This is a genomic window from Burkholderia singularis, assembly GCF_900176645.1.
GTDB lineage: Bacteria > Pseudomonadota > Gammaproteobacteria > Burkholderiales > Burkholderiaceae > Burkholderia > Burkholderia singularis.
On sequence record NZ_FXAN01000004.1, the window covers coordinates 55,044 to 111,679 of the forward strand.

Genomic DNA, 56,636 nt, shown 5'->3' on the forward strand with positions numbered 1-56,636 from the left:
CCGGTGCTGATCGGCGAGCCGGGCGTGGGCAAGACCGCGATCGTCGAAGGGCTTGCGCAGCGGATCGTCAACGGCGAGGTGCCGGAGACGCTCAAGGGCAAGCGCGTGCTGTCGCTCGACATGGCGGCGCTGCTCGCGGGCGCGAAGTATCGCGGCGAGTTCGAGGAGCGCCTGAAGGCGGTGCTCAACGACATCGCGAAGGACGAAGGTCAGACGATCGTCTTCATCGACGAGATTCATACGATGGTCGGCGCGGGCAAGGCCGAGGGCGCGATGGATGCGGGCAACATGCTCAAGCCCGCGCTGTCGCGCGGTGAATTGCATTGCATCGGCGCGACCACGCTCGACGAATACCGCAAGTACATCGAAAAGGACGCCGCGCTCGAGCGCCGCTTCCAGAAGGTGCTCGTCGACGAGCCGAGCGTCGAGGCGACGATCGCGATTTTGCGCGGCTTGCAGGAGAAATACGAATTGCACCACGGCGTCGAGATCACCGATCCGGCGATCGTCGCCGCGGCCGAGCTGTCGCACCGCTACATCACGGACCGCTTCCTGCCGGACAAGGCGATCGATTTGGTCGACGAGGCCGCATCGAAGATCAAGATGGAAATCGATTCGAAGCCCGAAGAGATGGACAAGCTCGATCGCCGGCTGATTCAACTGAAGATCGAGCGCGAGGCGGTGAAGAAGGAGCAGGACGAGGCGTCGCAAAAGCGCCTGGCGCTGATCGAGGAGGAGATCGAGCGACTCGGGCGTGAATACGCGGATCTCGAGGAGATTTGGACTGCCGAGAAGGCCGCCGTGCAGGGCAGCGCGCAGCTCAAGGAAGAGATCGAGAAGGTGCGTGCCGACATCGCGCGGCTGCAGCGCGAGGGCAAGCTCGAGAAGGTCGCCGAGCTGCAGTACGGCAAGCTGCCGCAACTCGAGGCGCAACTGAAGCAGGTCACGCAGGCCGAGGAGAGCGAGCAGCATAATCCGTCGCGCCCGCGTTTGCTGCGCACGCAGGTCGGTGCCGAAGAGATCGCGGAAGTCGTATCGCGCGCGACGGGCATTCCGGTATCGCGGATGATGCAGGGCGAGCGCGAGAAGCTGCTGCATATCGAGGAAAAGCTGCACGAGCGCGTGGTTGGCCAGAACGAGGCGATCAGCGCGGTCGCCGATGCGATCCGCCGCTCGCGCGCGGGGCTTGCCGACCCGAATCGTCCGTATGGCTCGTTCCTGTTCCTCGGCCCGACGGGCGTGGGCAAGACCGAGCTGTGCAAGGCGCTCGCGGCGTTCCTGTTCGATTCGGAAGAGCATCTGATCCGCATCGACATGAGCGAGTTCATGGAGAAGCACAGCGTCGCGCGGCTGATCGGCGCGCCGCCCGGCTATGTCGGCTACGAGGAGGGCGGCTATCTGACGGAAGCGGTGCGTCGCAAGCCGTACAGCGTGATTCTGCTCGACGAGATCGAAAAGGCGCATCCGGACGTGTTCAACGTGCTGCTGCAAGTGCTCGACGACGGCCGGATGACCGACGGGCAGGGGCGCACCGTCGACTTCAAGAACACGGTGATCGTGATGACGTCCAATCTGGGTTCGCAAGTGATCCAGTCGATGGCGGGCGCGCCGCAGGATGAGATCAAGGATGCCGTTTGGGTCGAGGTGAAGCAGCACTTCCGCCCGGAATTCCTGAACCGGATCGACGACGTCGTCGTATTCCACGGGCTCGATCGCAGCAACATCCAGTCGATCGCGAAGATCCAGCTCGCGCGCCTGCACGACCGGCTCGCGAAGCTCGACATGGCGCTCGACGTGTCGGAGGCCGCGCTCGAGCAGATCGGCAAGGTCGGTTACGATCCGCTGTTCGGCGCGCGTCCGTTGAAGCGCGCGATTCAGCAGGAGATCGAGAATCCGGTCGCGAAGCTGATCCTTGCGGGCCGCTTCGGTCCGAAGGACGTGATTCCGGTCGACGTGCAGGACGGCGAGTTCGTGTTCGATCGCGTCGTGCATTGAGCGGCAGCGTCGCTCGCGCTGCGCCTGCCCGGTTCCGGCCCGACACGCGCACTGGGCCGTCAAATGCAAACACCCCGCGTAAGCGGGGTGTTTGCTTATTGGCGAGCCAGTTGCGAGGCGCGCGCCGTGCGGCGCCTGCGTCCGGTTTTACGCCTGCTTATTGCCGCCGAACATGCCGGCGAGCTGCGACAGCGTACCGATTACGTTCGACGCGTCGAGTTGACCGCCCGCTGGCACTTCGCCGTTCGGCGTCGCACCGTTGACCACGTGCGGCAGCACTTGCGCGAGGATGCCGGACGCCTGCTGCGGATCGATGCCGACCTTGCTGGCGAGCGAGCCGATCGCTTCGGAGCCGAGCACGCTTTGCAGCAGGTCGGGCGAGATCTGCTGGTTCGCGCCGTTGCCGACCCACGAGCCGATGATGTCGCCCGCGCCGCCGGCCTTGAATTTGTCGATGAGGCCGTTGAGGCCGCCGGGCTGATTATTGATGAGCTCCAGCGCGGCGCTGATGAGCGCGTTCTGATTGCCGCCTTGACCGCCGATCAGACCGCCAACGATATCGAGTAGACCCATGATTCACCTGCTAGGTTGATGCGGCGCCTAGAGGGCGCCGGTGGAACGAAAGCGTCGCGCGATGCGCGACGCCGGATTCAGACTCCCGATGCGGCGGATGCTGCCGCCGCTTTGCTCTTCTTGCCTTTCTTCGAGCTTTTGGCCTTCGGCGACGACGCCGCGGCCGGCGCATTCGCGTCAGTTGCGGCGCTGGCTTCGGCGGCGGCTTTCTCTTTCTTTTTCGACGCGCGTGGCTTCTTTGCGGCCGGCGCGCTTGCCGCTGCTGCCGGCGCGCTCGCGGCCGGCGCGGGCGACGCGGTGGCGGGCGCCGCAGGCGCGGGGGCCGGCGGAGTTGCAGCGGGGGCCGTGGTGGCCGGCTTTGCCGCATGAGTCTTGGCCTTCGTGCCGCTCGGCGGTGCCGATGAGCCGCCGATCGTCAGCCCGGCCGCTTCGAGATTCGCGACCGATTTCGCGCCGAGGCCCTTCACGCGGCTCGCGAGATCGTCGGCATCCTTGAACGGGCCGTTTTTCGCGCGCTCATCGAGAATCGCCTTCGATTTCACCGGGCCGATGCCTTTCACGGATTCGAGCGCCGCCCGGTCGGCGGTGTTGACCTCGACAGCCGCGGCAAGCACCGCGGACAGCGAAAGCGACAATGCGACGACCAGCATCAGCAGCTTTTTCAGCATGGCGAAAGGCTCCCTTGCGATGGAACGGATGAACGGTTGTCGTAGCGAACGCGCGCGGCGCGAGCCGGGTGCTGCGTTCAAGCATAGGATAAATGCATGCCCTTTTTAAGACAGCGCGGCAGTGTCGCTTATCGCAGGTTGCACTGTAAAGGCTGTGACAGCTTGCGCGGCCGACTTTTACGATCTTTGACGGAAATAGGCGCCGTGGGCGGCGGCAGGGACTGGCGAGGGCGCGGCACTTGACTTAGAGTGCACTCTAAGTCCTAACCTTGAGCGTGCCATGTCGAACGCTTCAAAGCAAACATCGCCAAGTGCATTGACGATCGGGCAGGTTGCCGTATTGATCGGTGTGTCCACGCATACTTTGCGCTATTACGAGCAAGCCGGCTTGTTGCGATCGATCGCGCGCACGCACGCCGGGCACCGGCTGTACGCGCCGGCCGATCTCGATTGGCTGCGTTTCGTGATGCGGCTGCGGGCGACCGGCATGCCGATCGCCGCGATGCAGGCGTTCGCGGAGCTGCGCGCGCGTGGCGACGCGACGCTCGGGCAGCGGCGTGCGCTGCTCGTCGCGCATCGCGACGCAGTGCGTGCGCAGATCGATGCGTTGCAGGCCAATCTCGAGGCGATCGCCGGCAAGATCGCTTACTACGAGCATGCCGAGCGCGACGCGATTCGACAGGCGCAGCGATCCCAACCGGATCATGATCCACATGCTGACCAGGACGAACGATGCAACCCTACACCGAAGACCGCTACGCGCGGGGCTGGAACAACCTGAAGGAGATCGACGGCGAGGCCGGCGAGCAAGTCGTCGCGTCGCTCGCGGCGACGGCGCCGGAGTTCGGGCGGCTGCTCATCGAATTTGCGTTCGGCGATATCTACAGCCGGCCCGGGCTCGATCTGCGTTCGCGCGAGATCGCCACGCTCGCGTCGCTCGCCACGCTTGGGACGGCGCAACCCCAGTTGAAGGTGCATATCGGCGCGGCGCTGAACGTCGGCGTCACGCGCAGCGAGATCATCGAGGTATTCATGCAGATGGCCGTGTATGCCGGTTTTCCGGCTGCACTCAACGCGCTTTTCGCCGCGCGGGACGTGTTCGAGCAGCGCGATGCGCAAAAGCGGGCGGGCGCAGGAAGCGCGGAAAATCCGGACGGCCCGTTCATCGACTGACGCCGCGATACGGCCACGGGGATCGGCGGTGCGGCGGCTGATGAGCCGCCGCACCGCCCGGATAGTCCGCCCGGATAGTCCGCCCGGATAGTCCGCCCGGATAGTCCGCCCGGATAGTCCGCCCGGATAGTCCGCCCGCATTGCCGCAGCGCGACGCCGTCCGCTGGCGCGCATGCCGCTTGGCGGACGCGTCAATGAGCATGCCGCGCCTGCTGCGCGGCGTCCGGCCCAGGCCGGCGCCGACTCACACGGCGCAGATAGACGGCGAGCCCGCCGCCCGCAAGCGCGAGGCTCGCGGCATTGGCGATCCAGAAGCCGCGCGCGCCGGTCAGCGAAGCGGGCGTGAAGCCGAGCACGTCAAAGCCGAGCAGATAGCCGCCACCCAGCCCGATGCCCCATAACGCGAGCGCATAGATTGCGGTCGGCACGACGGCGATCTTGTGCGCGCGCAGCACGAAGGCGGTGGTGATCTGGAGCGCGTCGAAGAAGTGATAGACCGCGACGATCGCGACAAGCGGCAACGCCGCCGCGGCGACGGCCGGATTTGGCGTGTACGCCGAAACGATTGCCGCGCGCAGTGCGAGCACGACGGCGCCATAGGCGCACGCGATCATGCAGGCGAACACGATTGCGTGCCGGCCGAGCGTGCGCGCGTCGTTCATCTCGTTGGCGCCGATGGCGCGCGCGACGAGCGTCGACGCGGCAATGCCGATCGACAGCGGCGTCATATACAGCACCGCGCCGATATTGCCCGCGATCTGATGGCCGGCGAGCGTGGTCGTGCCGAATCGCGCGATGAACAGCGCCATGAACGTATATGACGTGACCTCGATCAGATACGACAGCCCCATCGGCAGGCCGAGCGTGAGCAGCGCCTTTTGGCGCTGCCAGACCGGTGGCGTGAGGCGCGAGAAGATCGCGAGCGGCGCGAACACATCGAGCTTCGCGAGCAGCGTGAAGCCGACGCACGCGAGAATCCAGTTGATCAGCGTGCTCGCGAGGCCGCAGCCGGGGCCGCCGAGCGCAGGCAGCCCGAGGCCGCCGAAGATGAACCAGATGTTCAGCGGCACTTTCACGACGAGAGCGCCGACTTGCAGGATCATCGCGAGCCGCGGCTTGCCGGCTGCGTTCGTCAATGCGTTGTAAATCCGGAACAGCAGGCTCGCGGGCAGGCCGTATGACAGGATGCGCAGATAGGTGAGCGTGCGCGCGTGCAGCTCGGCGGGAGTATGCGCGATCCGCAGCAGCGGCTCGGGAAAATGCAGCAGCAGAAAGCCCGGGATCGCGAGCAATGCGGCGAGCCACATCGCCTGGCGCGCCTCCTCGCCGATCTGCGCATAGCGCCGCGCGCCGTACAGTTGCCCCGCAATGGGCTGCAGCGCCGACAGAATACCGGTCAATCCGATATAGATCGACACGTAGATCGACGCGCCGAGCCCGAGCGCCGCGAGGTCGAGCGCCGAGAAACGGCCCACCATGGCGGTGTCGATCACGCCGAACGCGATGATCGCAAGCTGGCCGATCAGCACGGGCCACGCGAGCCCGGCGATCCGGCGGATGTCCCCAAGCATGGGTCAGCGGCGCGCCGGGCGTGTCGGGCGGCGCTTGACGGGCGTTTTCGGCCGCTCGATCCGTTCGTACAGACGGAAGCGTTCGTCCCGGTCGGCCGCGCGCCGGCCTTCCCAGACGAGACGCCATACGTATTGCGACATCGAGCTGGGTTCGCCGAAATCCGAGCGATCCTGGCGCAGGATCACGTCGCAGTCGCCGTCGAACGAAAAATGCATGCCGCCGAAGTACGCGAACGTCGCGATCTGCGCGTCGCCCAGGCGCACGGGCGAGATGCATTCGTAGTCGGACGGCAGGTGCGCGGCGATTTGCTGCGCGACATCGCGGTAGGTCCGGCTGTAGTTGACGATCGGCAGCCACAGCGTCATCAGCAGCACCCACATCAGCGTCGTGCCGGCGCTCGAGAGCACGACGCTGCGCCACAGCACCTTGGGCTGGCGCGAGATACGCCAGCGCACGAGCAGCAGCCAGCATACCGTGGCCGCGACCGCGCAGACGAACGACAGCACCTTGAAGTGAGGCTCGTAGCCCGGCACGAGGCGTGCGAGGTTGCGTGCGAGCGGATGCGGGAAGCCGGTCATCGACGCGAGCCACACGAGCCACACGAACGTGCCGAGGATCGTGAAACTCAGCACGGCGAACCAGTCGATCGCGTTGATCGCACCGCGCTTGAGCGTGGGCAGCGCGAAGCTCGCGAGGACGGCAAGCGGCGGCAGCAGCAGCATGTACATCCGGTTGGTCTGCTGACTTTGCAGGATCACGAGCGCGACGAGCGGCACGACGACCGCGAGCGGAATCGCTATATGCGGCCGGCGGCGCAGACCGGCCCAGCTCACCCATGCCCAGATCGCGAGCGGCCATGCGGGCCACGTGAAGAGCGGCAGGTTCTTTGCCGCGTAGGCGAGCACGGCTGTCGGCGGGCCGGAGAAGCGCATCAGGCTGCCGTGCAGCCATTGATCGAGGAACCAGCGCGCGTCGTCCGCAAACGCGACGAGCGCGGCGATCGGCCAGAGCGCGAAGATCGCGGCGGCAAGTGGCAGGCCGATCGCCGGCACCTGCACGCAGCGGATCTCGGGGGTGACGAGATACAGCGCGAACGTGCCGAGCGCAAGCGCGGTAACCACCACGGGATTGCCCGACAGTGCGACGAGGCCGAGCGCGAGGCCCCACCACAGCGCGCCTTGCGTGGGCTTGTCGATCGCGCGCACCAGTCCGTAGACGAGCATCGCGATCCACGCAAACTGTGCGAGCTGCGGCGTGGTTTCATGACCGCGCTCGGCAAGGCCGAAGCACGCGAGCAGCACGAGGAGCGCGCCGTCGGCGAGCGTGCGGCCGTAATCGCGCGGCTCGGGCTCGCCGCCGAACGCGTACTTGAACGGCTGCACTTCGGCGCGCCGGCCAAGCAGATACGCGGCGTACCAAACAAATGCGGCCGCAACGCAGAACAGCACGCCCGCATAGACGCGCGACGCATTGCTCGCATCGACCCACGGCAGCGCGCGGATCGCGAGGCTGCCGAGCCAATAGCCGAGCGGCGCGTCGGACGTGACGAATTTGCCGACGAGGTTCGGCAGCAGCCAGTCTTGCAGCCCGCCTTGCGCCATCGTCCACATCACGCCGAAGCCCGCGGCGTCCTCGTTCTTCCATGGATCCCGGCCGAACAGCCCGAACGCCGCATAGACGATGCAAAGCGTGAGCAGCAGCCAGCGCGGTAGCGCGCGAGTGGCGGAAGCGGTGAGGCGGACGACAGGCTTCATGCAGATGGAAGGCAGAGGATGAGCGAAGCGCCCGCCGGGTGAGCGGCGGGCCGTTTTGAGCATCCGGCATTGTAGACGCACGGCGCCACACGCGTCAGAAGCCGGTCCGGCCGCGCGCGGGCAGGCGGCGGCACGGGTTGAGCGAAGACAAAAAAAGGCAGCCTGGGCTGCCTTTTTCTGCGGAACCGGCCGAGCGCGACGCGAGGGCCGGTAAGCACGCGACGCTTACTTCGCGGCCTTGCCGCTTGCGCGTGCGCCGAACTTGTTCTTGAACTTCTCGACACGGCCGGCCGTGTCCATGATCTTCTGCTGGCCGGTGTAGAACGAGTGCGATTCCGACGACACTTCGATCTTCGCGAGCGGATAGGTCTTGCCGTCGAGTTCGATCGTTTCGCGCGTTTGGATCGTCGAGCGCGTCACGAACTTGAAGCCGTTCGACATGTCTTGGAAAACGACTTCGCGGTAATCCGGATGAATGCCTTGTTTCATGGTTTTTCCTGAGTAAAAACGGTAGCCAGCCCGCCGCTTTTTGCGATGCCGCGAACGCCGTTACGTCGCCCGCGGTGGTGTTCCGTCTGGTTTGAGTCAGCCAGTTCGCCAGTTCTCACCAGTTCGTTACGCAGCCGCCAAAGCCCGACGCGAGCCACTTGCCTGAGGTCGAAAGCTCGCGATTATGCCAGAAAATCAGATGCTTGGCGAATTTTTTGTCAAATGCGCGCGGGCGCGCCCGTGAGGATGCCCGTTTGCGCGGGGTCCTGCCGGTAGTAGCGGGCGAGCAGTGCATACAGCTCGGGAAATTCGGCCTCGAACGGCCGCGGCTTGACAAACAGTGCCTCGCTGCAGATCGCGAAGAACTCCGACGGATGGTCGGCCGCATACGGATCGATCAGCGAGTCTTGCTCGAAGCGCGGCCACGCGCGCTCCGGCACTGCGTCGACGCGGTCGCAGAAGCGATCGTATGCGTGGTCGAAGACGTCCGCCCAGCGCGCGCTGTCGAGCTCGGGCGCGTGCCAGCGCCGGAACAGGGGCGGATGGCCGTCCGCCGCGCCGCTGATCATGTCGATCTTATGTGCGAACTCATGGATCACGACGTTGTACGCGTCCCGTCCGTCCGTCATCTGCACGTCCTCCCACGACAGGATCACGGGGCCGCCTTCCCACGCTTCGCCGCTCGCATCGTGCTCGATTTCGTGGACGACGCCGTCCTCGTCCTCGACCGTCTTGCGGATCACGAACTCGCCGGGATAGACGACGACCCCGATCCAGCCCCGGTACAGTTCGAGCCCGAGATTCAGCACGGGCAGGCACGCCTGCACGGCGATACCCACCGCGATCGCATCGGTGAGTTCCAGTTCGTGCGCGGTCGAAAACGATTTTTGCGCGAGAAACAGGCTCGTCATCTCACGCAGGCGCTGCAAATCGCCGGCCGACAGATACGTGACGAACGGCAGGCGCTCGAGCGTTTGTTGCCAGAGCGGCTCCGGGATCGGGTGGGTGCGCAGCGCGCGGTCGCGGCGGCGCGTATCGAACCATCGGGTGAGTTTGGTGAGCATCGAAACGGCGGGGTGAGGCGACAGGCGCTAAACGTACCTCAATCGATCTCTTTTTGCCAGGCGGCGAACAGGCAGCCGCACACGGCGACGCCGATCAGGAAGTGAAACCCGTCGAGCGAGGACAGAAACGACGCCTGCTGCGCAATGGCCCGGCTCACCTGCGCAAGCGCGAGCGCGTGGGCTTCGTTCAATGCGTGGCCGGCCGCCTCGAAGCTGCGCGTCAGCATGGCGAAGGTTTGTTGAAAGATCGGATTGTAGACGTTTGCCTGCTCGACGAGCCGCGTCTGGTGTACCGCGAGCCGGTGTTGTTCGACGATGATCACGGAGGCCGTCGCAAACGAGATCGTCAATTGGCGCACGATGTTCTTCAGCCGATAGCTGTGCGTGTACTCGTCGATTTCGAACACGCGGAACGTCAAATTCGCGACCGGCAGCACGATGAATAGCAGCAGTAGCCCACGCAGCAGCAGCGGCGCGATGAGTGCGGCCTCGTCGACGTCGGGCGGCATGCGCGACATCCATAGCGCGGCTGCCGCAGCGATCGCGAAGCCGGGCACGATGATCCATTTCTTGTGCGTGACGAGTTTCGCGTAGCGCAGATAACCGAACAGCGCGGTCGCGGAGATCAGCGATGTTACGCCCACCAGGCGCCCGGCGTTTTCGACCGGATAGCCGAGGCCGCTTTCGAGAAAGCGCGAAATCAAATAGCTGAAGCCCGTCGTCTCGTAGTAATAGAACATGTAGAGCAGCAGCCCGACCTGGAACGTGCGTTTGCGAAACGGCTGCAGCCGCACGAGCGGCGCCGGGTGATGCCATTGGTGATAGCCGAACCAGGCGAGCGCGGCGAGCCCGGCCGCCGCCAGCAGCACGAGCGTCGGCGATCCGGTGAAAAGCTGAAAGCGCACCTGCTGCATGACGATCTGCAGCGCGCCTTGCGCGAGCGCGAAAATCACATATGGCCAGAAATGGCCGTTGTCGCGCTCGTCGGGCGGCGCATAGCCGGAGTCGGGGAGGGCGGCAAACGCGAGCGCCGCGAAACCGATGCCCGCCGGTATCGAGCAGGCGAACAGCGCGCGCCATGTGAAATGCGCGACGAGGAGGCCGCCCGCAATCGGCGCGAACGCGCTGCCGAGCAGCAGCATGATGAGGAACGCGCGCGTCGCGCGCGCACGGGCCTGGGGCGCGAAGCTGATTTGAATCAGAATCCGGCACGCGCCCATCATCGGGCCGATGAAATAGCCCTGGAAGCCGCGTGCGAATGCGAGTTCGATCGATGTGTCGGCGAGCGCCGCGGCGGCCGCGCCTAGCGAGAACATCAGCATGCATCCGGCGACGTAGCGGCGATGCCCGAGCCGGTCGATCCACCATTGCTGCTGCAGGATGCCGAGCACGGCGGTCACCGCATAGGCGCTCGACGCCCACACGAGTTCGTCCGGCGACGCATTGATGCCTCCCGCGATGTAGCTCGCGAAAAACGAGAAGATGGCGTTGTCGAAGTAATCGAGCCCGGTGACGACCGCGAGCACCCATGGAAAGAAATCGCCACGCAGATTCGCGGCGCTCCAGAGCGGTGGCGGGCTGGGCGGCGCGCTCATTTGACGCTTGCGCGCGCGCGGCGGCGGCCCTGCGCGGCTGCTTGGCGGCGCGCGATCAAGTCGTCGGCGCTTTCGCCGGCAAGCCGGCGCTCGACGTAATCGATATCGTGCTGCAATTCCTTCTTCAGCGCGCGTACTTCGTTCAACTCGCGCTGCGCGGCGGCGATACGCGCATCGAGCGTCGCGATCTGGTGCGTAAGATCCGCGTGAATCTCGCGCAGCGACGCGTCCGAATAGCGCCGCCGTCCGTCGGCCGTTGGCTCGAGCGGGCGCTTGAGCATCTCGGTGATGCCGTGCAGCGAAAAACCCAGCGCCCGCAGACGCAGGATGCGCGCAAAGCGCTCGAGATCGTCGGCGTCGTACAGCCGATAGCGGCCTTCGCTGCGCGACGGCGTGACGAGCCCGCGCTCCTCGTAATACTTCAGTGTGCGCGGCGTCACGCCGAGCCGCTCGGCGGCGTCGCGCACGGTCAGCAGCAGAGTGGGCGGGGAGTCGCTCATCGTGTGGGATTCCGGGGGGGGGCGAAGGACAGATGACGGTGATTATAGATCAACGTGTACGTTCACGTACAGGTTCGTGTGTAAAAAAACCGCCCCGGCGGGCGGTTTTTCATGCGCGGCGCCACGCAAGCTCTGTCAGCCGCCGCGGCGCATCAGGTCGAAGAATTCGCCGTTGCCCTTCGTCTGGCGGATCTTGTCGAGCAGGAATTCCATCGCCTCGACTTCGTCCATGTCGTGGATGAACTTGCGCAGTACCCAAATCTTCTGCAGGATGTCCGGCTTGATCAGCATTTCCTCGCGGCGCGTGCCGGACTTGTTCAGATTGATCGACGGATACACGCGCTTTTCCGCGAGACGGCGCTCGAGGTGCACTTCCATATTGCCGGTGCCCTTGAACTCTTCGTAGATCACGTCGTCCATGCGGCTGCCGGTTTCAATCAGTGCGGTGCCGATGATCGTCAGCGAGCCGCCTTCCTCGATGTTGCGCGCCGCGCCGAAGAAGCGCTTCGGGCGCTGCAGCGCATTCGCATCCACGCCGCCTGTCAGCACCTTGCCCGACGCCGGGATCACGGTGTTGTACGCGCGCGCGAGACGCGTGATCGAATCGAGCAGAATCACGACGTCGTGCTTCATCTCGACGAGGCGCTTGGCCTTCTCGATCACCATTTCGGCGACCTGCACGTGACGCGTGGCCGGTTCGTCGAACGTCGACGCGATCACTTCGCCTGCGACCGAGCGCTGCATTTCGGTCACTTCTTCGGGGCGCTCGTCGATCAGTAGCACGAACAGGATCACGTCCGGATGGTTCTGCTTGATCGCGTGCGCGATGTGCTGAAGCATCACGGTCTTGCCCGACTTCGGCGACGCCACGAGCAACCCGCGCTGGCCCTTGCCGATCGGCGCGATCATGTCGATGATGCGGCCCGTGACGTTTTCTTCGCCGCGCATGTCGCGCTCGAGCAAGAGCGGCTTGTTCGGGTGCAGCGGCGTGAGGTTCTCGAACATGATCTTGTGTTTCGAGGCCTCGGGCGGCTGCCCGTTGACTTTGTCGACCTTCACCAGCGCGAAATAGCGCTCGCCGTCCTTCGGCGTGCGGACTTCGCCTTCGATCGTGTCGCCGGTGTGCAGGTTGAAGCGGCGGATCTGCGACGGACTGATGTAGATATCGTCCGTACTTGCGAGGTACGACATTTCCGGCGAACGCAGAAAGCCGAAGCCGTCGGGCAGCACTTCGAGCGTGCCGTCGCCGAAGATCGTTTCCCCCGTCTTGGCGCGCTTTTTAAGAATGGCGAACATCAGCTCCTGCTTGCGCAGGCGGTTCGCGTTTTCGATCTCCAGGCCGTTGGCCATTTCGATCAATTCGGACACGTGCAGAGACTTGAGCTCGGATAAATGCATACGGAGATCCCGCCAGGGAGGAGATGCGACGAAAAGAAATAGGGAGGAGGGCGAGCGGAAGCGCTCAGAGATTTATAGTCGTCTTAACGACGCTTTTGATTCTAGCACACGCCAATTCGGGCTTGAGCGCCCGGCTGGCGGATTTCTCGGCGCACGTGTTGCCGGCTGACAACACGTGCGCGCGATTCGGCCGATTAGAGATGGCTGTCGAGGAATGCGGTCAATTGCGATTTCGACAGTGCGCCGACCTTCTGCGCGGCCACGGCGCCGTTTTTGAACAGAATCAGCGTCGGAATGCCGCGCACGCCGAATTTCGCGGGCGTGCCTTGGTTGTCGTCGACGTTGATTTTCGCGATTTGCAGCTTTTCGCCGTAATCTTTCGCGACTTCGTCGAGGATCGGCGCGATCATCTTGCACGGGCCGCACCATTCGGCCCAGAAGTCCAGGAGCACGGGCTTGTCGGACTTGACGACGTCCTGTTCGAACGATGCGTCGCTGATATGTTTGATCTGTTCGCTCATTGTGTTAGTACCTCTTTCGTTTCGGGGACCGCCTGCGCCGGCCGCCCGAGGGCTTTGCCGGTTGCCGGGGCGGGAGGCTCCGCTCTTGCGAAAAGAAGGGCGTGAGCGCTGCATGCCGCGGTTCGCGGGTCATTCGGGCGTCATATTAGCCTAAATTGCTATCCGTTGTTGACGGCGATAGTAGCCGTCACGTGAATAGGGGCGTACTGCATGCCCCGGCTTCGGCGTCCATGCGATGGCTATATGGGAGCGGCCGTTCGGATTGCAAGAGGCGCGGTGCAGCGGGCAGGCGTCGAACCCGGGCGTCAACGCTTTGGCCGGCGCGCGCCGAGTATGCCGGGGCGGGCGCAAGCGGCGCCGCGCCGGCGGGCGCGATGCGAATAACGGTCGCGTTGCGCATGAAGCGGTGTTAGAATGCGCCGTGACGGGCCTCCTCGCATGGTGGGGCGGTCAACCTGGTCAGGTCGGGAACGAAGCAGCCACAGCCGTTTTCCGCCAGTGCCGAGGGTCGGGCTCGTCACCTTCCGCTTCCTTCCCCGTCTTCTCGTCTTTTTCTCTCCTGTTTGATCTTCGCATTGCACGTCGGCTGCGTATCAGCGTCGCGCGTGTCCGGCAGCGTTTTGTCTCGTTTGTTCGGGGTGTCGGGCTTGTCGGCGCGGCGCGGCGTTGCTGATACAATTTCCCGATGACCTATCAAGTTCTCGCACGCAAATGGCGTCCGAAGGATTTCGCTTCGCTCGTCGGCCAGGAGCACGTCGTCAGGGCGCTTACGCACGCGCTCGACGGCGGGCGTTTGCACCACGCCTATCTTTTCACGGGCACGCGCGGCGTCGGCAAAACGACGCTTTCGCGGATTTTTGCCAAAGCGCTCAATTGCGAGACGGGGGTTACGTCCAAGCCGTGTGGCGTATGTCGCGCATGCCGTGAAATCGATGAAGGGCGTTTCGTCGACTACGTCGAAATGGATGCGGCGAGCAATCGCGGCGTCGACGAAATGGCCGCGCTGCTCGAGCGCGCGGTTTACGCGCCGGTCGATGCGCGCTTCAAGGTCTATATGATCGACGAAGTGCACATGCTGACGAACCACGCATTCAACGCGATGCTGAAGACGCTCGAGGAGCCGCCGCCGCACGTCAAATTCATTCTCGCGACCACCGACCCGCAGAAAATTCCCGTCACGGTGCTGTCGCGCTGTCTGCAATTCAATCTGAAGCAAATGCCGGCCGGGCATATCGTGTCGCATCTCGAGCGGATTCTCGGCGACGAGCAAATCATGTTCGAACCGCAGGCGCTGCGCTTGCTGGCGCGCGCCGCGCAGGGCAGCATGCGCGACGCACTGTCGTTGACCGACCAGGCGATCGCATATTCGGCGAACGAGGTGACCGAGGCGGCCGTATCCGGCATGCTCGGCGCGCTCGACTCGACCTACATGGTGCGGCTTCTCGATGCGCTGGCTGCGGCCGACGGTCCGCAAATTCTCGCGATCGCCGACGAGATGGCGTTGCGCAGTTTGTCGTTTTCGGCCGCGCTGCAAGATCTTGCGAGCCTTCTGCACCGGATTGCGTGGGCGCAATTCGCGCCGGCCTCGGTGCTCGACGAATGGCCGGAGGCGGCCGATTTGCGTCGCTTCGCGCAAGGGTTGAGCCCGGAGCAGGTGCAGCTTTATTACCAGATCGCGACGATCGGGCGCAGTGAACTCGGCTTGGCGCCGGACGAATATGCCGGTTTCACGATGACGCTGCTGCGCATGCTCGCGTTCGAGCCGGCGGCGGCGGGCGGCGGGCCCGGAGGCGGTCGCGCGATGCAGGCGGGCGACGCGGCGGCGAAGCCGGGCGAGAATGCGCGCGCGTTGGCGGTGAAGGCTGCCGCAGCGCCCGTTGCGGCATCTGTGTCGACGCCGGGGGGCGCCGCCGCGCGTGACGCGCGCCCCGATACGGCGCCGGTACGGTCGCCGGTTGACGCTGTTGCACCGGATACGGATAGGGCGGATGAGCGTGCCGCCGCACGTGGCACGCGAAGCGAATCGGTCGCGCTCCGCGCTGAGCCGCAGGAGGCGCACGTGTGGACCGACGTTGCGTCAGCCGGTGCGCAGACCGACGGCGGGCCGCGAGCGTTCGCCTCTGCCGTAGCGTCGAACCTTCAGTCCGATCTGCCAAAGAGCCGGGCGGCAGTAGCGCCGAGCGCCGGATCGAGCGTGCGCGCGGATGGGACTGTCGATGCCGTACAAGCATCCGCGGCTGCCGGCTTCGAGATGGAATCGGCATCCGGCGATGCCGCCGCGAAGGCTTCGTTGGCTGAGGCGCAAACGTCTTCCGCGAGCGAGCCGACATCGTCCGCGCGCGATGCGGATGCGGGCGTGGTCGATACGGCGTCATCGGCACCCGCCGCCCGGGCGCCCGGGTCTCGCGCGACGGGCGCTGCCGCCGCGCTCGACGTGTTGCGCAATGCCGGCATGCGCGTATCGTCGGATCGCGGCCGCGCAGCGGGCGCCGCACGCTCTGCCGAGCCGGCGCACCCGCCAGCCGCAAAGCCCGCGCCGCGGGTGCAAGTGACGGTGCCGACGCCGCGCGCGCGCGCGGCGCAAGGCGACGCCACGGCGAACACAGCATCACGGGCCGACGCGAGATCTGCGTCTCGCGACGCGCGTCACGACATGCCGCCGCCGTGGGAGGACATTCCTCCGGACGATTACGTGCCGCTGTCGATCGACGACGGTTATGCGCCGCCGGACGACGGCTTCGTCCCGGTATTCGACAGCAGCTCCGCCGACGCGCGGTTGACGCCGCCGTCCGCCGCGTGCGCGCCGGCGCAACCGGTCGACACGCGGCCGCTGCCTGAGCCGATTCCGCTCGATGCGATCGGCTACGACGGCGAGTGGCCGGCGCTCGCCGCGAGTCTGCCGCTTACGGGCGTTGCCTATCAGCTTGCGTTTAGCAGCGAGTTGAAATCGGTCGACGTCGGTGTGCTGAAGCTCGCCGTGCCTGTTCCGCAATACGCGGATGCCGCGCAGGTCGCGAAACTGAAGGCCGCATTGGCCGAGACGCTCGGCAAGCCGGTCGACGTCGTGGTCGAGGTGGGGCCGGCGCGCCGGACCGCGGCTGCGCTCGCCGCCGCCGAACGTGCGCGGCGGCAGCGCGAAGCCGAAGAGGAGATGCGCGCCGATCCGTTCATCCAACAATTGCTGCGCGAATTCGGTGCAAGCATCGTCGAGGGTTCGATTCGTCCTGTCGGGCCGGACGCGGGTGCGGCGGACGGCGCCGTGCCGACGCTGCATTGACGCCGCACGGCGCCGCCGCGGAGCACGCCCGGTTTGCCATTCCCATATTTCTCAGCGGGCGCTAAGATCGCGCCCGTTCGCAACAACCGATTACGAAGGAGCACGTCCATGATGAAGGGTCAACTCGCCGGGCTGATGAAGCAGGCCCAGCAGATGCAGGAAAACATGAAGAAGATGCAGGAGCAACTGGCGCTGGTCGAGGTGGAAGGCCAATCCGGTGCCGGGCTCGTCAAGGTGACGATGACCTGCCGCAACGAAGTGCGCCGCGTGTCGATCGATCCAAGCCTGCTTGCCGACGACAAGGACATGCTCGAGGACCTGGTCGCCGCCGCGTTCAACGACGCAGTGCGCAAGGCCGAGGCGACGTCGCAGGAAAAGATGAGCGGGATGACCGCCGGCCTGCCGCTGCCGCCGGGCTTCAAGCTGCCGTTCTGATGCGCGGCCGTTCGATTTTCATCGATTGCGCATGAGCATCAAGCCGCCTTCCGCGCTGTCCGAACTCGTCGAAGCGCTGCGCGCGCTGCCGGGCGTCGGGCCGAAATCCGCGCAGCGCATCGCGTATCACCTGATGCAGCATGACCGGGATGGCGCCGCGCGGCTCGGCCGCTCGTTGCTGTTCGCGACCGAGCACCTGCGGCATTGCGAGAAGTGCAATACGTTCACCGAGGCGCAGATCTGCGAGGTTTGCAGCGATTCGGAGCGCGATCCGACGCTGCTTTGCGTCGTCGAGACGCCCGCCGACCAGATCATGCTCGAGCAGACGATGACCTATCGCGGGCTGTATTTCGTGCTGATGGGGCGTCTGAGCCCGCTCGACGGAATCGGCCCGAAGGAAATTCATTTCGACCGGCTCGTGCGGCGCGCGTCGGACGGCGTCGTGAAGGAGGTCGTATTGGCGACCAACTTCACGAACGAAGGCGAGGCGACCGCGCATTATCTCGGGCAGACGCTGAAGGCGCGCGGCCTGGCCGTCACGCGGCTCGCGCGCGGCGTGCCGGTGGGCGGCGAACTCGAGTATGTCGATGCAGGCACGATCGCGCGCGCGATGCTCGACAGGCGCACGCTCTAGCGGCGTCGCCTGCGCATTGCGCGCGCGGGGCGCGCTTGCGCGATCGCGCCGCCCGATCGCGACGGATGCGCGCAGCGCCCGTATCGCGCTTGCGCACGATGCGCCGGGTCAACCGGTGCGATTCCCCAGTCCAATCCAAGGAAGAGTGATATGAGCGCAACCCACGGCCCGCTCGCGGGTGTCAAGGTGCTCGAACTCGGCACGCTGATCGCGGGGCCATTCGCTGCGCGTCTGTTCGCCGAATTCGGCGCGCAGGTCATCAAGATCGAGGACCCGGACGGCGGCGACCCGCTGCGCAAGTGGCGCAAGCTGTATCCGGAGGCGGGCGGTACGTCGCTGTGGTGGGCGGTGCAGGCGCGCAACAAGAAATCGGTGACGGTCAACCTCAAGTCGGACGACGGCAAGGAAATCGTGCGCCGTCTCGCGCGCGACGCCGACGTCGTGATCGAGAATTTCCGGCCGGGCCTGCTTGAAAAGCTCGGTCTCGGCTATGACGTGCTCGCCGCGGAAAACCCCGGCCTCGTGATGGTGCGCCTGTCCGGGTACGGGCAGACGGGGCCGTACCGCGACCGTCCCGGTTTCGGCTCGATTGCCGAATCGATGGGCGGGCTGCGCCATATCACCGGCTATCCGGACCGTCCGCCGCCGCGTATCGGCATTTCGATCGGCGATTCGATCGCCGCGCTGCACGGCGTGATCGGCGCGCTGATGGCGCTTCATCATCGTCACGTGAACGGCGGCGCGGGGCAGGTGGTCGACGTCGCGCTTTACGAAGCCGTTTTCAACATGATGGAAAGCGTCGTGCCGGAGTACGGCGTCTACGGGCTGGTGCGCGAGCGCACGGGCGCGTCGCTGCCGGGCATCGTGCCGTCGAACACCTATGCGTGCCGCGACGGCAGTATCGTGATCGGCGGCAACAGCGATCCGATTTTCAAGCGCCTGATGAAGGCGATCGGGCGTGACGATCTCGCCGACGATCCGGCGCTCGCGCGCAACGACGGACGCGTGCCGCGCACCGACGAAATCGATGCGGCGATCGCCGCGTGGCTCGCGCCGCGCACGATCGATGACGCGCTCACGGTGCTGAACGCGGCCGACGTGCCGGCATCGCGGATCTATAGCGTGGCCGACATGTTCACCGATCCGCAGTTCGCCGCGCGCGAGATGATCCAGCGTTTCAAATGGGCCGGCGACAACGAGATTGCGTTGCCGAACATCACGCCGAAACTGTCCGGCACGCCGGGCGAGACGCGTTGGCTCGGTCCGGAGCTTGGCGAGCACACGGACGAAGTGCTGCGCGAGCTGGGCTACGACGCGCCGGCGATCGCCGCGCTGCGCGACAAGCGGGCGATCTGAGCGCGGCGCGCCGGCCCCGGACGCCGGCGCTTCGCGCGCCCGCCGGCTCGCTCGTCCGCCTGCACGCGGGCGCGAGCCACGGCTGGCGCCGCGTCGCCGTCGGCGCAGGTCGGGCACCCTGGCTGTCGCTCTCGCGCAATCTTTCCTCGGTTACAATCGCCGGATGCGAATCCTACTCAGTAACGACGACGGCTATCTCGCGCCCGGTATCGCCGCGCTTTATGAAGCGCTGTGCCCGTTCGCCGACGTCACGGTGATGGCGCCCGAACAGAATTGCAGCGGAGCCTCGAACTCGCTGACGTTGTCGCGACCGTTGTCGGTGTCGCGCTCGGCGACCTCGGGTTTCTACTACGTGAACGGCACGCCGACCGACTCGGTGCACGTCGCGTTGACCGGGTTGTTTGACGCGAAGCCCGACCTCGTTGTCTCGGGGATCAATAACGGCCAGAACATGGGCGACGACACGCTGTATTCGGGCACGGTCGCCGCCGCGACGGAAGGCATCATGTTCGGCGTGCCGGCGATCGCGTTCTCGCTCGTCGACAAGGACTGGGCGCATCTGGCCGATGCGGCGCGCGTCGCGGCCGAGATCGTGCGCCACTATCTCGCGCACCCGCTCGCCGGGCAGCCGCTGTTGAACGTGAACATTCCGAACCGCGGCTACGATGCGCTCAAGGGCTGGCGGGTGACGCGGCTCGGCAAGCGGCATCCGTCGCAGCCCGTGATCCGCCAAACCAATCCTCGCGGCGAGCCGATCTACTGGATCGGGCCGTCCGGCGAGGCGCGCGATGCGAGCGACGGCACGGATTTTCACGCGGTCGCCGAGGGTTTCGTGTCGATCACGCCGTTGCAGCTCGATCTCACCCATACCCAGATGCTGTCAGCCACCCGCGAGTGGGCGCGCGCGCGGAGCGGCGCTTCATGAGCGGCGAGCGCGCGAAGCGGTTTCCGCTCGCGCTCGAAGATCTGAAGCGCGAGCCGCGCAAGGCCGATATGCGCGCGGCCGAACGCAGCGCGAGCGATGCCGCGCGTCAGCGCGTCGCGACGGCGGTGATCGCGCCCGCCGGGGCGCCGGCGGCCGCGCAGAATTGGCGCGCGGGGCAGGGCGGCGGCGCGTCGCCGTTGACGAGCGCATCCGCGCCGAAACCGGCGCCCGGTCCGAAGGCAGCGCCTGCGCCGAAGGCGGCCCGCGCGACGAAGCCGGCCGCAGGCGCGGCCCATGCGGCGAGCCAGGGCGGCGCTGCCCGGCGTGGCGGCGACAAGAGCGCCGCGCCGAATGTCGCGTTGGCGGGCGCGCTCGCATTGACCTCGGAACGGGTGCGCGAGCGGATGGTCGAAAGGCTGCAAGCCAACGGTGTGACCGATTCGCGCGTGCTTGCCGCGATGGCCGCCGTGCCGCGCCATATGTTCGTCGATCCCGGGCTGGCTGCGCAGGCATACGAAGATGCGGCGCTGCCGATCGGACATCAGCAGACGATTTCGAAGCCGTCCGTCGTCGCGCGCATGATCGAACTCGCCGCGGCCGGCCGGGCGCTCGAGCGCGTGCTTGAAATCGGCACCGGCTGCGGTTACCAGGCCGCGGTGCTGAGCCGCATCGCACGCGACGTCTATTCGATCGAACGCGTGAAGCCGCTCTATGAGCGGGCAAAATTGAATTTGCGGCCGTTGCGCGTGCCGAATATCCGCCTGCATTACGGCGACGGATGTGTCGGGCTGCCCGCCGCCGCGCCGTTCGACGCGATCGTGATCGCCGCGGCGGGGCTCGACGTGCCGCGCACGCTGTTGGAACAACTGGCGATCGGCGGCCGGCTCGTCGCGCCTGTCGGCGGGCAGGAAGGCGAGCAGGTATTGACGCTCGTCGAGCGTGTCGCGCCCGCGCAGTGGCGCGAATCGCGGCTTGATCGCGTTTTCTTTGTCCCTTTAAAATCCGGAGTGATTTGATACCGATGAGTATGTTGCGCGCGATGCAAAACAATCGTTCGAAGGTTCCGCTCTCGCTCGCTCAGCGCGCGATTTGCATGGCCGCTTTCATGCTGCTCGCCGCTTGCGCGACGCGGCTCGACCAGGCGCCCGTCGTCGACCGTTCAGGTTCGCTCGGCACGACGGCCGCCACCCAGCCCGCAGCGCCGCTGCCGCCTGCGCCCCCTGGCTTCTACCGGGTGAAACCGGGCGATACGCTTTATCGGATCGCGCTCGAGAACGGCCAGAACTATCGCGATATCGCGGCGTGGAACAATCTCACGAACCCGAACCAGATCGAAGTCGATCAGTTGCTGCGCGTCGCGCCGCCCGCAGGCGGCGTGACTACCGCAGCGCCTGCCGCGGGCGGCGCGGCGGCGACGCCGCCGCTGTCGAGCGGCCCGGCCGTGCCGCCGATCTATGGCTCCGGTTCCAACTCGAGTTCGGCGCCGGCTGCGGCATCCACCGAAGCGGCCGTGCCTGCCGCGAGCAACGTGTCGTTTGCATGGCCCGTGCGCGGCGCGCTCCTGAATACGTTCGACGATTCGAAGAACAAGGGAATCAACATCGGCGGCACCGCGGGCGAAGCCGTGAAGGCTGCCGCGGAGGGCCGGGTGGTCTATGCCGGCAACGGGCTGCGCGGCTATGGCAATCTTATTATCATCAAGCACGATGCGACTTATCTCACTGCGTATGCACACAACCGCGCTTTGATGGTAAAAGAGGGGGACGCGGTGACGAAGGGGCAGAAGATTGCAGAAATGGGCAATAGCGATTCCGACCGCGTGATGTTGCATTTCGAGGTTCGCCGGCAGGGTAAACCTGTCGATCCGCTGAAGTATTTGCCGCCTCAATAAACGAGACGACCATGCCGAAATCGAAGCGCCACCCGCTGCATGCCGAACCTGAGAAGATCAGTCGTGCCACGCAATCCTCGGCGGGGCGAACTGGCGCTTCGACGGGCGACGACGATGTCGCCGGTAACGAGCATGATTACGAGCCTCACGATGCCGAGGCGGCCGATGCCGATGACGCGGCCGACGAGCGGGAAGCCGCCGACGCCCCGCCCGATATCGACGATTTCCGCGCGCTGTTGCAGGCCGAGCTTACCGCCGACACGATCCAGCACTACCTGAATCGGATCAGCGTGAAACCGTTGCTGACGGTCGAGGAGGAGCAGCGCTACTCGCGTCTGGCGAAGGCGGGCGAGTTCGATGCGCGGCAGGTGATGATCGAGCGTAATCTGCGCCTCGTCGTCAGCATTGCGAAAGGCTATTTGAATCGCGGCGTGCCGCTGCTCGATCTGATCGAGGAAGGCAATCTCGGGCTCATGCATGCGATCGAGAAGTTCGATCCGACGCGCGGCTTCCGCTTTTCGACCTATGCGACCTGGTGGATCCGCCAAAGTATCGAACGCGCGATCATGAACCAGGCACGCACGGTGCGCCTGCCCGTGCACGTGATCCGCGAACTGAATCAGGTGCTGCGCGCAAAGCGCCATTTGGAAAAAAATTCGTTGTCGACCGGCGAAGCGGCCGAGCGTCGCGAAGCGAGCATCGACGACATCGCGTACCTGACCGGCAAGACCGCGGAAGAGGTCACCGACATCCTCGCGCTGAACGAGCACACCGCGTCGCTCGACGCGCCGCTCGATCTCGATCCGGCGAGCAGCCTGCTCGATCTGCTGCCGGACGACCAAAGCCAATCGCCGGACGCGGAAGTTCAGCACCGCGAATTGGAGACGCTGACGCGCGCGTGGCTGTCGCGCCTGTCCGACAAGCACCGGCATGTGATCGAGCGACGCTTCGGGCTGAACCACATCGAACCCGCGACGCTCGAGGAGCTGGCCGACGAGATGGGCCTGACGCGCGAGCGCGTGCGGCAGATCCAGCAAGAGGCGCTCGTGCGGCTCAAGCGGTTTTTTGCATCCAATGGCGTGCGCAAAGACGCCGTTTTGTAACTGATTGATGACCCCGATTCTGGTTTTTGACATCGAGACGATTCCCGATGTCGACGGCATCCGCCGTCTTGAGGATTTGCCCGCCGCGCTCACCGACGCCGAGGTCGCCGAGCATGCTTTCGCCGCGCGCCGCGAGAAGACGGGCAGTGATTTCTTGCCGCACCATCTGCAGAGGATTGCCGCAATCTCGTGCGTGTTTCGCGACAACACGGGCTTTCGCGTGCGTTCGCTCGGCACGCCCGGCGATCCGGAGGCGGTGCTGATCCAATCGTTTTATCGTGTGATCGAGAAATACACGCCGCAGCTCGTGTCATGGAACGGCGGCGGCTTCGATTTGCCGGTGCTGCATTACCGCGCGCTCGTGCACGGCGTCGCCGCGCCGCGCTATTGGGACATGGGCGAGGACGATCGCGAATTCAAGTGGAACAACTATCTGTCCCGTTATCACACGCGCCACACCGATCTGATGGATCTGCTGGCGCTCTACCAGCCGCGCGCGAACGCGCCGCTCGACGCGCTTGCGAAGCTGTGCGGCTTTCCGGGCAAGCTCGGGATGGATGGCAGCCAAGTTTGGGCAGCATTCCAGCAAGGGCGGCTCGACGAAATCCGCAATTACTGTGAAACCGACGTCGTGAACACGTACCTGCTGTATTGCCGATTTCAGCAGATGCGAGGCGGTTTGACGCCAACCGAATATGCGGACGAGGTCGTGCTCGTGAAAAATGCGCTGTTGCAAGAGCCGGCGCCGCACTGGGCCGAATATCTGGCTGCGTTCGACGCGTGATCGCCCATGGTTCGCGCATGGGCAATGCGTCCGTTTGCGCTGACCGGTGCAGGGCGTTTTTCTGTTTTCCCATTCTCCGATTGACGTTCAGGCGTCGTTCAGTTCGAGCACGATCGGCTGGTGATCGGACGCGTGTGTCGCGCTGTCGATTTCGCAGCGCGTGATGCGTTCAGCGAGCGTTTCGGTCACGAATACGAAATCGCATGTGAGCGGCCCGTCGGCCCATTGCGCGGTGTCGTAGACGCCTGCCGTCGGCGGCGGCGCTTTTCCCGGATGGCGGGCGAGCCACGCATCGACAAAACGCGGCGCGTCCGGAAACGGCGCGACGAAACGCCGATACGCGGCGCTCGCGTATGCGCTGTTGAAATCGCCGCAAACGATTGCATCGGCGGCGCGCGCCGACGCCGCGAAAGGGCCGTCGAGCGTTTCGGCAGGCGCGCTGTCGCGCGCATGCGCGACGGCTTCGCGATGCAGGCGCCTGAGTGCGTCGATTTGCGCGAGCCGTTGCGTCGACGAGTAATACTCGAGATGCGTGACGACGACGCGCACCGCGCCAAACCGCGCGCGCAGCGTGACTTCAAGCGCGCAGCGCGGCATCGACGGCGCATCGGCACTCGCGGGCCACGGCAGCGCATGGCGCAGCACGCGCTCGGCGGGCAGCCGGGTCGCGAGCGCGTTGCCGAATTGCCGTCGCGGCGCGCCTGGCGCGCGCGGCGGCAGATCGACGCCGATTGCCTCGAATACGTCGTAGCCGGGCAGTAGTGCGGCTAATTCGGCATACTGATCGTCGGATGGGCCGCCCGGCAGCGCCGGAAAGCCGCGCGTGACTTCCTGCAGGCATAGCACGTCGAAGTCTCCGAGCCGGCGCGCGGCGTCGATCGTGCGCGCGAGATCGACCGTGCCGCTCGCATCCCGTCCCCATTGGATGTTCCAGCTAATGAGTCGCATCGTTGACGCTCCGTTATCGTTCAGCGATGGCCCGAGGCGCCGGGCCGGCCGTTTGGAGACGCTCGGGCACGCCCTTTGGCGTGCCGTTCGTCTACAATCTCGCCTTTGCTCACAATCGTTCGTCAGGAATAGCTGGTGTCAGAAGCCGCCCCCCTTTCCGCGCGCCGCGCGTCTGCCGCGCCCGATCGCGCCCCGGTTCTCGATATCGATTCGCTCGACATGGAAGCGCGCGGCGTCGGCCGCGTCGTCGACGAAAACGGCGAGCCCGGCAAAGTGATCTTCGTCGAAGGCGCGTTGCCCGGCGAGCGCGTCACGTATTCGAGCTTTCGCCGCAAGCCGTCCTATGAGCAGGCACAGGTCGTCGATATTGTGCGCGCGAGCGTGATGCGTGCGCAGCCGAAATGCGCGTTTTTCGGTACTTGCGGCGGCTGCTCGATGCAGCATCTCGACATGCGCGCGCAAGTCGCGATCAAACAGCGCGTGCTCGAGGACAACCTGTGGCATCTCGCGAAACTGCGCTCGGAGACGATGTTCTCGCCGATTCACGGCCCGTCGTGGGGCTACCGGTATCGCGCGCGGCTCACGGTGCGCCATGTCGCGAAAAAAGGCGGCGTGCTCGTCGGTTTTCACGAGCGCAAGAGCAGCTACGTGGCCGACATGACGAGCTGCGAGGTTCTGCCGCCGCATGTGTCGGCGCTGCTCGTGCCGCTCAGGCGGCTCGTCGAGGGATTGTCGATCCGTGACCGGATGCCGCAGATCGAGCTGGCGGTCGGCTCGAGCGTGACGGCGCTGGTGCTGCGCGTGCTCGAGCCGATCAACGCGGCCGACGAAGCGCTGTTGCGCGAATTCGCCGATACGCATCGCGTGCAGTTCTGGCTGCAGCCGAAGGGGCCGGATACGGTTGCGCCGTTTTATCCGCTCGATGTCGAGCTGGACTACACGCTGCCCGAATTCGGCATCCGGATGCCGTTCAAACCGACCGATTTCACGCAGGTCAACCATCAGATCAACCGCGTGCTGGTGGGGCGCGCGCTGCGGCTGCTCGCGCCGGCGCGTGGCGATCGCGTGCTCGATCTGTTTTGCGGTATCGGCAATTTCACGCTGCCGCTCGCGCGGCTCGCGCGCGACGTGGTCGGCATCGAGGGCAGCGAAGCGCTGACGACGCGCGCGCTCGCGAATGCGAAGGCGAATGGTGTCGACGGCCATACGTCGTTTGCCTGCCGCAATCTGTTCGACGTGACGGCCGACGATATCCGCGCGCTCGGCGCGTTCGACAAATTCCTGATCGATCCGCCTCGCGAGGGCGCGCTCGCAGTGTCGAAGGCGCTGGCCGAGATCGCGCAGAGCGGCAGCGGGCCTTTGCCGGCGCGAATCGTCTACGTGTCGTGCAATCCGTCGACGCTCGCGCGCGACGCGGGACTGCTCGTTCACGAAGCCGGCTACCGGCTCAAGGGCGCGGGCGTGGTGAATATGTTTCCGCATACTTCGCACGTCGAATCGATTGCGCTGTTCGAGCGGGCGTAGGGTTGGCCGCCGGCGCGACGCGGTCGTGCGGTGCTTCGCGCCGGCCGCTCCGATGACCGTTCGCGCACTCCACGACGGACCTTCGCTGCGAGATGGCGGCGAAAAAAAACCGGCCCATGCGGGCCGGTCTTCGGTGAGGCGGTTCAGGCTCAGTTGCGATTGCCGCCGAAGATGCCGAGCAGTGCGAGCAGGTTCGTGAACACGTTGTACAGATCGAGGTAGATCGCGAGCGTCGCGCTGATGTAATTGGTTTCGCCGCCGTTGACGACGCGTTGGACGTCGAACAGCATATACGCGGAGAAGATCGCGATCGCAAGCACCGATACGGTCAGCATCAGCGCCGGCAGGTGCAGGAACACGTTCGCGAACGACGCAAGCAGCAGTACGATCACGCCGACGAACAGCCATTTGCCGAGGCCGGAGAAATCGCGCTTGCTGACGGTGGCGACCGTGGCCATCACGGCAAAGATCACGCCGGTGCCGCCGAACGCCAGCATGATGAGCGCGGGGCCGTTCGAGAAGCCGAGGATGAAGCCCAACAGGCGCGACAGCATCAGGCCCATGAAGAACGTGAAGCCGAGCAGCACGAACACGCCGGCCGCGCTGTTCTTCGTGCGCTCGATCGCGAACATGAAGCCGAACGCGATCGCGAGGAACGCGAGGAAGCTCATCATCGGGCTCGTCGCGGCAAACAGCGAGAAACCGGTCGCGACGCCGATCCAGGCGCCGAGCACGGTCGGCACCATCGACAGGGCGAGGAGCCAGTAGGTGTTGCGCAGCACGCGGTTGCGGGTCTCGGCGGTACTGATCGCGCCGCCGCGGCCGAAGTTATACGGATAATCGTTCATGGTTTCTCCTAACATGGAACGTGGCGGCATCGCGAGCGGGCGGCATGCTTGTTGCGCCGCGGCAGGCCATGACGCCGCTACCCCTAAGATAGGTTTCGAGGCGAGAGGTTTCAACATTGAGCCGCCCGCGAAACATGGCTGATTCGACCTTTCGGTCGTGTAAGGGTTCAATCGCAATGATACACGGGAACGTGTTACAATAACGGATTCATTTGAAACTGTAACCTCTTAATTTTTTGGAGTTTTTATGGCAATCGAGCGCACCCTGTCGATCATCAAGCCGGATGCGGTGGCGAAGAACGTGATCGGCCAGATCTACAGCCGTTTCGAAAACGCCGGTTTGAAGATCGTTGCGTCGCGCATGGCGCACCTGTCGCGCGCCGATGCGGAGAAGTTCTACGCCGTTCACGCCGAGCGCCCGTTCTTCAAGGATCTCGTCGACTTCATGATCTCGGGCCCGGTGATGATCCAGGTTCTTGAGGGCGAGAACGCGATTCTGAAGAATCGCGAGCTGATGGGCGCGACGGACCCGAAAAAGGCCGAAAAGGGCACGATCCGCGCGGATTTCGCGGACAGCATCGACGCGAACGCCGTGCACGGCTCGGACGCGGCGGAAACGGCACGCGTCGAAATCGCGTTCTTTTTCCCGGAAATGAACGTCTACTCGCGTTGACGCGGGCAAGATCCAGCGCGTAGCGGCAAGGCAGGACACCATGGCGAACGAATCTCCCGTCGATCTACTCGATTTCGATGCCGACGGCCTCGTCGCGTATTGCGGCAGCCTCGGCGAGAAGGCGTTTCGCGCGAAGCAGTTGCAGCGCTGGATCCATCAGTACAATGCGACCGATTTCGACGGGATGACCGATCTCGCGAAATCGCTGCGCGAAAAGCTGAAAGGGCGGGCCGTGATCGGCGCGCCCGACATCCTGAGCGATCACGTGTCGGCGGACGGCACGCGCAAGTGGCTCCTCAACGTCGGCAACGGCAACGCGGTCGAAACGGTGTTCATTCCCGAGGAGACGCGCGGCACGCTTTGCGTGTCGTCGCAGGCGGGGTGCGCGGTCAACTGCCGGTTCTGCTCGACGGGCAAGCAGGGTTTTTCCCGCAATCTGTCGACGGGCGAGATCGTCGGTCAGTTACGGATGGCGGAGTTCGCGCTGCGGGCGTCGCTCGGGCGCGCGCCCGGCCCGAACGGGCGCGCGGAGCGCGTCGTCACGAACGTCGTGATGATGGGCATGGGCGAGCCGCTTCTCAATTACGCGGCGGTCGTGCCCGCGATGCGGCTGATGCTCGACGACAACGCGTATGGCTTGTCGCGCAGGCGCGTCACGCTGTCGACGTCGGGCGTCGTGCCGATGATGGACCGGCTCGGCGCCGAGCTGCCGGTCGCGCTCGCGGTGTCGCTGCATGCGCCGAACGACGCGCTGCGCGACATGCTCGTGCCGCTCAACAAGAAACATCCGCTGCGTGAGCTGATGGCGGCTTGCGAGCGTTATCTGAAGGTCGCGCCGCGCGACTTCATCACGTTCGAATATTGCATGCTCGACGGCGTCAACGATTCCGAAGCGCATGCGCGCGAACTCCTCGCGCTCACGCGCGACGTGCCGTGCAAATTCAACCTGATTCCGTTCAATCCGTTTCCGGAGTCGGGGCTCGTGCGCTCGAAGCCGGAGCAGATCAAGCGCTTCGCGCAGATTCTGATCGACGCCGGCGTAGTGACGACGGTGCGCAAGACGCGCGGCGACGATATCGACGCCGCGTGCGGCCAGCTCGCGGGCGCGGTCAAGGATCGCACGCGTCTCGCGCAGCGCACGGGGGCGAAGGTGATCGAGGTCCGGGCGGTTTGACGGCGATGCCGTTGGGAATGCCTGGGCGGGTAGTGCAATAAACGCGAAAGCGATCGGGGATGGCGCGGCGCGCCGTGCTGTGTGACAACGATAGGTGCGTGTGTGGCCGAAGCCGGCGCGGGCGCGCATGAAAGAAGAATCGACGCGAGGATGAGGATGAGCGAAGCGCAGCCGTCAAAGAGCCCAGAGACGAACGCAGGCGAGCACCCGGCGGCGGCCGGGCTTGCATCGGTCGCGGCCGTCGGCGAGCGGCTCGCGGAGTTGCGTCGTGCGAAAGGCTGGTCCGTCGACGACGTGTCCGCGCGGCTGAAGATCGCCGCACCGAAGCTGCAGGCGCTCGAGGCGGGCGACACGAGCCAGTTCCCAGGCGCGACGTTCGCGCTTGGCGTCGTGCGCAGCTACGCAAAGATGCTGGGCGTCGATCCGGAACCGTTCGCGCAAGCGCTGCGCCGAGAGAAAGGCGTGCCGGCGGTGGACTTGTCGTTGCCCGCGTCGTCGGGCGCCGATCTGCCGCGCGGGCGCGTGTCGATCCATCTCGGCGATTCGTCGCGCAGCCGGCCGTGGCTATGGGCGATCGCGGCGGCAGTCGTCGCGCTTGTCGCCGTGATGATGTGGCGCACGGGCGGCGAATCGACGAATTGGCTCGCGCGCTTCAAGACGGGCGGCGCGGATAACGGCGCGGCGGCGGTGCATGACCAGCAGCCGGAGAGCGCCGCGTCCGAGCTGCCGGCGAGCGCGGCAGTGTCGGGTTCGGTGACGCAGGCGCAGGGCGCGTCCGGCGCCGCCGAGCAAACCGCAACGCAAACGGTGCCGGGCAGCGCGGCGCTCGCGCCGGCGCAGGTCGCCGGACCGGCGTTGGCCGCAAGCGTCGCCGGCGAATCGCCTGCTTCGGCGACATCATCGGCGCAGGCCACCGCCGCTGGCCCGGCCGCGGCATCGGTTGCGGCCGCGGCACAGCCGCAACCATCGGCATCGGCAAGCGAGGCGGCGACTGTCGCGCCCGGCCAGTCGGTGGTGACGTTGAAGGTCGCGCAGGACTGCTGGTTCAGCGTGCGCGATAAGCACGGCAAGGAACTGTTCTCGGCGCTCGTGCGGGCAGGCGAGACCAAGCAGGTGGTGGGCGACGCGCCGCTCAAGGTGACGATCGGCAACAAGGCCGGGCTCGAGTCGATCGCTTTCGACGGCAAGCCTGTCGATCCGGCAAAATACTCGGCGGCTCGGGGTAACGTCGCGCGTTTCGCGTTGCCCTGACGGCCAGCGTCGTGACCGCAGGCGGCCGCGACGCTTTTCCCATTCGCGCGCAGCCAACGGGCGGCGCGCCATGCGTAAATTTGGATCCAACGATGCAATCCGAAGCTCAATCCCCTGAAGCTCGATCTACCGACGCTCGACTTCCTCGAGACAGCCAAATCTGTTCAACCGAGCCGGTGTTCGGCGGGCATGCGCCGCGGCGCGTGTCGCATGGCGTCGATGTCCGCTGGGGCGGCAATCTCGTGACGATCGGCGGCGATGCGCCGGTTCGTGTGCAGTCGATGACGAACACCGACACGGCCGACGCGATCGGCACGGCGATCCAGGTGAAGGAACTCGCGAATGCGGGTTCCGAACTCGTTCGCATCACCGTGAATACGCCCGAGGCGGCCGCCGCGGTGCCCGCGATTCGCGAGCAGCTCGATCGGATGGGCATTGCGGTGCCGCTCGTCGGCGATTTCCATTACAACGGACATCTGCTGTTGCGCGACTATCCGGACTGCGCGCAGGCACTGTCGAAGTACCGGATCAATCCGGGCAACGTTGGCCAGGGCGCGAAGCGCGATACGCAGTTTGCGCAGATGATCGAAGCCGCGATCAAGTACGACAAACCGGTGCGAATCGGCGTGAACTGGGGCAGCCTCGATCAGGATCTGCTTGCGCGGATGATGGACGAGAACGCCGCGCGCGCGACGCCGTGGGACGCGCAGAGCGTGATGTACGAAGCGCTGATCCAATCGGCGATCGGCTCGGCCGAGCGTGCGGTCGAACTCGGCCTTGGGCGCGACAAGATCGTGCTGTCGTGCAAGGTGAGCGGGGTGCAGGACTTGATCGCGGTGTACCGGGAGCTGGCGCGCCGCTGCGGCTTCGCGCTGCATCTCGGACTTACCGAGGCGGGCATGGGGTCGAAGGGGATCGTCGCGTCGACAGCCGCGCTCGGCGTGCTGCTGCAGGAAGGGATCGGCGACACGATCCGGATTTCGCTGACGCCGGAGCCGGGCGCGTCGCGCACGGGTGAGGTGGTCGTCGGTCAGGAGATCTTGCAGACGATGGGGCTGCGCTCGTTCGCGCCGATGGTCGTCGCGTGCCCCGGCTGCGGCCGCACGACCAGCACGCTGTTTCAGGAACTCGCGCTGCAGATCCAGAACTATCTGCGCGAGCAGATGCCGGTGTGGCGCAATGAATATCCGGGCGTCGAGAAGATGAGCGTCGCGGTGATGGGCTGCATCGTCAATGGCCCGGGCGAGTCGAAGCACGCGAACATCGGCATCAGCCTGCCGGGTTCGGGCGAGAATCCGGCTGCGCCTGTCTTCATCGACGGCCAGAAAGTGAAAACGCTGCGCGGCGAACACATCGCGCAGGAATTCCAGCAGATCGTGAGCGACTACGTGGCGCGTACTTACGGCGCAGCCGCTCAAGGCCGTGCCGAAGCGCTCCAGAATTAATTCGTCAACCGTAACCAGATGACAGAACAAAAGCGAAAGCTCGACAAACTGACGGGCGTGAAGGGCATGAACGACATCCTGCCGCAGGATGCCGCGTTGTGGGAATTCTTCGAATCGACCGCGAAATCGCTGTTGCGCGCGTATGGCTATCAGGGCATCCGCACGCCAATCGTCGAGCACACGCAACTTTTCACGCGCGGCATCGGCGAAGTGACCGACATCGTCGAGAAGGAACTGTACAACTTCACCGATTCGCTGAACGGCGACGAACTCGCGCTGCGCCCGGAAGGCACCGCGGCCGTCGTGCGTGCGTCGATCGAACATAACCTGCTGTACGACGGACCGAAGCGGCTCTTCTACATCGGCCCGATGTTTCGCCACGAGCGCCCGCAGCGCGGCCGCTATCGGCAGTTCCATCAAGTCGGCGTCGAGGCGCTCGGCTTCGCGGGCCCGGACGCCGACGCGGAAATCATCATGATGTGCCAGCGGCTGTGGGACGATCTCGGCCTCATGGGCATCCGGCTCGAGATCAATTCGCTCGGTCTCGCCGAAGAGCGCGCCGCGCACCGCGTCGAGTTGATCAAGTATCTCGAGCAGCACGCCGACCAGCTCGACGCCGATGCGCAGCGCCGTCTATATACGAACCCGCTGCGCGTGCTGGATACGAAGAATCCCGCGCTGCAGGCGATCGTCGAGAATGCGCCGAAGCTGATCGATTTCCTCGGCGATGAGTCGCGCGCGCATTTCGAAGGGTTGCAGCGCCTGCTGAAGGCCAACAACGTGCCGTTCAAGATCAATCCGCGTCTCGTGCGCGGCCTCGACTACTACAACCTGACCGTGTTCGAGTGGGTGACCGACAAGCTCGGCGCGCAGGGCACGGTGGCGGCCGGCGGCCGCTACGACGCGCTGATCGAGCAATTGGGCGGCAAGCCCGCGCCCGCGTGCGGCTGGGGGATGGGTATCGAGCGGATTCTCGAACTGCTGAAGGAAGACGATCTCGTGCCGGAGCAGGACGGCGTCGATGTCTACGTGGTCCATCAGGGCGATGCGGCGCGCGAGCAGGCATTCGTCGTCGCCGAGCGGCTGCGCGACACGGGCCTCGATGTGATTTTCCATTGCAGCGCCGACGGCGCCGGCGCGAGCTTCAAATCGCAAATGAAGCGCGCGGACGCGAGCGGCGCGGCATTCGCGGTGATTTTCGGCGAGGACGAAGTAGCGAACGGCACGGCGAGCGTGAAACCTTTGCGCGATGCGGGCGCGGCGGGCGAAAAGCAGGCTCAGCAGTCGGTGCCGGTCGAAAACTTGACCGAATTTCTAATCAATGCGATGGTTGCATCCGCCGAAGACGGCGACGACTGATCGCGGCGTGTCCTCGACCAGAAAGCGTGTACAGGAAGGAATCGCTAGGCGATGAGCTACCACGACGAACAAGAATCGATTGAAAACCTGAAGGCATGGTGGACCCGGTGGGGCAATCTGACGACCTGGATCGCCATTGCCGTGCTCGCGGTCGCGGCGGCATGGAACGGCTGGAATTACTGGCAGCGGCGTCAGGCCGCGCAGGCGGCGGTGCTGTATGAGCAGGTGCAGCAGGCCGTCGCGTCGAACGACAAGGCGAAGATTTCACGCGTCGCCGCTGACATGGAAGACAAGTTCGGCGGCACCGCCTATGCGCAGATGACGGCGCTTGAAGCCGCGAAGGCGCTCTACGGCGCGGGCGACGCGGCGCTCGCCAAGGCGCAGCTCCAATGGACGGTCGATCACGCGAAGGACGACGAGTACAAGCAGATCGCGAAGTTGCGTCTTGCGTCGCTGCTGCTCGACGAAAAGGCATACGACGCGGGGCTCGCGCTGCTCGCGGGCACGCCGCCCGATGCGTTCAAGGGGCTCGTCGCGGATCGCCGTGGCGACCTGCTTGCCGCGCAAGGCAAGAGCGACGATGCGCGCGCCGCATACAAGCTCGCGCTCGACGCGCTGCCGAAGGATGATTCGTCCTCGCGCCAACTCGTGCAATTCAAGCTGGATGCGCTCGGCGGCTAAGCGCGCGCTTTTGTTCTCAACCTAACTTTGCTTCGCTCATCGATGAATCTGCTGAAACGTTACGCTGCTCCTGTTGCCTGTGCGGCGGCCGTCCTGGTTCTCGCGGCCTGTTCGTCATCGAAGGACGCACGCCGCGTGCCGACGCCGCTTGCCGAGTTCAAACCCGCGCTCGACGTGCAGCAGGTGTGGAAGGCGAGCGTCGGCAAGGGCGGCCGCTATTCGTTCTCGCCGGTCGCGGTGGGCGATGCGGTCTATGTTGCCGGCGCGAACGGCTCGGTCGAGAAGATCGATGCGAAGACGGGCCAGGAAGTGTGGCGCACGAAGGTGGGTTCCGACCTGTCCGCCGGCGTCGGCAGCGACGGCAATCTGACTGCGGTCGGCGCGCTGAAGGGCGGCCTCTTCGTGCTTGGTCCGGATGGCAAGCTGTTGTGGAAGACGTCCGTGCAAGGCGAGATCTTCTCGCCGCCGCTCGTCGGCAACGGTTTTGTGATCGTGCGCACGATCGACGGCCAGGTGATCGCATTCTCCGCGCAGACGGGCGAGCAGAAGTGGAGCTACCGCAACCGGGCGGTGCCGCTCAACCTGCGCGTGTCGGCCGGCATGACGTTCGCGGGCGATGCCGCGGTGCTCGCGGGCTTTCCGGGCGGCGGTCTCATCGCGCTGAACCTGCAGACCGGCGAGCCGTTCTGGCAAACGCCGGTGTCGTTCCCGAAGGGCGTGACCGAGGTCGAGCGGATCAATGACGTGACGGGCGCGCCTACGCTCGTCGGCGCCGAAACCTGCGCGGTGACGTTCCAGGGGCAGCTCGGCTGCTTCGACGCGAATTCCGGCCGTCCGCAGTGGGAAAAACCGTTCTCCAGCCGCAGCGGCATCGCGCAGGACGATACGGTGGTCGTGGGCGGCGACGACTGGTCCGTCGTCGCCGCGTATGACGTCGCGACGGGCAAGGAGCTTTGGCGCAACGACAAGCTCAAGAGCCGCGACGTCGGCGTGCCGTATCTGCTCGGCCGCGCCGTGGTGCTCGGCGATTACAAGGGCTTCGTGCATTTCCTGTCGCGTGACGACGGCGCATTCGTCGCCCGGATGAAGACGGACGGCAGCGCGATCAACGCGGCGCCCGTGCTCGCGGGCAACACGCTCGTCGTGCAAACGCAGGACGGCGGCGTATACGGTTTCCGTCCGCGCTGAACATCGCGCGGCACACAGCGGGTTCGCACGCCGGCCGCGATAGAAGAGAGGATGAGTAGTTGTGCGCCGGCCCGCTGTAGCGGGTCTTGAGAAGTCTGCCGAAGGCGGTCTGCCGCGCGTCGTGCCGCGGCTTGCGGCAGCGCAGGGGCAGGTTGATCAATAAAAGTATCGCGGCGCCGATGCAGCCGCGTGCGCGCCGGTTCGGCGCGAATTCGTGCTAATTTCCATCAAGCGCAGCCGCTCGCGGCCAGCGAGCCTTCCGCCGCTTGCGCTTCACGTAGACGACATCATCAGATGAAACCGGTCATTGCCCTTGTTGGGCGCCCCAATGTGGGGAAATCCACGCTGTTCAACCGGCTCACGCGTTCGCGCGATGCGCTGGTCGCCGATTTGCCCGGCCTCACGCGCGATCGCCATTATGGCGAGGGGCGGATCGGCGCGCGGCCGTATCTCGTCGTCGACACGGGCGGCTTCGAGCCGGTCGCGAAGGACGGCATCCTGCACGAGATGGCGCGGCAAACGCGGCAGGCGGTCGAGGAGGCCGACGTCGTCGTGTTCATCGTCGACGGCCGCAACGGCCTCGCGCCGCAGGATAAATCGATCGCCGACTATCTCAGAAAAACCGGGCGTCCGATCTTCCTCGTCGTCAACAAGGCCGAAGGGATGAAGTACACGGCGGTCGCCGCCGATTTCTACGAACTTGGCCTGGGCGATCCGCGCGCGATTTCGGCCGCGCACGGCGACGGCGTGACCGACATGATCAACGAGGCGCTCGACGTCGCCTATGCGAGCCAGCCGGAGGAGAGCGACGAGAACGCTGCCGCGCGCGGCACCAAGATCGCGATCGTCGGGCGGCCGAACGTCGGCAAATCGACGCTCGTGAACACGCTGATCGGCGAGGAGCGCGTGATCGCGTTCGACATGCCGGGCACGACGCGCGATTCGATTTACGTCGATTTCGAGCGCAACGGCAGGCAGTACACGCTGATCGATACCGCGGGGTTGCGCCGGCGCGGCAAGGTGTTCGAGGCGATCGAGAAGTTCTCGGTGGTGAAGACGCTGCAGTCGATCGCCGATGCGAACGTCGTGATTCTGCTGCTGGATGCGCGTCAGGACATCTCCGACCAAGATGCGCACATCGCGGGCTTCGTGGTCGAGCAGGGGCGCGCGCTCGTCGTTGGCGTGAACAAGTGGGACGGACTCGATCCGCATGTGCGCGAGCGCACCAAGGCCGATCTCGCGCGCAAGCTCAAGTTTCTCGATTTCGCGAAATTCCATTTCATTTCGGCCGCGGAGAAAACGGGTATCGGCCCGCTCATGCGCTCGGTCGACGACGCCTATGCGGCCGCGATGAAGAAACTGCCGACGCCCAAGCTCACGCGCGCGTTGATCGAGGCGGTCGAGTTCCAGCAGCCGCGACGCCGCGGCCCCGTGCGGCCGAAACTGCGCTATGCGCACCAGGGCGGACAGAATCCGCCCATCATCGTGATTCACGGCAACGCGCTCGACGCCGTTACCGACACGTATAAACGTTATCTCGAGAATCGTTTTCGAGAAACTTTCTCGTTGACGGGCACTCCATTGCGCATAGAGTTCCGTTCGTCGACGAATCCATATGCCGACAAGGAATAATCGGTCAATATCATGCGCGCCTGGCCTGATGGCAGAGGCGGGGCGCAGACAAAATCGGCTATAGTGTAGCGATTGGCGGCGGATCTCTTTTTCTTCGCCCCAATCTAGATCAACCTGCAAAAAAGATGGAGCACGCCATGAGCAACAAAGGGCAATTGTTACAAGACCCGTTTTTGAACGCACTGCGTAAGGAGCATGTGCCGGTTTCGATCTATCTCGTTAACGGCATCAAGCTTCAAGGGAACATCGAATCGTTCGACCAGTACGTCGTGTTGCTCCGGAACACGGTTACCCAGATGGTATACAAGCACGCCATTTCGACGGTCGTGCCTGCCCGCCCGGTGAATTTCCACCCGGACGCGGAAGCAGCGTCCTAACCTATGCCGCGGCTGGCTCGCATGGCCGTCGGCAATTGATGTCAGCCGCCTTATCTTGATATCCGACAATTTGATCAACGCAGCGTTAGTCGGCATCGATTTCGGCAAAACCGATTTCGAAGCCAGTCTCGAAGAACTCAGTCTGCTCGCCGCCAGCGCGGGCGCCCATCCCGCCGTCACGCTGACGGGCCGCCGCGCGAGCCCCGATGCCGCGATGTTCGTCGGCAGCGGTAAAGCCGAAGAATTGCGGCTCGCATGCGAGGCGAACGACGTCGAAATCGTCATCTTCAACCATGCGCTCGCACCCGCGCAGCAACGCAATCTGGAGCGGATGCTCAATCGGCGCGTCGTCGATCGCACCAGCCTGATTCTCGACATCTTCGCGCAGCGCGCGCGCAGCCACGAAGGCAAATTGCAGGTCGAACTCGCGCAGCTTCAATATCTCGCCACCCGGCTGATTCGTGCCTGGACCCACCTCGAACGGCAAAAGGGCGGTATCGGCCTGCGCGGTCCCGGCGAAACCCAGCTCGAAACCGACCGGCGATTGATCGGCGAGCGCATCAAAATGCTGAAATCTCGGCTCGAGAAACTGCGCCGTCAGCACCACACGCAGCGCCGCCAGCGCGAGCGCAACCGGACGATGTCGGTGTCGCTCGTCGGCTATACGAACGCGGGCAAGTCGACGCTGTTCAATGCGCTGACGAAAGCGCAGGCGTATGCGGCGGACCAGCTGTTCGCGACGCTCGATACGACGTCGCGGCGCGTCTATCTCGGCGACGACGTGGGGCAGATCGTCGTGTCCGACACGGTCGGATTCATTCGCGAGCTACCGCACCAGCTCGTCGCCGCGTTTCGCGCGACGCTCGAGGAGACGATTCATGCGGATCTGCTGCTGCACGTCGTCGATGCGTCGAGCGTGGTGCGGCTCGAGCAGATCGAGCAGGTCAACGGCGTGTTGCATGAGATCGGCGCGGATTCGATCCGCCAGATTCTGGTGTTCAACAAGATCGATGCGGTGCCGGAGTTGGCGGCCCGCGGCGGTGCGGTCGAGCGGGACGAGTATGGTAATATTTCGCGCGTCTTTTTAAGCGCGCGAACAGGTCAAGGACTCGACGCGTTGCGCGCCGCCATCGCCGAGATCGCTACCGCGGAACATCTCGCCGGCGCCATGCCGCTTATCGGCGCGCCGGCGCAACCACACGAAGACCACCCGGTTTCCGAACACGGGCACTGACGACTGCGGTCGGTCATGCTGCTCCAATCTGGTGAACAAACACAGGTGAACGACTACAACGAGCGGAGTACCCAGCGGCCGATGCACGCATTGCCGTCGATCAATGACCCCCGCTGGGGGCGGGGCGGCAACGGCGAGCCGCCGCGCGCGAACGGGTCGAAGCGCCCGGACGGGCGCGACGAAGGCCCCCCGGATCTCGACGAGATGTGGCGGAATTTCAATCGCCGCCTATCCGGCTGGCTCGGCCGCAAGGGCTCCGGCAACAACGGCTTGCGCCCCGACAACGGGCGTGCGGCACGGGTAGGCGTCGGCATCGTCGCGGGCGCGCTGATCGCCATCTATCTCGGCAGCGGCATCTTTGTCGTGCAGGACGGGCAGACGGGCGTGGTGCTGCGCCTGGGCGAATACAAGGGCACGGTCGGCGAAGGCGTGCACTGGCGTCTGCCGTCCCCGTTCGAGTCGCACGAGATCGTCGATACCGCGCAGGTGCGCTCCGTCGAGATCGGCCGCAATAATGTCGTGCGGCTCGCGAACGTGAAGGACGCATCGATGCTCACGCGCGATGCCGATATCGTCGATGTGCGGTTCGCCGTTCAATATCGGATCGGGTCTGCCACCGATTATCTGTTCCGCACGGCCGATCCGGAGCGCAGCGTCGCGCAGGCCGCGCAGTCGGCGGTGCGCGAGATGGTCGGCAGCCGGTCCGCGGACGACGTGCTCGCCGGCGATCGCGATGCACTGCGCGATGCGCTTTCGAAGGCGATCCAGCGCGATCTCGACCACTACAAGACGGGGCTCGTCGTGACGGGCGTGACCGTGCAGAGCGTGGCGCCGCCCGAGCAGGCGCAGGCGGCCGTTGACGACATTGCGAAAGCGCGGCAGGACAGCGAGGCCGCGAAGAGCGCTGCTCAAACGTATGCGAGCGAACTGCTGCCGCGCGCGCAGGGGGACGCCGCGAAAATGATCGACGATGCGAAGGCTTACGCACAGCGCGTTGTCACGCAGGCGCAAGGCGATGCCGATCGCTTCAAGGAGGTCTATGCACAGTATTCGAAGGCGCCCGCGGTGATTCGCGAGCGGATGTATCTCGAGACGATGCAGGAGATCTACTCGAACACGACGAAGGTGTACGTCGGCAACAAGGCGGGCAACAGCATGCTGTACCTGCCGCTGGACAAGATCGTCGAAGCGGGCCGCGCGCGCGCGGCCGATGCGGCGGCCAGCGGCACAAGCGGCGGCGCACCCGCGAGCGATGCGCAAGCGCGGGCGGCAGCGCCCGCTGCATCGTCACAGGCGCCCGCGGCGGCGGCAAGCGCCGCGGGCGTGTCGCCGCCGGCTGCCGCCAGCCCGGCATCCGCCAGCGATTCGCTGCGTTCCCGCGAGGCTTTCCGCAGCCGTTCGCGCACCGACGATCTGCAGTAACGAGGGCTGCAACATGAATCGAATCATCGCGCTCGTCGTAGCGATCGCCATCGCCGTGTTGGCGGCGTCGTCGACGGTGTTCGTCGTCGACCCGCGCCATGCGGCCGTATTGTCGTCGCGCGACGGCGCCGCGCCGACGCTTGCCGGTCCCGGCCTGCATTTCAAACTGCCGCAGCCGCTGCAGGCGGCGACGCTCGTCGACATTCGCATCCAGTCGTTCGACCTGGCCGATCCGCAAAGCTTGACCACGCAGGACGGCCGCGATCTGCTCGTGAGTCCCGTCGTCAGATACCGGATTGCCGATGCGCTCAAGTATTACCAGCAGACGGGCGGCGCGGCGCGCGGCGAGGTCGACCGTCTTTCGGCGGCCATCAAGCGCGCGCTTGACGATGCGTTTGCCAAGCGCGCGCGCGATGCGGCACTCGGCGAGCAACGCGCGATCGCGCAAGAGGTGAAGCAGGCGCTCGGCGCGGCCGCGGCGCCGCTTGGCATCGATATCGTCGACGTGCAACTCACCCGTGTCGATCTGCCGGCCGCGCAAGCGGACGATGCGTATCGCCGGATAACGGCCGACCTGCAGCAGCAGGCGCAGCGTGAACGTGCGCAAGGCGCCGCGCAGGCCGAGCAGATCCGCGCGGATGCGAGCCGCCAGCAGCAGGCCGTCCTGGCCGATGCGTACAAGACTGCGCAATCGATCAAGGGCGACGGCGACGCGCAGGCGGCGTCGATCGCGGCCGACGCGTTCGGCCGCGACCCGCAGTTCTATCAGTTCTACGCGAGCCTGCAGGCGTACCGGAACAGCTTCAAGCCGAACGACATCATCGTCGTCGATCCCGACAGCGAGTTCTTCCGCTTCATGCGCAGCCCGACGGGCGGTGCGCCGGCGGCAGGCGCGGCTCCCCATAAACGTTGACGCGCCGGCGCGCTTGGCCGCTCACATGAATCTCGCTGGCTCGTTACTGCTTGCTGTCGCGCTGATGCTCATCGTCGAGGGCGCGTTTCCGTTCGTATTCCCGAGCGCGTGGCGCGACACGTTCCGTAGAATGGCGGAGCGGCCACCGCACCATATCCGGATCGGCGGATTCGTCGTGATGGCGCTCGGGCTCGCGTTGCTGCTGCTCGTGACCTGACCCGTCGCCGCGTGGGCGCCGGCCGGCGCCCGCATGCCGCAGACGTTCGGCCCAAGCCGGGCGTCGCACCCGATTTCAATCCGAGGCGCGTGCGCGCGCCGTGTTTCCTGTCGTAGGATCGCCACGATGTCGACCTGGTTACTTCCCGAGAATATTGCCGACGTACTGCCGTCGGAGGCGCGCAAGATCGAGGAGCTGCGCCGCAGGCTGCTCGACCGTTTTCGCTCGTATGGCTACGAAATGGTGATGCCGCCGCTTCTCGAATATCTCGAATCGCTGCTCACGGGCGGCGGCAACGATCTGAATCTGCGCACGTTCAAGCTCGTCGATCAGTTGTCGGGGCGCACGCTCGGCTTGCGCGCGGATATCACGCCGCAAGTCGCGCGCATCGATGCGCATCTGCTGAACCGCCAAGGCGTCACGCGCCTTTGTTATGCCGGCCACGTGCTGCATACGCGACCGCGCGGTCTGCATGCGACGCGCGAGCAAATCCAGATCGGCGCGGAAATTTACGGGCATGCGGGCCTGGAGGCCGATCAGGAGATCCAGCAACTGATGCTCGACGCGCTGCATCTGTCTGGTCTGACGAAAATCCGGCTCGACTTGTGCCATGCCGGCGTGCTGGCTGCGTTGTTCTCACGCGACACGGCCGCGGCCGCCCGCGGCGAGGCGCTGTACGACGCGCTTGCGGGCAAGGACGTGCCGCTGCTGCACGAATTGACCGATGACCTCGGCCCGGATACGCGCGCCGCGCTGCGTGCGTTGCCGCATCTGTACGGCGATCCGTCGGTGCTCGACGAGGCGCGGCGCGAGCTGCCCGCGCTGCCCGAAATCGACAGCGCGCTCGACGATCTGAGCGAGCTTGCCGCGCGAGTGACGAATGCCGAAGTGACGATCGATCTCGCCGATTTGCGCGGTTACGCGTACCACAGCGGCGCGATGTTTTCCGCGTATGTCGACGGCGTGCCGAATGCGGTGGCGCGCGGCGGACGTTACGATCACGTCGGCCAGGCATACGGGCGCGCGCGTCCGGCGACGGGTTTCTCGCTCGATCTGCGCGAAATCGCGCGGATTTCGCCGGTGGAGGCGCGCGGCGCCGCGATTCTCGCGCCGTGGAACCAGGACGCTGCGCTGCGGGCAACCGTTGCTGCGCTGCGCGATGCGGGCGAGGTGGTGATCGAGGCGTTGCCGGGCCACGACGGCGGGCTCGACGAATTCGCGTGCGACCGCATGCTCGTCGAGCGGGGCGGCGCGTGGGTCGTCGAGCGCCGCTGACGGAGCGCGCATCGCCGCGCGATGCCGCCCGCGCGAGGCTCCGCCGGCCGGTTTCCGAGCCGCTTTCAGCGTGCCATATCGTTGAAGTGAAACGGAAAAATTCGGAGCTGGCGGCGAACCTAGGTAGAATACATTTTTAACCAGCCAACGAATCAACATGTCTGTCAGCGCAGTGAACGTGACTCCCGGGCGCAACGTCGTCGTCGTGGGGACTCAATGGGGTGATGAAGGCAAGGGCAAGGTAGTCGACTGGCTGACGGACCACGCTCACGGCGTCGTGCGTTTCCAGGGCGGCCACAACGCCGGCCACACCCTCATCATCGGCGGCAAGAAGACGATCTTGCGCCTCATTCCGTCGGGCATCATGCGTGAACGCGTCGCGTGCTACATCGGCAACGGTGTCGTGCTGTCGCCCGAGGCGCTCTTCAAGGAAATCGGCGAGTTGGAGGAGGCGGGCGTTTCCGTGTGCGAGCGCCTGTTCATTTCCGAGGCGACGACGCTGATTCTGCCGTACCACGTCGCGATCGACCAGGCACGCGAAGCGCGCCGCGGCGCGGACAAGATCGGCACGACGGGCCGCGGCATCGGCCCGGCCTATGAGGACAAGGTTGGCCGCCGCGCGCTGCGCGTGCAGGATCTGTTCGATGCGAGAACGTTTGCCGACCGCCTGCGCGAAAATCTCGATTTTCACAACTTCGTGCTGACCCAATATTTGGGCGGCGCGGCGGTCGATTTCCAGGCGACGCTCGATACGATGCTCGGCTACGCGGATCGCTTGAAGCCGATGGTGACCGACGTGTCGCGCCGGCTGTACGAAGAAAATCACGCGGGCCGCAACCTGCTGTTCGAAGGCGCGCAAGGCACGCTGCTCGACATCGATCACGGCACCTATCCGTTCGTCACGTCGAGCAATTGCGTGGCGGGCGCGGCGGCGGCGGGCGCGGGTGTCGGCCCGCAGAAGCTCAACTACATCCTCGGCATCACGAAGGCGTATTGCACGCGCGTCGGCGCGGGACCGTTCCCGAGCGAACTGTACGACGCGGACAACCCGAGCCGCCAGGACCAGGTCGGGTTGACGCTCGCGAACGTCGGCAAGGAATTCGGCTCGGTCACGGGCCGTCCGCGCCGCACCGGCTGGCTTGATGCGGCCGCGCTGCGTCGCTCGATCCAGATCAACGGCGTGTCGGGCCTATGCATGACGAAGCTCGACGTGCTCGACGGCCTCGACGAAGTCAAGCTGTGCGTCGGTTACAAGATCGACGGCGAGGATTTCGATCTGCTGCCGCGCGGCGCTGCCGAGGTCGCGCGCTGCGAGCCTGTCTACGAGACGTTCAGCGGCTGGAAGGAAAGCACGGTCGGCATCGATTCGTGGGACGCGCTGCCGGCGAATGCACGCGCGTACCTGTCGCGCGTGCAGGAAGTGGCGGGCGTGCCGATCGACATGGTATCGACCGGCCCCGACCGCGACGAGACGATCCTGTTGCGCCATCCGTTCAAGGTGTAAGCGACGATGACGCAAAACATGACGATGACGATCAAAATGTCCGATCCGCGCAACGACGAAAAGAACCTGTGGGTCGGCTGGGACGAATATCACCGGCTGATCGAGCTGCTTGCGCTCGCGGTGCACGAATCGGGGTGGAAATTCGACAAGATTCTGTGCCTCGCGCGCGGCGGCTTGCGCGTCGGCGATCAGTTGTCGCGAATCTACGATCTGCCGCTCGCGATTCTCGCGACGAGTTCGTATCGCGAGGCGGCGGGCCGCGAGCAGGGCGAACTCGACATCGCGCAGTACATCACGATGACGCGTGGCGATTTATCCGGCAACGTGCTGCTCGTCGACGATCTGGTCGATTCGGGCGTGACGCTCGCGCGCGTCCAGCAGCATTTGAAGGAGCGTTATCCGGCCGTGACGGCAGTGCGTTCCGCGGTGCTTTGGTACAAGGGTTGCTCGAAAGTGAAGCCCGATTATCACGTCCAATACCTGCCGACGAACCCGTGGATTCATCAGCCGTTCGAGGAGTGGGACACGGTGCGTCCGCACAATCTCGGTGCGTGGATCAAACGCGGTAACGCGCAGCGCGACGACGACGCGGCACTCGCGTAATCCGCTCGCTGCATGAGCTTTGCGCGGGCCTTCCGTTGCAGGCAACGCATGCGGTTTCCGCGCGGCGGCATCGAAACGGCGCTCCGATGAAGCGCCGTTTTTTATGTTCTCCTTACAGCGCATCGCGCAACGTGGCTCAGATTGCCATGCCGCCGCGCGGCGCGGTTCCCGGCACGTTGCCGCGTCCGAAAGCGTCACGACCCCATGCTACACTGGGCGCGCCGCTTCAAGTGGTGCGCTCACAACACGGCGCGGCGGCATTTTTGCGTGGCCAGTTAGAATAGCGCTCGTTTTTCCGACCCCAGCACGGATTTATCCCGCTTTTATGACCGACACGAATCACTCGTCCACGCGCCAGCATTCGCTGCAGTCACTCGCGATTGCCGCTATCGGCGTAGTTTTTGGCGACATCGGCACGAGCCCGTTGTACTCGCTCAAGGAGGCGTTCAGCCCGGAGCACGGCATTCCTCTCACGCAAAGCTCGATTCTGGGCGTGATCTCGCTGTTGTTCTGGGCGATTATCCTCGTGGTCGGCGTCAAGTACGTTTTGTTCGTGATGCGTGCCGATAACAACGGCGAAGGCGGCGTGCTTGCGCTGATGGCGTTGTCGTTGCGGCCATTGACGCCAAAGTCGCGGGTGGCGGGGCTGATGATGGGCCTTGGCATCTTCGGCGCGTGTATGTTCTATGGCGATGCGGTCATCACGCCGGCGATTTCCGTGATGTCGGCGGTCGAAGGGTTGCAGGTCGCGGCGCCGCAACTCACCCATCTCGTCATGCCGATCACGATCGCGATCCTGATCGCGCTGTTCTGGATTCAGCGGCACGGCACGGCAACGGTCGGCAAGCTGTTCGGCCCGATCATGGTCGTCTGGTTCATCGTGCTGGCGATTCTCGGCGTGTATCACATCGCGCAAGCGCCGCAGATCATCTCGGCGATCAATCCGTACTACGCATTTTCGTTCATGGCCGACCACGTACTGCTTGCCTATGTGGTGCTCGGCTCGGTCGTGCTGGTGCTGACGGGCGCGGAGGCGCTTTATGCGGACATGGGCCACTTCGGCGCGAAGCCGATCCGGCTTGCCGCATACGTGCTCGTGATGCCGTCGCTCGTGCTCAACTATTTCGGCCAGGGCGCGCTGCTGCTCGTCAATCCGAAGGCGATCTCGAACCCGTTCTTCCTGCTCGCGCCGCAATGGGGAACGCTGCCGCTCGTCGTGCTGTCGACGGTCGCGACGGTGATCGCGTCGCAGGCCGTGATATCGGGCGCCTATTCGCTGACGAGCCAGGCGATCCAGCTCGGCTATGTGCCGCGGATGAAGATTCTGCATACGTCCGAACTCGCGATCGGGCAGATCTACGTGCCGGTCGTCAACTGGCTGCTGTTGTTCGTGATCCTATGCATCGTGATCGGCTTCAAGAGTTCGGACAATCTCGCGGCCGCATACGGCATTGCGGTAACGGCGACGATGGTGATCACGACGATCCTAGCCGCGGTCGTGATGGTGAAGGTATGGAACTGGAACAGGCTGCTCGTCGCGTTGATCATCGGCGTGTTCCTCGTGATCGATCTCGGGTTCTTCGGTGCGAATCTGCTGAAGGTCGAGCAGGGCGGCTGGCTGCCGCTCGGCATCGGAGCGCTGTTGTTCTTCTTGCTGACCACATGGTACAAGGGGCGCCATCTCGTCAAGGAGCGCACGGTGGCCGATGGCATTCCGCTCGAGCCGTTCCTCCAAGGGCTGCTCGCGCATCCGCCGCATCGCGTATCGGGCACGGCGATCTATCTGACCGGCAGCGGCAAGCTCGTGCCGGTGAGTTTGCTGCACAATCTCAAGCACAACAAAGTTCTTCACGAGCGGACCATTTTCCTCACGTTCGTCACGCGTGATATTCCGTATGTGAAGGACGACGAGCGCGTGACGATCCGCGATGCGGGCGAAGGACTTTACATCGTCAAGGCGGAGTACGGCTTCAACGAGACGCCGGATGTGAAGGCTGTGCTCGAAGAGGTGGCGCGTCAGCGCGGCACCACGTTCGAGTTGATGGATACGTCGTTCTTCATCGCACGCGAGACGGTTGTGCCGACTCATTTGCCGGGCATGTCGATCTGGCGTGAGCGGGTGTTCGCATGGATGCACCAGAACGCCGCGAAACCGACGGATTTCTTCGCGATTCCGGCCAATCGCGTCGTCGAGCTGGGGACCAAGATCGAGATCTGAGTGCGCTGTCCGGCGCGAACGCGCCGGATGCGGGCGGCCGGGCTGCATCATGCAAGCTGCGCGCGGGCCGGAGCTGGGCGCATGCCAGACGGACGCGCCCCCGTCGAATGGGCCAGCGCCCGGATGCACGACACTCGGCGCTCGTCAGGGCGCCCGCATTCGCTTATCGCTCGTTTATTACCCGCTTATCGCCGCATAGACGCGCGTGTTACGCAACGTGCCGTCCGGATCGGCGCGCTCATTGCGCAGCACGCCTTCGAGCGTCAAGCCCGCGCGTTCGCATACACGCGCGCTTTTGAGATTGAGGTCATCGACAAACGCCGACACGCGGCGCATTCCCAGCCGCGCAAAGGCGAACTGTACGAGTGCGGCCACTGCCTCGCTGATATAGCCGTGCCCTTGATGACGCGTGTTGCCCCACCAGCCGATCTCGATGCTTGGCACGCTCCAATTCGGCTGATGTAGTCCGCAGCATCCCGCGAGCATTTCCGTGTCGCGCAGCAGGATGAGGAAACGAAAATCGCGTCTGGCGATGAAGTTCGCGAAACCCTCCCGGCAATAGATTTCCGAACGTTCGAGCGACGGTTCCTCGAGTGCCCAAGGCAACGAGGCCGGAAACTGCCGCAGCGCGTTGAGCGAGTCGCATAGCGCTTCGTTGATCTTGGGGCCGTCGCCTGGCTTGACGCAGCGAAGAATCAGCCGTTCAGTGTCGAGCCGGTCTTCGAGATCGATAAGAAGAGGCTGCATGGTCATTGGATCCTGAGCGATGAGTGTGCGTTGTCAAACAGCGCAAGCCGCGGGTTTTAATGCATGATAATCGCTGTGCTATGCTCGATGGCGATATCCGATAACGGCTGAATCGCCCGATTCGTATCGTGGCGACAATTTTCGTGTCATCTGATTCCGAATAAGCGCGTGTTGGTATATTGGTATGGTTTCGCGTCACGCATTCGGTGATTAACGATTAAAAATAAAATATCAATAATAAATCGGTTTTTCTGTCATCAGGGTTGATCACCTCGAGAGGTTTCTCATGCATCAAAATGCGTTGAAATCCCTGCTTGCCGACGTAAAAATCGTGGATCTTTCCCGCGTGCTGGCCGGCCCTTTTGCTACCATGACCCTGGCGAACCTGGGCGCGCGCGTGATAAAAGTCGAGATGCCGGTGGTCGGCGACGACGCGCGCGCTTTCGGTCCGTTCGCCAATGGAAAATCATTATATTTCTCGGCTATTAATTGCAACAAAGAAAGCATCGCCCTCAATTTGAAACGCGGCGAAGACCGTTCGATATTCGAAAAATTAGTCTCGAAAGCGGATGTGCTGGTCGAAAATTATCGGCCCGGCACGATGGAGAAGCTCGGTTATGGATGGGACATGCTGCACGACCGATTTCCTCAGCTCATCTACGGCGCGGTATCCGGATTCGGCGATACGGGGCCGCGCTCCAGTCTCGCCGCGTATGACATGGTCGTGCAGGGAATGGGCGGCATCATGAGCGTGACGGGGCATCCGGGCGGCGCGCCCGCACGCGTCGGCGTGTCGATCGGCGATATCACGGCTGGGTTGTATTTGGCGCTGGGCATCAATGCCGCGCTGTATCGGCGCTCGTTGGCCGGGGTGGGATGCAAGCTCGATATCGCGATGCTCGATTGCCAGGCGGCGATCATGGAGGACGCCGTGACCGTGTATGCAAAGACCGGTGAGGCTCCCGGCCCGTTGGGCACTCGGCATCCGACGGTGGCGCCGTTTCAGGCCTATGCCGCCGCCGACGGCAATATCATCATCGCCGCGGGCAACGATCATCTGTTCTCGCTTGCCACCGACGTGCTCGGGCGGCCTGAGCTTGCGCGCGATCCCCGTTTCGCCACCAATGAACTGCGTCATCGGAACGTGGATGCATTGCAGGCGGAGATCGAAAGCGTGTCGGTGACCCGCTGCGTGTCGTATTGGCTGGATGCGTTGACCGCGAAAGGCGTACCATGCGCGCCGATCAACGATATCGCGCACATGATGGCCGAGCCGCAGATTGTCGCGCGCAATATGATCGTGCGCGTGGCCGATCCGGTTGCGGGGGAACTGAGCGTCGCGGGCAATCCTGTCAAGGTCATGGGCATGCCGGAGCCGCGAACGATGCGTCCGGCGCCGGAACTCGACGCCGACCGTGCGGCGATCGTCGCCGAATTTGTCGGGAGCGGGCGATGAGCGGCGTGGTTGCGGCGGGCGAACTGGTCCGCTCGGATGTGCGTGACGGCGTTGGCGTGATCACGCTCGATCATCCGGCCAAGCGCAATGCGTTGAGCGCGCAGTTGCTCGGCGCATTGATGAGTGCGCTGGACGGCGTCGTCGAGCGGGGTGCGCGCGTGGTGATTCTGCGCGCGGCGCCCGGGATGAGCGTATGGTCGGCGGGCCACGATATTCGGGAGCTGCCGCAAGGCGGCACGGACCCGCTGGGTTATTTCGATCCGTTGGAGCGGACGCTGCGGGCGATACGCGCACTGCCGGTGCCGGTGGTGGCGATGGTGCGAGGCTCGGTGTGGGGCGGCGCGTTTGATCTGGTATTGAGCTGCGACATGATCGTCGCCGACGAGTCCGCGACATTCGCGATCACGCCGGCCAACATCGGATTGCCTTACAACACGACGGGCTTGCTGCATTTTCTGGGCCGGTTGCCTTTGAATCTCGTCAGGGAGATGTTTTTCACTGCCGAGCCGTTGGATGCGCAGCGGGCCTTGCAATGGGGGATCGTCAATCGCCTGATGCCGAGCGTCGAACTGGAGGCGCGGACGATGGCCCTCGCAACGGGCATGGCATCGAAAGCGCCATTGGCGATTGCGGTGGTGAAGGAGCAATTGCGCGTGCTGACCGACTATCACGCCGTTCCCGCTCAGGCGTTCGAGAAAATCGAGGCGATGCGGCAGAAGGTTTACGGCAGCGCGGATTATCGCGAAGGCGTGACGGCATTTCTCGAGAAACGCAGGCCGGCATTCAAGGGTGAGTGACGGCGCGTCCGATGCCCGCTTGTCGGCCGCATGGCCTGGTCAGGATGCGTCCAAAGCCGCTCGGCGCCGGCGCGCGACGCATCAATCGACGCCAGGCGGCCGCTCGGCAGCCGCCTGGCGTCGGTTCAGCGCGATTGCTTGAGTTTGGCAAACGCCGCGGCCATTGCGCCCGCCGGCTCCGGCTCGCGCGACGAACGGGCAGGGCGATTGCCGCCACCGCCGCGCATCCCGCCGCGCTCGGTGCTGCCGCCGCGTCCGCCTGCGGCGGCATTCGGCGCGAAGTCGTCGTCCAGACGCATGGTCAGCGAAATCCGCTGACGCTTCACGTCGACGTCGAGCACCTTCACCTTGACCACCTGGCCGGCTTTCACGACCTCGTGCGGGTCCTTGACGAATTTCGTCGACATTGCCGACACGTGCACGAGCCCGTCCTGATGGACGCCGATGTCGACAAACGCGCCGAATGCCGCGACGTTCGTCACGACGGCCTCGAGCACCATGCCGGGCGCGAGGTCCGACACTTTCTCCACGCCTTCGCGGAACGTCGCGGTCTTGAATTCGGGGCGCGGGTCGCGGCCCGGTTTTTCAAGCTCGCCGAGGATATCGCGCACCGTCGGCAACCCGAAGCGCTCGTCGACGAATTCGGTGGGCGACAGCCCGGCTAGCGCGTCGCGGTTGCCGAGCACGTCGTCGATCCGTTTGCTGATTTTCGCGAGAATCCGCTCGACGACGGGATATGCCTCGGGGTGCACCGACGAGCGGTCGAGCGGATTCTCGCCGCCATTGATCCGCAAGAAGCCCGCTGCCTGCTCGAAGGTTTTGTCGCCCAGGCGCGGTACACGGCGCAGATGCTCGCGCGACGGGAACGGCCCGTTCGCGTCGCGATAATCGACGATGTTGCGCGCAAGCGTCGCGTTGAGCCCGGAGACGCGCGCAAGCAGCGCGGCCGACGCGGTGTTCGCGTCGACGCCCACGGCGTTGACGCAATCCTCGACGACCGCGTCGAGCGAACGCGCAAGCTCGCGCTGATTGACGTCATGCTGATACTGGCCCACGCCGATCGCCTTCGGCTCGATCTTCACGAGTTCGGCGAGCGGGTCCTGCAGCCGGCGTGCGATCGACACCGCGCCGCGCAACGACACGTCCAGATCCGGGAATTCCTTGGCGGCAAGCTCGGAGGCCGAATAGACGGACGCGCCTGCTTCGGACACGACGATCTTCTGCAGCCGGAGTTCCGGATGCTTTGCGATCAATTCGCCCGCGAGCTTATCGGTTTCGCGCGACGCGGTGCCGTTGCCGATGCTGATCAGCTCGGCCTGCGTTTCGCGCGCGATGCGCGCGAGCTTGGCAAGGGAGCCGTCCCAGTCACGGCGCGGTTCGTGCGGATAAATCGTGTCGGTGGCGAGCAGCTTGCCGGTGCGATCGACGACGGCGACTTTCACGCCGGTGCGCAAGCCCGGATCGAGACCGATCACGGCCTTCGGGCCGGCGGGCGCGGCGAGCAGCAAATCCTTCAGATTGCGCGCGAATACGCGGATCGCTTCATGCTCGGCCGTCTCGCGCAGCTGCGTGAGCAATTCGGTTTCGAGGTGCGGCTGCACCTTCACGCGCCAGCACCAGCGGCACACGTCGGCGAGCCATTTGTCGGCCGGCCGGCCTTGATTGGCGATGCCGAAATGGCGGGCGATCATCGCTTCGCCTGGATGCGGCACCTGCGCGTCGAGTTCCTCGCCCAGGCCGAGCTTCACGCTCAGCACGCCCGCGTTGCGGCCGCGAAAGAGCGCGAGCGCGCGGTGCGACGGCACCGTTTTGAGCGTCTCGGCATAGTCGTAGTAATCGCGGAATTTTTCGCCCTCGTCGCCTTGCTTGCCGTCGACGACCGCCGACGACACCACGCCGCGCTCGAACAAATAGTCGCGCAGCTTGCCGAGCAGTTCGGCCGTCTCGCCGAATTGTTCGGACAGGATGTCGCGCGCGCCGTCGAGCGCGGCTTTCACGTCGGCGACGCCCTTGTCCGCGCTCACGTAGGCGGCGGCTTGCGTTTGCGGGTCGAGAAGCGGATTCGCGAGCAGCGCGTGCGCGAGCGGCTCGAGCCCGGCTTCGCGGGCGATCTGAGCGCGCGTGCGACGCTTCGGCTTATACGGCAGGTACAGATCCTCGAGCGTTTGCTTGCTGTCGGCCGCTTCGATCGCCGCGCGCAATTCGTCCGTCAGCTTGCCTTGCTCGTCGATGCTCGCGACGATCGTCGCGCGGCGTTCTTCCAGTTCGCGCAGATACAGCAGGCGCTCTTCGAGTTGGCGCAATTGCGTGTCGTCGAGATTGCCCGTGACTTCCTTGCGGTAGCGGGCGATAAACGGAACGGTGGAGCCTTCGTCGAGGAGTTGCACGGCCGCGGCGACCTGCCGGGGCTGGACCGCCAATTCGTCGGCGATGCGCTGTACGATCTTGAGTGCTACGGTTTCCGTCATGTCGTGATATGCGTCTGCTGCGTGCTGAAATCGCCCGTGCCGGCCGGCTGGCCCTCGCACCGGGCTGGCGGGTGAATGGAGCGGGGCATTTTGCCATAAATGCGAAAGCACCCGACTTCGGGGTGCTAGAATTTGGCCCATGATCCGCAGCTTTCCTACGACGTTGCCTACCTTCCGATTTTCCGTTGTCACGTTCGCCACGCCCGCCGTGGCGCTTGCATCGGCGTTGTGCTGCGCCGGCGCGCTCGCGCAGGCGCTTGCGCCGGCGGCTTCGACGCCTGATGCCGCCGCCTCCGATGTGACCACGTTCGCCGCGCAAGCCAATTTCGACGCACGTCAAAAAGTGCTCGATCAACGCACGGCGGAAAACGACTATCGTTATGCGGTAGCCCAGCACAATTGCTACAGCAAGTTTTTCGTCAACCATTGCCTGGACGGCGCGCGGGAAACGATGCGCGCGGAGCGTGCGAGCATCAACCAGGAGCAACAGGCGCTCAATGACGAACAACGGGCAGTGCGCGCGCAGGAGCGCGATCGTCAGATCGCGCTGAAAGACGCGCAGCGGCAGGCGCAGGCGCCGCAGCGTGCGGCCAGCGACGCGGCGAATGCCGCCGCATACGAAAGCAAGCAGCAGCAAAATGCGCTCAAGCGTGCCGAGCGCGACGCTCAGGCGCCGCAGCGCGCAGCGAGCCAGAAGGCGTATGACGATAAGCAGGCCGCGTTTCAGCGCAAGCTAGACGAAGCGCACGCGAAGGCCGCACAGGATGCGCAGCAGCGTGCGCAGAACGCGCAGCGCTACGAGGAAAAGCAGCGTAATGCGGCGCAGCACAAAGCCGAGGTGGACGAGCGTCAGCGGCGGGCTGCCGAGAAGGCGCAGCAAAAGCAGTAGCCGCAATAAATAAGAGAGCGTCGGCGAGCAGTACGTTGGGTGGGGCGATTTGCAAGGCAATCTCGGGCACGCGGGCCGTTCGGCCGGTATGCCAGTTTAGTGAGGAGGCGAGTATGCAAACCCGTTTGGCGGATACGCAACAGGAGCTGTACAACCGGCTGGTATCTCTGCAAGAGCTGCATAAACAGCTTGCTCGCGAGATCGAGCAGAAGGAAGGCCGCTCGGACATCGACGATCTGACGCTGCACCGGCTGAAGAAGGAAAAGCTGCTGGCCAAAGACAAGATCATTATGCTGCAGTCGCAGCTCGAACCGGATAAGCGCGCTTAGCGCGGCCTGGCAAGCGCCGGCGCCGCGGCAAGCGCCGGAGCCGGGATACCTGGGAACCGCTTGCCTTGAATTCACCGCTTGATGCCCATTCTGATGCGCGGCGCGACGCTTCGTCCGCCGCGGGCCCGCGTGCGCCCGAGGCCGGCGCGTACACGCCCAGCGTGAAGCGTGCCAACGAACTCGACGCCATTTTCGGCGCGAGCGGCCTGCTTGCGCGGGCGCTCGACGGCTATCGCCCGCGCGCGTCGCAAATCGAGATGGCGCGTGCTGTCGCGGCAGCAATGGAGGCGTCGGGCAAACTGATGCCCGAACCGGAGATTTTCGACACGCGCAAGCGCCCGGCGCGGCGTTTGCAAGACGGCGCAAGCGCGACCGACGCGGCTACCGCGAGTGCCGACGAAACCGCCGCGAGCGCCGACAACACGCTGATCGTCGAAGCGGGCACCGGTACCGGCAAGACCTATGCTTACCTTGTGCCGGCGATGCTGTGGGGCGGCAAGGTAATCGTGTCGACGGGCACCAAGCACTTACAGGACCAGCTTTTTCTACGCGACATTCCGACCGTGCGCGATGCGCTCGCGGTGCCCGTGACGGTTGCGATGCTCAAGGGGCGCGCGAACTACCTGTGCCATTACTATCTGCAGCGCACCGCAGACAACGGCCGGCTGCCGTCGCGGCAGGACACCGCGCATCTGCAGGAAATCGTCCGTTTCGCGAAGATCACGAAAAGCGGCGACAAGGCCGAGCTTGCGAGCGTGCCGGAAACATCGCCCGTATGGCCGATGGTGACGTCGACGCGCGACAACTGCCTGGGCCAGGAATGCCCGCATTACAAGGAATGTTTCGTGATGCAGGCGCGCCGCGACGCGCAGCAGGCGGACATCGTCGTGGTCAATCACCACTTGTTCTTCGCGGACATCATGCTGCGCGATACCGGCATGGCCGAACTGCTGCCGAGCGCGAACACGATTATCTTCGACGAAGCGCACCAGCTTCCGGAAACCGCGACGCTGTTCTTCGGCGAGACGCTGTCGACGACGCAGTTGCTCGAGCTTGCGCGCGATTGCGTCGCCGAGGGGCTGGGGCACGCGCGCGACGCGGTCGAGTGGGTGAAGCTCGGCGGTGCGCTCGAACGCGCCGCGCGCGACGTGCGCCTTGCGTTTGGCGACGGCGGCACGCTGCGCGTGTCGCTCGCGCAACTCGACGACGATCACCCGCTGTTCGGCGCGCTCGATGCGCTCGACGCGGCGCTTGACGCGCTGTCGAGTGCGCTCGCGGCGCAGGCCGAGCGTGCTGAATCGATTGGCGCGTGCCATCGCCGGGCGCGCGAGCTGCAGGATCTGCTGGCGGGTTGGGTCGCGCCGCAGGCCGAGCCGCCGGTGCCGGACGAGGCGGGCGGCAACGAAAAGGTACGTTGGATCGAGGTGTTTTCGAACACGGTTCAACTGCACGAAACGCCATTGTCGGTCGCGCCGATTTTCGCGAAACAACGTGCGGGCGTGCCGCGTGCGTGGATCTTCACGTCGGCGACGCTGTCGGTGCGCGGCGACTTCACGCACTATGCGGCGCAGATGGGGCTCGACGCGCGCCGCTCGATGACGCTGCCAAGTCCGTTCGACTATCCGGCGCAGGGGCTTTTATATGTGCCGCGGAATTTGCCGCAGCCGTCGTCGCCCGCGTTCACCGATGCGGTATTCGACGCCTCATTGCCGGCGATCGAGGCTTCGGGCGGCGGCGTGTTCGTGCTGTGCACGACGCTGCGCGCGGTCGACCGGATCGCGGCGAAGTTGCGCGAGACGATCGACGCGCACGGCTGGCGCACACCGCTGCTCGTGCAGGGCGACGCGAGCCGTACCGAGCTGCTCGATCGCTTCCGTGCGTATGGCAATGCGATCCTGGTCGGCAGCCAGAGTTTCTGGGAAGGCGTCGATGTGCGTGGCGACGCGCTGTCGCTCGTGGTGATCGACAAGCTGCCGTTCGCGCCGCCCGACGATCCGGTGCTCGCCGCGCGGCTCGATGCGCTCGCGAAGAAGGGGTTGAGCCCGTTCGCCGTTCATCAATTGCCGCAGGCCGTGATTACGCTGAAGCAGGGTGCGGGGCGGCTGATTCGCGCGGAGACGGATCGCGGCGTGCTGATGATCTGCGACACGCGCCTCGTCGACAAGCCATATGGCCGGCGCATCTGGCAAAGCCTGCCGCCGTTCAAGCGCACGCGCGAAATCGACGTCGTGCGGGAATTTTTCGCCGAGCGGCGCGAGGCCGAACAAGCGTAGACGTGATGCGCGGCCGCGCGGGCGGCGGTCCGCGAGACTGTCCGCGCGGCTGCTTGCCGCGCGCAAAAGAAAACCCGGCGCGCAGGCCGGGTTTTCTTTTGCAGCGCCGTACAGGCGGCTGCTTGTCAGCTCGGGTGTGTCAGCTCAGAACTGCCACCACGACTTTTTCTTGCCCGAGCGCGAATGGCCCGTGATGTACGGACTGTCCGGGAATGTCGACGCGAGTACGCGCTTCGTGTCGTCGGCGAGCTGGGGCTGATTCAGCTTCGTGTAGGACAGCATCATGATGTGCAGCGCATCCTCGATCGCGGGCGCATTCTTGTATTCCTTCAACGCGAGCTGCGCGCGGTTGATCGCCGCGACGTAGGCGCCGCGCCGATAGTAATAATCCGCCGCGTGCACTTCGTGCGAGGCGAGCGCGTTGACGATGTAGCGCATCCGCGCGGCCGCGTCCGGTGCATACTTGCTCTTCGGGTAGCGGTCGACGACGACCTTGAACGCGTCATACGATTCGCGCAGCGCCTGCGGATCGCGCTCGCTCATGTCCTGACCGGAGAAGCGGCCGAACAGGCCCAGATCGTCGTTGAAATGGATCATTCCCTTCAGATAGTACGCGTATGCGATATCGGGGTGATCCGGATGGAGCTGGATGAAGCGGTCGACAGCCTGGTCGGCTGCGGCCTGCTCGTTGTCCTTCCAGTTGCAGTATGCGACGTTGATTTGCGCTTGCTGCGCGAAATGGCCGAACGGGTCGCGACCCTGCAACGCCTCGAAGTACTTCGAGCACTTGCCCCAATCGCCGCCCGTCAATGCATCCTGAGCCTCTGAGTATAATTTGTTGTTCGACCAGGTTACCGTCTCGTCGCTCTTTTGCGGCAGGCCATGGCAGCCCGCGACGAGCGCGGCGGCGGCCAGCGCAGCCCAGGCGGCCGCGGGTTTCGCGACGCGTTTGGTCGAATGCATCATGGTGAATAGGGCTCGCATTGTCCTAGCTTTAAGTCTCAAATGACCCAGTCTAAATGACCCGTTCAAGTTCGTTGCATGCCCATGAGGGCAAGTCAAACGGCGACGATTATAGCCCAAGCGACAATCCCGCCGACGCATCTGCCGGCGATTCGCTCGACGACGATTTGGCGAGCGACGCGTTCGGCGCGTCCGCCGGCGCCGGCACGGGCGGTAACGCGCCGCGCACGGTCGAGGTGCCGCCCGCGCTCGCCGGCGAGCGGCTCGACAAGGCGCTCGCCCAGCTTTTTCCCGAGTTTTCGCGCAGCCGCCTGCAGCAGTGGATCGAATCGTCGCGCGTGCGCATCGACGGCGCGCCCGCGAAAATCCGTCAGCCGGTGCCGCTTGGCGCGACCATCGAGCTTATCCCGGAGCTGCTGCCCGAGCAGCTCGCGTTCGCGCCGGAGCCGGTGCCGCTCGCGATCGTCTACGAGGACGATACGCTCGTCGTGATCGACAAGCCGGCCGGACTCGTCGTCCAT

51 protein-coding genes and 1 other RNA gene (2 of these 52 cut by a window edge) are annotated in these 56,636 nt (G+C 65.1%); 37 read left to right on the forward strand and 15 right to left on the reverse strand.

What is annotated here, in order from left to right; translation table 11 throughout:
* On the forward strand, nt 1–1,995 hold the 3' portion of the coding sequence (gene clpB, locus BSIN_RS00390) for an ATP-dependent chaperone ClpB (RefSeq protein ID WP_069234297.1). The gene continues 603 nt to the left of window position 1, outside the view; 1,995 of the gene's 2,598 nt are visible here — the last part of the coding sequence; its start codon lies off the left edge, out of view; its stop codon occupies nt 1,993–1,995.
* 147 nt (nt 1,996–2,142) lie between these two features.
* Here clpB and BSIN_RS00395 read toward each other — a convergent pair whose 3' ends face one another.
* Together BSIN_RS00395 and BSIN_RS00400 are read right to left on the reverse strand one after the other, a co-directional pair.
* Nucleotides 2,143–2,568 carry a YidB family protein gene (locus BSIN_RS00395; RefSeq protein ID WP_059518153.1) on the reverse strand — a complete coding sequence of 142 codons (426 nt, stop codon included), beginning with the start codon at nt 2,566–2,568 and terminating at the stop codon, nt 2,143–2,145.
* A gap of 77 nt (nt 2,569–2,645) precedes the next feature.
* Nucleotides 2,646–3,236, reverse strand: coding sequence for a ComEA family DNA-binding protein (locus tag BSIN_RS00400; RefSeq protein WP_089339152.1), 591 nt, complete (start codon nt 3,234–3,236; stop codon nt 2,646–2,648).
* A 280-nt stretch (nt 3,237–3,516) separates the two neighbouring features.
* On the opposite strand from BSIN_RS00400, the gene BSIN_RS00405 reads away from it, so the two are divergent.
* Complete coding sequence (locus BSIN_RS00405; RefSeq protein WP_089339153.1) at nt 3,517–4,017, forward strand: MerR family transcriptional regulator; 501 nt, start codon at nt 3,517–3,519, stop codon at nt 4,015–4,017.
* Nucleotides 3,969–4,409, forward strand: coding sequence for a carboxymuconolactone decarboxylase family protein (locus BSIN_RS00410; RefSeq protein ID WP_089339154.1), 441 nt, complete (start codon nt 3,969–3,971; stop codon nt 4,407–4,409). The genes BSIN_RS00405 and BSIN_RS00410 overlap by 49 nt, the downstream gene beginning before the upstream one ends.
* A gap of 191 nt (nt 4,410–4,600) precedes the next feature.
* Here the strand turns inward: BSIN_RS00410 and BSIN_RS00415 are convergent, their stop codons facing one another.
* From BSIN_RS00415 to trxA, 8 genes are all read right to left on the reverse strand, one after another.
* A complete protein-coding gene (locus BSIN_RS00415; RefSeq protein ID WP_089339155.1) occupies nt 4,601–5,980 on the reverse strand; it encodes an MATE family efflux transporter in 1,380 nt (459 codons plus the stop codon).
* A gap of 3 nt (nt 5,981–5,983) precedes the next feature.
* A complete protein-coding gene (locus BSIN_RS00420; protein ID WP_089339156.1) occupies nt 5,984–7,735 on the reverse strand; it encodes an ArnT family glycosyltransferase in 1,752 nt (583 codons plus the stop codon).
* Nucleotides 7,736–7,960: 225 nt separating this feature from the next.
* Complete coding sequence (locus BSIN_RS00430; protein WP_059518141.1) at nt 7,961–8,224, reverse strand: type B 50S ribosomal protein L31; 264 nt, start codon at nt 8,222–8,224, stop codon at nt 7,961–7,963.
* 218 nt (nt 8,225–8,442) lie between these two features.
* The gene (locus BSIN_RS00435; protein ID WP_089339157.1) at nt 8,443–9,288 is read right to left on the reverse strand and encodes a M90 family metallopeptidase; all 846 of its coding nucleotides are present in this window, start codon (nt 9,286–9,288) and stop codon (nt 8,443–8,445) included.
* 38 nt (nt 9,289–9,326) lie between these two features.
* Nucleotides 9,327–10,883: an MFS transporter gene (locus tag BSIN_RS00440; RefSeq protein WP_089339158.1), complete on the reverse strand. Its 1,557-nt coding sequence runs from the start codon at nt 10,881–10,883 to the stop codon at nt 9,327–9,329.
* Entirely contained in the window at nt 10,880–11,383 is a 504-nt protein-coding gene (locus tag BSIN_RS00445) for a MerR family transcriptional regulator (protein ID WP_089339159.1), read from the reverse strand. The genes BSIN_RS00440 and BSIN_RS00445 overlap by 4 nt, the downstream gene beginning before the upstream one ends.
* A 135-nt stretch (nt 11,384–11,518) precedes the next feature.
* Nucleotides 11,519–12,781: a transcription termination factor Rho gene (rho, locus tag BSIN_RS00450; RefSeq protein ID WP_059518134.1), complete on the reverse strand. Its 1,263-nt coding sequence runs from the start codon at nt 12,779–12,781 to the stop codon at nt 11,519–11,521.
* Between the two features lie 194 nt (nt 12,782–12,975).
* A complete protein-coding gene (trxA, locus tag BSIN_RS00460) occupies nt 12,976–13,302 on the reverse strand; it encodes a thioredoxin TrxA (RefSeq protein ID WP_059518132.1) in 327 nt (108 codons plus the stop codon).
* Between the two features lie 423 nt (nt 13,303–13,725).
* Here trxA and ffs point away from each other — a divergent pair.
* From ffs to BSIN_RS00510, 10 genes are all read left to right on the forward strand, one after another.
* An RNA gene (ffs, locus tag BSIN_RS00465) (signal recognition particle sRNA small type) lies at nt 13,726–13,824 on the forward strand.
* Nucleotides 13,825–13,987: 163 nt separating this feature from the next.
* A complete protein-coding gene (locus tag BSIN_RS00470) occupies nt 13,988–16,579 on the forward strand; it encodes a DNA polymerase III subunit gamma/tau (protein ID WP_089339160.1) in 2,592 nt (863 codons plus the stop codon).
* A 108-nt stretch (nt 16,580–16,687) separates the two neighbouring features.
* Nucleotides 16,688–17,014: a YbaB/EbfC family nucleoid-associated protein gene (locus tag BSIN_RS00475; RefSeq protein ID WP_059469738.1), complete on the forward strand. Its 327-nt coding sequence runs from the start codon at nt 16,688–16,690 to the stop codon at nt 17,012–17,014.
* Between the two features lie 31 nt (nt 17,015–17,045).
* Nucleotides 17,046–17,648, forward strand: a complete 603-nt coding sequence (recR, locus tag BSIN_RS00480) for a recombination mediator RecR (RefSeq protein WP_082710200.1) — start codon at nt 17,046–17,048, stop codon at nt 17,646–17,648.
* A 150-nt stretch (nt 17,649–17,798) separates the two neighbouring features.
* The gene (locus tag BSIN_RS00485; protein ID WP_089339161.1) at nt 17,799–19,004 is read left to right on the forward strand and encodes a CaiB/BaiF CoA transferase family protein; all 1,206 of its coding nucleotides are present in this window, start codon (nt 17,799–17,801) and stop codon (nt 19,002–19,004) included.
* A gap of 163 nt (nt 19,005–19,167) precedes the next feature.
* Entirely contained in the window at nt 19,168–19,929 is a 762-nt protein-coding gene (gene surE, locus BSIN_RS00490) for a 5'/3'-nucleotidase SurE (RefSeq protein ID WP_059518127.1), read from the forward strand.
* Nucleotides 19,926–20,945 carry a protein-L-isoaspartate(D-aspartate) O-methyltransferase gene (locus BSIN_RS00495; RefSeq protein WP_089339200.1) on the forward strand — a complete coding sequence of 340 codons (1,020 nt, stop codon included), beginning with the start codon at nt 19,926–19,928 and terminating at the stop codon, nt 20,943–20,945. Before surE ends, BSIN_RS00495 begins: the two co-directional genes overlap by 4 nt.
* A gap of 11 nt (nt 20,946–20,956) precedes the next feature.
* On the forward strand, nt 20,957–21,820 hold the full coding sequence (locus BSIN_RS00500) for a peptidoglycan DD-metalloendopeptidase family protein (RefSeq protein WP_173678595.1): 864 nt from the start codon (nt 20,957–20,959) through the stop codon (nt 21,818–21,820).
* Between the two features lie 11 nt (nt 21,821–21,831).
* Nucleotides 21,832–22,923 (forward strand): RNA polymerase sigma factor RpoS, encoded by a 1,092-nt coding sequence (gene rpoS, locus BSIN_RS00505; RefSeq protein ID WP_059518123.1) that lies wholly within the window; start codon nt 21,832–21,834, stop codon nt 22,921–22,923.
* A gap of 7 nt (nt 22,924–22,930) precedes the next feature.
* Entirely contained in the window at nt 22,931–23,707 is a 777-nt protein-coding gene (locus tag BSIN_RS00510; RefSeq protein ID WP_089339163.1) for a 3'-5' exonuclease, read from the forward strand.
* A gap of 87 nt (nt 23,708–23,794) precedes the next feature.
* On the opposite strand, the gene BSIN_RS00515 is transcribed toward BSIN_RS00510, so the two are convergent.
* Complete coding sequence (locus BSIN_RS00515) at nt 23,795–24,655, reverse strand: endonuclease/exonuclease/phosphatase family protein (RefSeq protein ID WP_089339164.1); 861 nt, start codon at nt 24,653–24,655, stop codon at nt 23,795–23,797.
* 135 nt (nt 24,656–24,790) lie between these two features.
* Here BSIN_RS00515 and rlmD point away from each other — a divergent pair, with 135 nt between their 5' ends.
* Nucleotides 24,791–26,179: a 23S rRNA (uracil(1939)-C(5))-methyltransferase RlmD gene (rlmD, locus tag BSIN_RS00520; RefSeq protein ID WP_089339165.1), complete on the forward strand. Its 1,389-nt coding sequence runs from the start codon at nt 24,791–24,793 to the stop codon at nt 26,177–26,179.
* 149 nt (nt 26,180–26,328) lie between these two features.
* On the opposite strand, the gene BSIN_RS00525 is transcribed toward rlmD, so the two are convergent.
* A complete protein-coding gene (locus BSIN_RS00525; RefSeq protein WP_089339166.1) occupies nt 26,329–27,027 on the reverse strand; it encodes a Bax inhibitor-1/YccA family protein in 699 nt (232 codons plus the stop codon).
* A gap of 247 nt (nt 27,028–27,274) precedes the next feature.
* On the opposite strand from BSIN_RS00525, the gene ndk reads away from it, so the two are divergent.
* The 17 genes from ndk (at nt 27,275) to BSIN_RS00610 (ending at nt 46,193) form a co-directional block, all read left to right on the forward strand.
* Nucleotides 27,275–27,700: a nucleoside-diphosphate kinase gene (ndk, locus tag BSIN_RS00530; protein ID WP_059518113.1), complete on the forward strand. Its 426-nt coding sequence runs from the start codon at nt 27,275–27,277 to the stop codon at nt 27,698–27,700.
* Between the two features lie 40 nt (nt 27,701–27,740).
* The gene (rlmN, locus tag BSIN_RS00535; RefSeq protein ID WP_089339167.1) at nt 27,741–28,874 is read left to right on the forward strand and encodes a dual-specificity RNA methyltransferase RlmN; all 1,134 of its coding nucleotides are present in this window, start codon (nt 27,741–27,743) and stop codon (nt 28,872–28,874) included.
* A gap of 156 nt (nt 28,875–29,030) precedes the next feature.
* Complete coding sequence (locus tag BSIN_RS00540) at nt 29,031–30,125, forward strand: helix-turn-helix domain-containing protein (protein WP_173678592.1); 1,095 nt, start codon at nt 29,031–29,033, stop codon at nt 30,123–30,125.
* A gap of 92 nt (nt 30,126–30,217) precedes the next feature.
* A complete protein-coding gene (ispG, locus tag BSIN_RS00545; protein WP_089339201.1) occupies nt 30,218–31,570 on the forward strand; it encodes a flavodoxin-dependent (E)-4-hydroxy-3-methylbut-2-enyl-diphosphate synthase in 1,353 nt (450 codons plus the stop codon).
* A gap of 18 nt (nt 31,571–31,588) precedes the next feature.
* Complete coding sequence (gene hisS, locus BSIN_RS00550) at nt 31,589–32,929, forward strand: histidine--tRNA ligase (RefSeq protein ID WP_089339169.1); 1,341 nt, start codon at nt 31,589–31,591, stop codon at nt 32,927–32,929.
* Nucleotides 32,930–32,980: 51 nt separating this feature from the next.
* On the forward strand, nt 32,981–33,610 hold the full coding sequence (locus BSIN_RS00555) for a tetratricopeptide repeat protein (protein ID WP_059518105.1): 630 nt from the start codon (nt 32,981–32,983) through the stop codon (nt 33,608–33,610).
* Between the two features lie 42 nt (nt 33,611–33,652).
* Complete coding sequence (gene bamB, locus BSIN_RS00560; protein ID WP_089339170.1) at nt 33,653–34,798, forward strand: outer membrane protein assembly factor BamB; 1,146 nt, start codon at nt 33,653–33,655, stop codon at nt 34,796–34,798.
* A gap of 294 nt (nt 34,799–35,092) precedes the next feature.
* Nucleotides 35,093–36,430 (forward strand): ribosome biogenesis GTPase Der, encoded by a 1,338-nt coding sequence (gene der / locus BSIN_RS00565; RefSeq protein WP_089339171.1) that lies wholly within the window; start codon nt 35,093–35,095, stop codon nt 36,428–36,430.
* A 137-nt stretch (nt 36,431–36,567) separates the two neighbouring features.
* A complete protein-coding gene (gene hfq / locus BSIN_RS00570) occupies nt 36,568–36,807 on the forward strand; it encodes an RNA chaperone Hfq (protein WP_004192796.1) in 240 nt (79 codons plus the stop codon).
* Nucleotides 36,808–36,877: 70 nt separating this feature from the next.
* Nucleotides 36,878–38,041 carry a GTPase HflX gene (gene hflX / locus BSIN_RS00575; protein WP_059518271.1) on the forward strand — a complete coding sequence of 388 codons (1,164 nt, stop codon included), beginning with the start codon at nt 36,878–36,880 and terminating at the stop codon, nt 38,039–38,041.
* 81 nt (nt 38,042–38,122) lie between these two features.
* Nucleotides 38,123–39,463: an FtsH protease activity modulator HflK gene (gene hflK, locus BSIN_RS00580; RefSeq protein WP_089339202.1), complete on the forward strand. Its 1,341-nt coding sequence runs from the start codon at nt 38,123–38,125 to the stop codon at nt 39,461–39,463.
* 13 nt (nt 39,464–39,476) lie between these two features.
* Nucleotides 39,477–40,376, forward strand: coding sequence for a protease modulator HflC (hflC, locus tag BSIN_RS00585; RefSeq protein WP_089339173.1), 900 nt, complete (start codon nt 39,477–39,479; stop codon nt 40,374–40,376).
* 25 nt (nt 40,377–40,401) lie between these two features.
* A complete protein-coding gene (locus tag BSIN_RS00590; protein WP_059518097.1) occupies nt 40,402–40,593 on the forward strand; it encodes a DUF2065 domain-containing protein in 192 nt (63 codons plus the stop codon).
* A gap of 126 nt (nt 40,594–40,719) precedes the next feature.
* Nucleotides 40,720–41,868, forward strand: coding sequence for an ATP phosphoribosyltransferase regulatory subunit (locus BSIN_RS00595; RefSeq protein ID WP_089339174.1), 1,149 nt, complete (start codon nt 40,720–40,722; stop codon nt 41,866–41,868).
* Nucleotides 41,869–42,025: 157 nt separating this feature from the next.
* Nucleotides 42,026–43,372, forward strand: a complete 1,347-nt coding sequence (locus BSIN_RS00600; RefSeq protein ID WP_059518093.1) for an adenylosuccinate synthase — start codon at nt 42,026–42,028, stop codon at nt 43,370–43,372.
* A gap of 6 nt (nt 43,373–43,378) precedes the next feature.
* On the forward strand, nt 43,379–43,975 hold the full coding sequence (locus BSIN_RS00605) for a phosphoribosyltransferase (RefSeq protein ID WP_059518091.1): 597 nt from the start codon (nt 43,379–43,381) through the stop codon (nt 43,973–43,975).
* Between the two features lie 325 nt (nt 43,976–44,300).
* Complete coding sequence (locus BSIN_RS00610) at nt 44,301–46,193, forward strand: potassium transporter Kup (RefSeq protein ID WP_059518089.1); 1,893 nt, start codon at nt 44,301–44,303, stop codon at nt 46,191–46,193.
* A gap of 177 nt (nt 46,194–46,370) precedes the next feature.
* Here the strand turns inward: BSIN_RS00610 and BSIN_RS00615 are convergent, their stop codons facing one another.
* Nucleotides 46,371–46,940, reverse strand: coding sequence for a GNAT family N-acetyltransferase (locus tag BSIN_RS00615; RefSeq protein ID WP_159935868.1), 570 nt, complete (start codon nt 46,938–46,940; stop codon nt 46,371–46,373).
* Between the two features lie 286 nt (nt 46,941–47,226).
* Between BSIN_RS00615 and BSIN_RS00620 the strand changes: the two genes are divergently transcribed.
* Together BSIN_RS00620 and scpB are read left to right on the forward strand one after the other, a co-directional pair.
* Nucleotides 47,227–48,396, forward strand: coding sequence for a CaiB/BaiF CoA transferase family protein (locus BSIN_RS00620; protein WP_089339176.1), 1,170 nt, complete (start codon nt 47,227–47,229; stop codon nt 48,394–48,396).
* Nucleotides 48,393–49,193 (forward strand): methylmalonyl-CoA decarboxylase, encoded by an 801-nt coding sequence (gene scpB / locus BSIN_RS00625; RefSeq protein ID WP_089339177.1) that lies wholly within the window; start codon nt 48,393–48,395, stop codon nt 49,191–49,193. Before BSIN_RS00620 ends, scpB begins: the two co-directional genes overlap by 4 nt.
* Before the next feature lie 125 nt (nt 49,194–49,318).
* Here scpB and BSIN_RS00630 read toward each other — a convergent pair whose 3' ends face one another.
* Nucleotides 49,319–51,661, reverse strand: a complete 2,343-nt coding sequence (locus tag BSIN_RS00630) for a Tex family protein (protein ID WP_089339178.1) — start codon at nt 51,659–51,661, stop codon at nt 49,319–49,321.
* 139 nt (nt 51,662–51,800) lie between these two features.
* Between BSIN_RS00630 and BSIN_RS00635 the strand changes: the two genes are divergently transcribed.
* The 3 genes from BSIN_RS00635 (at nt 51,801) to yoaA (ending at nt 55,152) form a co-directional block, all read left to right on the forward strand.
* Nucleotides 51,801–52,550, forward strand: coding sequence for a colicin transporter (locus BSIN_RS00635; protein WP_089339179.1), 750 nt, complete (start codon nt 51,801–51,803; stop codon nt 52,548–52,550).
* A 113-nt stretch (nt 52,551–52,663) separates the two neighbouring features.
* Entirely contained in the window at nt 52,664–52,879 is a 216-nt protein-coding gene (locus BSIN_RS00640) for an HP1242/YdcH family protein (protein ID WP_059518078.1), read from the forward strand.
* A 65-nt stretch (nt 52,880–52,944) separates the two neighbouring features.
* Nucleotides 52,945–55,152: a DNA repair helicase YoaA gene (gene yoaA, locus BSIN_RS00645; protein WP_089339180.1), complete on the forward strand. Its 2,208-nt coding sequence runs from the start codon at nt 52,945–52,947 to the stop codon at nt 55,150–55,152.
* A 144-nt stretch (nt 55,153–55,296) separates the two neighbouring features.
* On the opposite strand, the gene BSIN_RS00650 is transcribed toward yoaA, so the two are convergent.
* Nucleotides 55,297–56,118, reverse strand: a complete 822-nt coding sequence (locus BSIN_RS00650) for an outer membrane protein assembly factor BamD (RefSeq protein ID WP_059518074.1) — start codon at nt 56,116–56,118, stop codon at nt 55,297–55,299.
* Between the two features lie 53 nt (nt 56,119–56,171).
* Between BSIN_RS00650 and BSIN_RS00655 the strand changes: the two genes are divergently transcribed.
* Nucleotides 56,172–56,636, forward strand: the 5' portion of a protein-coding gene (locus tag BSIN_RS00655) for an RluA family pseudouridine synthase (RefSeq protein ID WP_089339181.1). 726 nt of this gene lie beyond the right edge of the window; the window shows 465 of its 1,191 coding nt (coding positions 1–465); it begins with the start codon at nt 56,172–56,174; its stop codon lies off the right edge, out of view.

What these genes read in the sequence shown, in the direction of transcription:
- BSIN_RS00525 (WP_089339166.1), bottom strand. Translation starts at nt 27,027, where the DNA reads ATGAACGATTATCCGTATAACTTCGGCCGCGGCGGCGCGATCAGTACC.
- ndk (WP_059518113.1), top strand. Translation starts at nt 27,275, where the DNA reads ATGGCAATCGAGCGCACCCTGTCGATCATCAAGCCGGATGCGGTGGCG.
- trxA (WP_059518132.1), bottom strand. Translation starts at nt 13,302, where the DNA reads ATGAGCGAACAGATCAAACATATCAGCGACGCATCGTTCGAACAGGAC.
- BSIN_RS00595 (WP_089339174.1), top strand. Translation starts at nt 40,720, where the DNA reads ATGTCGACCTGGTTACTTCCCGAGAATATTGCCGACGTACTGCCGTCG.
- recR (WP_082710200.1), top strand. Translation starts at nt 17,046, where the DNA reads ATGAGCATCAAGCCGCCTTCCGCGCTGTCCGAACTCGTCGAAGCGCTG.
- BSIN_RS00605 (WP_059518091.1), top strand. Translation starts at nt 43,379, where the DNA reads ATGACGCAAAACATGACGATGACGATCAAAATGTCCGATCCGCGCAAC.
- BSIN_RS00615 (WP_159935868.1), bottom strand. Translation starts at nt 46,940, where the DNA reads ATGCAGCCTCTTCTTATCGATCTCGAAGACCGGCTCGACACTGAACGG.
- BSIN_RS00650 (WP_059518074.1), bottom strand. Translation starts at nt 56,118, where the DNA reads ATGATGCATTCGACCAAACGCGTCGCGAAACCCGCGGCCGCCTGGGCT.
- BSIN_RS00630 (WP_089339178.1), bottom strand. Translation starts at nt 51,661, where the DNA reads ATGACGGAAACCGTAGCACTCAAGATCGTACAGCGCATCGCCGACGAA.
- BSIN_RS00430 (WP_059518141.1), bottom strand. Translation starts at nt 8,224, where the DNA reads ATGAAACAAGGCATTCATCCGGATTACCGCGAAGTCGTTTTCCAAGAC.
- BSIN_RS00620 (WP_089339176.1), top strand. Translation starts at nt 47,227, where the DNA reads ATGCATCAAAATGCGTTGAAATCCCTGCTTGCCGACGTAAAAATCGTG.
- rpoS (WP_059518123.1), top strand. Translation starts at nt 21,832, where the DNA reads ATGCCGAAATCGAAGCGCCACCCGCTGCATGCCGAACCTGAGAAGATC.
- hisS (WP_089339169.1), top strand. Translation starts at nt 31,589, where the DNA reads ATGACAGAACAAAAGCGAAAGCTCGACAAACTGACGGGCGTGAAGGGC.
- BSIN_RS00410 (WP_089339154.1), top strand. Translation starts at nt 3,969, where the DNA reads ATGCAACCCTACACCGAAGACCGCTACGCGCGGGGCTGGAACAACCTG.
- BSIN_RS00510 (WP_089339163.1), top strand. Translation starts at nt 22,931, where the DNA reads ATGACCCCGATTCTGGTTTTTGACATCGAGACGATTCCCGATGTCGAC.
- BSIN_RS00440 (WP_089339158.1), bottom strand. Translation starts at nt 10,883, where the DNA reads ATGAGCGCGCCGCCCAGCCCGCCACCGCTCTGGAGCGCCGCGAATCTG.
- rho (WP_059518134.1), bottom strand. Translation starts at nt 12,781, where the DNA reads ATGCATTTATCCGAGCTCAAGTCTCTGCACGTGTCCGAATTGATCGAA.
- BSIN_RS00405 (WP_089339153.1), top strand. Translation starts at nt 3,517, where the DNA reads ATGTCGAACGCTTCAAAGCAAACATCGCCAAGTGCATTGACGATCGGG.
- BSIN_RS00415 (WP_089339155.1), bottom strand. Translation starts at nt 5,980, where the DNA reads ATGCTTGGGGACATCCGCCGGATCGCCGGGCTCGCGTGGCCCGTGCTG.
- BSIN_RS00495 (WP_089339200.1), top strand. Translation starts at nt 19,926, where the DNA reads ATGAGCGGCGAGCGCGCGAAGCGGTTTCCGCTCGCGCTCGAAGATCTG.
- BSIN_RS00475 (WP_059469738.1), top strand. Translation starts at nt 16,688, where the DNA reads ATGATGAAGGGTCAACTCGCCGGGCTGATGAAGCAGGCCCAGCAGATG.
- BSIN_RS00395 (WP_059518153.1), bottom strand. Translation starts at nt 2,568, where the DNA reads ATGGGTCTACTCGATATCGTTGGCGGTCTGATCGGCGGTCAAGGCGGC.
- BSIN_RS00515 (WP_089339164.1), bottom strand. Translation starts at nt 24,655, where the DNA reads ATGCGACTCATTAGCTGGAACATCCAATGGGGACGGGATGCGAGCGGC.
- BSIN_RS00435 (WP_089339157.1), bottom strand. Translation starts at nt 9,288, where the DNA reads ATGCTCACCAAACTCACCCGATGGTTCGATACGCGCCGCCGCGACCGC.
- BSIN_RS00470 (WP_089339160.1), top strand. Translation starts at nt 13,988, where the DNA reads ATGACCTATCAAGTTCTCGCACGCAAATGGCGTCCGAAGGATTTCGCT.
- hfq (WP_004192796.1), top strand. Translation starts at nt 36,568, where the DNA reads ATGAGCAACAAAGGGCAATTGTTACAAGACCCGTTTTTGAACGCACTG.
- hflC (WP_089339173.1), top strand. Translation starts at nt 39,477, where the DNA reads ATGAATCGAATCATCGCGCTCGTCGTAGCGATCGCCATCGCCGTGTTG.
- BSIN_RS00445 (WP_089339159.1), bottom strand. Translation starts at nt 11,383, where the DNA reads ATGAGCGACTCCCCGCCCACTCTGCTGCTGACCGTGCGCGACGCCGCC.
- bamB (WP_089339170.1), top strand. Translation starts at nt 33,653, where the DNA reads ATGAATCTGCTGAAACGTTACGCTGCTCCTGTTGCCTGTGCGGCGGCC.
- hflK (WP_089339202.1), top strand. Translation starts at nt 38,123, where the DNA reads ATGCACGCATTGCCGTCGATCAATGACCCCCGCTGGGGGCGGGGCGGC.
- BSIN_RS00610 (WP_059518089.1), top strand. Translation starts at nt 44,301, where the DNA reads ATGACCGACACGAATCACTCGTCCACGCGCCAGCATTCGCTGCAGTCA.
- scpB (WP_089339177.1), top strand. Translation starts at nt 48,393, where the DNA reads ATGAGCGGCGTGGTTGCGGCGGGCGAACTGGTCCGCTCGGATGTGCGT.
- der (WP_089339171.1), top strand. Translation starts at nt 35,093, where the DNA reads ATGAAACCGGTCATTGCCCTTGTTGGGCGCCCCAATGTGGGGAAATCC.
- BSIN_RS00555 (WP_059518105.1), top strand. Translation starts at nt 32,981, where the DNA reads ATGAGCTACCACGACGAACAAGAATCGATTGAAAACCTGAAGGCATGG.
- BSIN_RS00400 (WP_089339152.1), bottom strand. Translation starts at nt 3,236, where the DNA reads ATGCTGAAAAAGCTGCTGATGCTGGTCGTCGCATTGTCGCTTTCGCTG.
- BSIN_RS00635 (WP_089339179.1), top strand. Translation starts at nt 51,801, where the DNA reads ATGATCCGCAGCTTTCCTACGACGTTGCCTACCTTCCGATTTTCCGTT.
- surE (WP_059518127.1), top strand. Translation starts at nt 19,168, where the DNA reads ATGCGAATCCTACTCAGTAACGACGACGGCTATCTCGCGCCCGGTATC.
- BSIN_RS00600 (WP_059518093.1), top strand. Translation starts at nt 42,026, where the DNA reads ATGTCTGTCAGCGCAGTGAACGTGACTCCCGGGCGCAACGTCGTCGTC.
- BSIN_RS00590 (WP_059518097.1), top strand. Translation starts at nt 40,402, where the DNA reads ATGAATCTCGCTGGCTCGTTACTGCTTGCTGTCGCGCTGATGCTCATC.
- BSIN_RS00540 (WP_173678592.1), top strand. Translation starts at nt 29,031, where the DNA reads ATGAGCGAAGCGCAGCCGTCAAAGAGCCCAGAGACGAACGCAGGCGAG.
- BSIN_RS00420 (WP_089339156.1), bottom strand. Translation starts at nt 7,735, where the DNA reads ATGAAGCCTGTCGTCCGCCTCACCGCTTCCGCCACTCGCGCGCTACCG.
- rlmN (WP_089339167.1), top strand. Translation starts at nt 27,741, where the DNA reads ATGGCGAACGAATCTCCCGTCGATCTACTCGATTTCGATGCCGACGGC.
- BSIN_RS00640 (WP_059518078.1), top strand. Translation starts at nt 52,664, where the DNA reads ATGCAAACCCGTTTGGCGGATACGCAACAGGAGCTGTACAACCGGCTG.
- ispG (WP_089339201.1), top strand. Translation starts at nt 30,218, where the DNA reads ATGCAATCCGAAGCTCAATCCCCTGAAGCTCGATCTACCGACGCTCGA.
- BSIN_RS00485 (WP_089339161.1), top strand. Translation starts at nt 17,799, where the DNA reads ATGAGCGCAACCCACGGCCCGCTCGCGGGTGTCAAGGTGCTCGAACTC.
- BSIN_RS00500 (WP_173678595.1), top strand. Translation starts at nt 20,957, where the DNA reads ATGTTGCGCGCGATGCAAAACAATCGTTCGAAGGTTCCGCTCTCGCTC.